This window comes from Brevibacillus centrosporus (assembly GCF_046622605.1).
Classification (GTDB): Bacteria; Bacillota; Bacilli; order Brevibacillales; family Brevibacillaceae; genus Brevibacillus; species Brevibacillus centrosporus.
The window spans coordinates 4254884-4312554 of sequence record NZ_CP176856.1 but is presented as its reverse complement, the minus strand read 5'-3'; the positions used below and the strand labels follow the sequence as shown (position 1 = coordinate 4312554).

The window sequence follows — 57671 nt, the reverse complement described above, 5'->3', positions numbered from 1 at the left end:
CCTCCCGCCAGCTGCTCGGCCAATGACCCCGATTTCCTCCAAATATTTCAAGTCGGAGCGAATGGTTTTCTCGTCGGAGAGGGGCATTTCGGCAGGCAAATAATCGAGCAGCTCTGTCGCTGTCAGAGAACGTTCCTGCAAGGCTGACAAAAGGGCGGTCAGCCGATAGCTCTCTGTCTCCTTTACCGATTTGGCACGAAACAAAAACAAGAGAAGGGGATCAGACGAGTCGTAGTAGTTGTATGTGAGCAGATTCGTGATGTCAGCTCGTGGAGCGGGCTCTTTTTGGACAGTCTGAATCACATTTTTGAGCCGCTTGATTGTTTTATCAAACGTGTGGACGGATATACCCAAGCGATCGGCGAATTGCTGTCTGCTGTAAGCTCCACTGGTGAGGACCAGCATGCGCAAGAACTGAATTTCTTTATCAAAACTCTCCCTGGCCATCTGATCTCCTCGCCTTCTTCAAATGAAATTCCCTCGCCCCATTGTATAGGGCTGGATGAACGAATGGCAAATTTCTTCCTTGTCGTAATACTTTTGCCATGTTCCGGCAGGGCTGTTTCAGCGAAGATGGATGTAACAAATCGAGCAATACCAAGCTTGTAAATACCTACAGAGAGGGGAAACTCGCATGTCACCATACAAATCGCTCATCCTGCATGAGCTTGCAAAAATCGAACAAGAAGAGAACGTCCAGATCCTGTTCGCATGTGAATCGGGGAGCAGGGCGTGGGGGTTTCCTTCATTGGATAGTGACTATGATGTTCGCTTTGTCTACGTACGACCGGTGGAATGGTACTTGTCCATCGACGATCGGCGTGATGTCATCGAGCGACCTATCCATAACATGCTGGATATCAACGGCTGGGATCTGAGAAAAGCTTTACAGCTCTTTCGAAAGTCCAATCCACCTCTGCTGGAATGGCTGCAATCCCCGATCTCTTACATGGAAAAGTACAGTATTGCTGAGCAGCTGCGAAGCCTTTCTTCTTTCACCTATTCGCCAAAGTCCTGTATGTACCATTATCTCAATATGGCAAAGGGCAACGAGCGTGACTATCTCAGGGCAGAGCAGGTTCGGGTCAAAAAGTACTTCTACGTTTTGCGGCCCATTCTCGCTTGCGAATGGTTGCGGAAGTATGACAGTACCCCGCCCATGGAGTTTGCAAAGCTCGTGGAGACTTTGATCCCGCAGGATAGCGAGCTGTACCAGGTCATTTTGGAGCTGCTGGCTCGCAAGCGGGAGGGAGAAGAGCTGGATGTGGAGCCGAGAATCCCGGTCATCCATACTTACGTGCAAGAGAAGCTTTCGCACCTGGAGAGCCTGGCTGCGTTGCTAACTCACGGACGTGATGCTACCGAGGAACTGAATACACTGTTTCGCTCCGCTTTGCATGAAGTGTGGAGCACGCCAATACGATGGAACAAATAGAAGGGAGCGGTATCGGATGGCGATTGTACAAATGAGCTCGAAGAATCCTTATTTCCACTGGTTCCATCTACCGCTCGAAGCACTCCCTGCACTCCTGACCTGTTTCTCCATAAATCATGGAGCATGTCTTCAAAGAATGTGTGGTAATATGAGGTAATTATGGGTAACTGTTGGAGGGATGATCGATGACATGGGTTAGTGGAAACATCATTCTCATAGACAATGCATGGTGGATTCTCATTCCACTACTGCTCGTGATTATCGGGTTTTCCTGTTTCGTTGTGGGACTGTTTTACAGATTTGATAGAGTGAATCTAACCGTTACGGCGATCTGTTTTTTGTGCCTGCTTCTCTTTTGCTTGGGAAGTTATTTATTTTTGGGCTAATCGGTGTCATGTGACAGGGGGTAGTCAGGAGCGGGGATCAACCCTGTGACTGGCTGCCTCTTTTCTATAACAGCGAACGTGGATCGCCCTGCAATAATGTACTATATGTCAGTTTCATTTCGATGTAAATTTCATGAGAATACGGGAAAGGAGTTTTCCTCATGAATCTTACATCTTTGCTGATATACTGTTTTATCGTTACTTTTACACCCGGACCTACGAACATTGTTATACTATCCACAGTGAATAACTTTGGGACGAAAAAGGCAATGGAATACACGTATGGAGCAACGGTTGCTTTTGGTCTGTTGCTTGCTGTTTCTGCTATGCTAAATACGATGCTTTTGACTTTCCTTCCAAAAATTTTACTCGTCATGCAGATAATCGGAACTATTTACATGTTCTATCTTGCCTATCAAATTTACAAAATGGACACATCAGCATCACCCACTGTAAACCAGGCAGGTACCTTTGCTTCAGGCTTCTTCATGCAGTTTGTGAATCCGAAAGTGATCTTGTTTACAATGACTGTTATTCCCAGCTATGTTTTGCCCTTCGATACCTCTATGCCTGCGGTAGCATTGAGTGCTTTTGCTATTACGCTCATTGGATTTTTCGCATTTGTGACATGGGTTCTCTTCGGTACGATCTTCAAGCAGTTTTTACAAGCGCATAAAAAGATCGTAAATGTCATCATGGCATTGTTTTTAGGTTTTGCTGCAATCGTGATGTGGATGTAAGAAAGCTCGTGAGGAGGTGAACGAGATGGACAAATTTATCTACAAAAAGTCGGCTGGTATCACGGCGCTGTCAGCCAGTATGACCGATTTTATGTATAAAAGGCACGCGCACGAGGAGTATGCAATCGGCGTTACCTTGCGAGGGATTCAACATTTTAACATGGATGGCTGCTTGCAGTTATCCTATCAAAATGGCGTCATGCTTTTTAATCCAGAGCAGGCGCACGACGGCATGGCACATGATGAGACAGGTCTTGATTATGTCATGCTGTATATTGATCCCAAATTGCTGTTAGAGATGGTCGAGAAAAAAGAGATTGTACGTTTTTCCAGCCCTATTGTGTATGATTCCAGACTGAGACAAAAAATCCTCAATCTTTCTCATGGCATATTTAGCGGAAAAGACGAGGCGCTGTGCAATGAATTACTTCTATCGCTCGCAGATGGTCTGGTTCAAGCGAATCTTTCTCCAGAGCCCAAGAAAGATCTCCCTCTGATTAGAAAAGCAAAGGATATGCTTCAAAGCAACCTGGAAAAGGTCCTTTCGCTTGACGAAATAGGCAAGGAGCTTCAACTATCAAAGTTTCAGTTTATCCGATTCTTCAAGGCTCACACGGGGATTTCACCCTACCAATACTTCCTGAATTGCAAGATCGAACGTGCAAAACAGTTGATTGAAAAAAACAGGGACGTATATTCAGCGGTAGCTGCATGTGGCTTTGTCGATCTCACTCATTTAAATAAGCACTTTAAAAGCGTGTATGGAACAACTGCCTTTGAATATTTGTCGCATGTAAATGAGGGCGGAGGCAGGGTGGGCACTCTCAGGGGGGACTAACTGCTACAGTGCCTACAAAAGTAAAAGAGTCATTCCTAAAAAAAACAGCTTGCAACAGCTGGTCCATATCATGGGTGTAGCTATCGAGTCGTTGCTGTGCCAGTTCGGTTCGTGACATGGGATCACATCCATTTTAGAAAGATTGAAACTATAATAACAACTTTTTCAGGAATTTCACGAACAGGCAATTGGTGCCGAAGTCCTCTCAATTATTACATACGGTGATATGCCGGAAATGCCGAATACTTTCTCTAATGATGCAAAGAATCTCGTCGCACACGCAAAGTTGCGAGTTGGCGAAACAGAGCTCATGCTTTCGGATGCTCCAAGCGGTTCGTCAATTCCGCAGGGCAAGCAGGTAGCCATTTGCATTTCAAGTAATAACGTGGAACAATCCAAACGCTTTTTTGAAGCCTTACGACAAGACGGTCAAGTAAATATGCCGTTTGAAGTGACCCCGTTTAGTCCAGGTTTTGGTGATGTAACTGACAAGTTCGGCGTGACCTTTCAAATCTATACGGAAATCTAAAGCACACATAGAAAGGGAATGAGTGTGAAAACCAACACCCATTCACGAAGTACACATAAAGAACGGCAGCCTGCGTCAGGGGGCTGTCGTTTTTACTCTTTTTTGGGCAAGATCGACATTCTTATACTCTCGCACTATTGAAAGTTTTGATGATGGTATCCAAACTAGCGATTGGACGCCCCTCGACTCCATCAAGTAAGGTTACCTAATAAAGTCTGAATAGTAAAACAGAGGCGAACACAATTGAGATGAGAGGTGTCAAAACCAGCAAAAACCCCCTTACACAGCGTAAGGGGGTTTTGCCTGTCCACTTGTATCGGCGGCCTCGTGTGAAACTAGAATTTCAGCACAGCACCGTTACTTGCGTTGGTTACCATTTTGGAGTAGCGAGCCAGGTAACCGGTTTTCACTTTTGGTTCAAACTCCTTCCAGCCTTCTGCACGGCGAGCCAGTTCAGCTTCGTCTACATGCAGCTGGATGGAGCGGTCTTCCAGATCGATGGAGATGATGTCGCCGTCTTGTACGAAAGCGATAGGGCCGCCTTCAGCAGCTTCTGGGGACACGTGACCGATACTGATTCCGCGGGAAGCGCCGGAGAAACGTCCGTCCGTGACGAGTGCCACTTCTTTCCCCAGTCCCATACCCACGATTTGTGAGGTAGGTGCCAGCATTTCCGGCATACCTGGACCGCCTTTTGGTCCTTCGTAGCGGATGACCACGACATGGCCGGATTTGATTTTGCCGGAAGCGATACCTTCCAGGGCATCTTCCTGCGAGTCGAAGCAGATCGCTGGACCTTCATGGCGTTTGATGGAAGGATCGACGCCACCGGTTTTGATGATGGAGCCTTTCTCCGCCAGGTTACCGAACAGAACGGACAGACCGCCGGATTCGCTGTACGGGTTTTCCAGACGACGGATGACTTTGTCGTCTTTGATGTCCGCTTCGGCGATATTTTCTGCCAAGGTTTTACCCGTTACGGTGATGCGGTCAGGGTGGATCGCACCTGCTTTGCGGGAGATTTCCTTCAGTACGGCAGAAACGCCGCCTGCTTCATGGCAATCCTCGATGTGGTAGTCAGAGGATGGAGCCAGCTTGCAAATATGGGGAACGCGTTTTGCTACTTCGTTGATGCGTTCGATTGGGTATTCAAAGCCAGCTTCTTGCGCGATGGCCAAGGTATGGAGAACGGTATTGGTAGAACCGCCCATAGCCATGTCCAGAGCAAAAGCGTCGTCAATCGCTTCGAGAGTCACGATGTCACGAGGCTTGATGTCTTGTTCGATCAGATGCTTCAATTTTTCAGCAGAGGATTTCACCAGCTCTTTGCGCTCTGGAGAAACGGCGAGTACGGTACCGTTGCCTGGGAGAGCGAGACCGATTGCTTCCAAGAGGCAGTTCATCGAGTTGGCAGTGAACATACCGGAACAGGAACCGCAAGTAGGGCAGCCGTATTGCTCCAGCTCTTCAAGCTGTTTGTCGTCGATCAGACCGGCTTGGTGGGCACCTACGCCTTCAAATACGGAGGATAGGGAGATCGAGCGTCCATCGCTGGTTTTCCCTGCTTTCATCGGGCCGCCAGTTACGAATACGGTCGGGATGTTGACGCGCAGGGCACCCATGATCATACCAGGGGTGATTTTGTCACAGTTCGGGATACAGATCATACCGTCGAACCAGTGAGCAGCTACTACGGTTTCCAAGCTGTCCGCGATGATCTCGCGGCTAGGCAGCGAGTAGCGCATACCGATGTGACCCATGGCGATTCCGTCGTCTACACCGATGGTATTGAATTCAAAAGGAACCATTCCAGCAGCACGAACCGCTTCTTTTACGATTTTTCCGAATTCTTGGAGATGCACGTGACCTGGAATGATGTCGATGTAAGAGTTGCAGATGGCGATAAACGGTTTGTCGAAATCCTCTTCCTTTACACCTGCTGCGCGCAGCAAGCTGCGGTGAGGAGCGCGGTCGAAACCTTTTTTGATCATATCACTACGCTGTCGTGCCAATTGAAAAACTCCCTTCCATATAGATGAAACCTGTCTTTTTGTTTTGCACTATCTTAACACTTTTCTATTAATAGAAACAACCGTAAAAGTCTGAACATTTGCTCAGAGTTGCACTTGTACAACATCGTCAAACCCCGTGATTATCTTACGCGTAATAGAATTCTAGGCTGGATTGGGCTACAATAAAGAAATCGATTATTTTTTCTTGGAGTGAACAAAATGATAGAAGAATTAAAAAATGTCTGGGAGGAAGGCAGAGAGGAAGAGCAGGAAATACTGAGACTCGCCCTCCAAGCCATTCGCCAAAAGCGAGAGCGCAACAGCTCTTTTATATCGGGCTTCCTCGGCTTGAAAGGGGAGCTTGTGGATGAACGTACGTATCGTTTTCACATACCGATCACCGTGTTCATGCACAACTCGACTGGAGCCGTTCATGGCGGTCTGTTGGCTACTCTCGTTGATTCGGTGATGGGCTCGCTCGTCAATCGGTCACTGTCGCCGGAAGAATACGCTGTGACCACCGAGCTGAAGATGAACTACCTGCGCCCGGGAAAGGGAGAAACGCTGCGAGCCGAAGCGACTTTCCTGCATCGTGGACAGACATCGGTCGTAATGGAAGCCAGCGTATATGATGACCGAAACAAAAGAGTCGCGCACGGAACGGGAACATTCATGGTATTGAAGCGTTAGTCAGCACAAAAAACAGGAAAAAACCTCTGCGCACAAAAGCGTGTGAGAGGCTTTCCGGTTGGTCTTGCAAGCAAATCACCGGATAGTGACAAGCCCACTGTATTGCGAAATATACGCGAGCAGCTTGGATGAGAGTGGCACGATAAACTCCATGTTTTCCCTCTCGACGATCCCCGAACGAGAGATGACGCGGGCCCATTTGACGACAAGCTTGTAGTAGTCGGAGCCAAAGGTGGAGTGAATTGTCTCGCTTTGATAGCGAAAGGAAACGGGAGCCGTGTCCAGCTTGACCGGGACCATGCTCACGATGTCATGCAAGAATAAATGGTATGTCGTGTGTGGTTTGAAGAATACCAGTTCCTTGCTTGTGACGGAGCAACCGAGGCTGGTGTTCATTTGTGAGAATTTGAGCTCGCCTTCCATATTCTTTAGGCGGATAAAGTCGCTGTTCATGGTTGTTCCCCTCCAGTCAGTAAGTCGGAAATGGGTGTCTCTCTATCATAGTAAGGTGCAAGACCACAGTGCAAGTGAAAACAATGGAATGGAAGAGAAAAGAAGGAGATGGAGTCCATGCTGGAAATTGCCAAGCAGGCAGCAAAAGTAGCGGGGGAGTACCTTCAGGGACGTTTTTTGGAGCAGCTCGTGCCAGATGAAGAGCTGCACAACGATGTCAAATTGCCCGAGGACAAAGAAAGCGAGCGGCGGATCATTGAGGTGATTCACGGTCATTTTCCTACCCATACCATTTTCTCGGAAGAAGTGGGCATGGTATCCCGCGAAGAAGAGTATTTATGGATCGTAGACCCGCTGGATGGGACGAATAATTATTTTATTGGCTTTCCATATTTCTCAGTGTCGATTGCTTTGCAGCACAAAGGGGAGCTCGTACTGGGCGTTGTCTACAACCCAGTGGCAGGTCAGATGTTTTGGGCGGAGAAAGGAAAAGGCGCGTATTTAAATGGTAAGCGGCTGTCCGTCAATGACCGGACCGATTTGACCCGGGCCGTTGGAACCTATATTCGTGGAAGAAACACGGTGACAAAAGAACAGGAGCTCGATTTCACCAAGCCGTTTATGATAAACACGAAGCGCCTGCTGCGCAACGTAGCTCCGGCGCTGGATTGGTGCCTGCTGGCGAACGGCTGGCTGGACTACGTCGTCATGCAGCGTTCGGGGATCATGGATGTCGCTGCCGGAATCGTCATTGCACAGGAAGCTGGAGCCACCATCACGGACTGGAAAGGCAGCGCGTATCAGCACGAGCCGTTTACGCAAGAGGGCTTTCGCTCCTTGCTGGCGAGCAATGGACACTTGCATGAAACCATTCGCGGCTTGATCGAGGAATAGACGACAGCCCATCGCTCTTGGCAAGATCCGGCAGCAGCAATTCGATGATTGCTGAACTGCCGGTTTTTTCATTCAGGAAAATTGGGAACCATTATTTCCCTAATCCGTATTACTGGATTGTCTGTAAGATGGAAAGCTGAGGTGAAAAAGATGGCACGCTTGGAATACCGATTGCTGGATGAAGCAAATGGTTATCCGCTACTGTTCTATTATGAGCGAATTGACAAGGATGAGGTCTCCCTGCGATTTGCTTGCGATTATCTGGTCAAAGGGCACGTTGTGTATGAGAAGACCTCTTGCGCAGTCGAGCCCAGCTGCTATGTTGTGTATGTCAAGCGTTCGACGGAGGAACAGGCAGTCGATTATGCGAACACAGCGTCAGCTCGCTGGGGAAGCATACTAATCGAGCTCAGGCATTTTCGGGAAGGGACAACGACATATCCACTGGTGCATACCTACTATTGCAAGGATGATGACGATGCCTTACTCTACCTGCAGAGCGATTATTTGATGCACGACGGTCAGGAGTGGGAAAAGACTTCGACCGAAGTGGATGAAGACCGGCGCGTATACGTGTATTATGCGCAGCCAACGTTGTAGGAGGAAGAAAAGATGGCTCATACCAAGACAGCCAAGATGGTCGGCTTGTTCGTGGCTGCTGCATTGACCGTCACGGGATGCTCCTCGTCGTCAGATTATGATGATGATTGCTATGATGACGATAACGATGGATATTGTGACGACGGCGGCCGTTCCGGCGGAAGCTCGTCTACGTACTATCGCTCGGGCACAAGCAAGTACAAAAGCAGCTCAACCGGGGTAAGCAGTGGCTCCTCCGGGTTCAGCTCCAGCAGTTCCAAGGGTGGAATTGGCAGCTCTGGCACAAGCTCCGGGTAATGAGGGATGACGATGGAAAAATGGACGCAATCAGAGCGGGAACAGTTATACGGACCGATGCGAGAGGAAGGCATTTTTACCTGGGACAGGATGTACGGAGAAGAGTATGCGCTGGCGGATATTCATCTCATTTCGAGAACGCTTCGTGACGAGCTGGCTCGGGCGACGAGCGGATTAGGCGCTGTCTTTACAAAGGTTGTCCCGGTGCTGCAGCAGGCAGAGGATACTCTCCTGCTTGATTTGGGGGTACCGGAGCAGGCGCTGCAGGCTGTTCGCAAAGCCGTATTGCCTGACATGCCAACAGTGATTGGACGCTTCGACTTTGCGCAGACGTCTGAAGGCTTGAAAATGCTGGAGTGCAACAGCGATACGCCGACGGGTATTGTAGAAGCGTTTTACGTAAACGGGCAAGCCTGTCGCTTTTATCAGCATGAGAACCCCAACGCTGGCATGGATTCGCATTTCGCGTCTGCCTTTAAAAAGCTGCTCCGGGCGTATCGCAAGCACGGATATTCCACCGAGCAGATCTGGTTCAGCTCACTGGATTGGCACGAGGAGGACAAAGGGACTACCCAGTATCTCCTCAGTCGATCGGGGCTCTCTGCCAGGTTCGCCGCCCTTGAGCAGCTGCGTGTCTGGAACGATCGATTGTATGCGCAGGATGGTGATCATTTGCGTCCTGTCGATCTTCTTTATCGACTGCATGCGCTGGAAAAGCTGGCAGAGGAGCGCGATGAAGACGGCTATCCCACAGGTGCCCATGTCCTCTCGCTGATCGCGGATCAAAAGCTCGCTATTATCAACCCGCCAAGTGCCTTTTTAATCCAGACCAAAGCGTTACAGGCACTCATCTGGAGTCTGCACGAGGAAGGGGAGTTTTTCGATTGCGACGAGCAGGACTTGATCGCCACCTACATGCTTCCTACCTATTTTGAAAACCGTTTTCTAGGAGAATCCGACTACGTCACCAAGCCTGTTTTTGGACGGGAGGGCGGGGGAGTCACTCTCTTTGATGCAGCGGGAGAAATCGTGGACAAAGACCAGGAGGACAGCTATTGGGAGCAGCCCATGATTTATCAGAAGCGGGTAGAGCTTCCCAGGATCACGGTGAAGACCGAGGGTGGCCCCTACGATGGGCGGCTGCTGTGGGGCTCGTTCTGGATTGGCGGGCACGCTTCTGCTATCGTCGCTCGTGTCGGTGGACCTATTACGAATAACATGTCCTACTATTTGCCGGTAGGGCTAGAAGGATAGCGAGGGGGAGATAAACGTCATGGATTCGCAGTTCGGTTATTTATTGAATTTCTTTACGTATTTGGTTGTGACACTTCCGATTTTGGCCCTGGGCATTTTCGTATTTACCTGGACGACTCCCTATAAGGAGTTCGAGCTGATCAAAAACGGCTCCCAGACGGATGACCCGAAAAAAGTGGCGGCGGCAAAAGCGGCCGCGCACGATTTGGGCGGAAAGATCATCGGCCTTTCAATCGTGCTCGCTTCGGCGGTCTATCATTCCGTGAGCTTGTGGGATCTCGTCATCTGGGGAATCGTCGGCATGATATTTCAAGTGCTGGTCTTTTACCTCTTTGAATGGATTACACCTTTTAAGGTAGTTTCGGAGATTCCGAATGGCAACGTATCTGTTGGCATCTTTGCATCTCGGTTGAGCATCGCAGCCGGTCTTTTGATGGCTGCCCTCATCAGCTACTAGCGAATGTAAGTCATACGATGCTTGGCCGGGGGAGGAGTCTGTTTGTTCTGGCGTGTGATTTACGAAATCTTTGTGATCATGCTTGTCATTACCTATGCAATCCTGTTGTCTGCAGACTTTTCCGTTCACCCGCTGCTGACAGATGAGCTGATGAATCAGGTGGATGTGGGACTCATCACGTTTTTGATCGTGGAGTACCTGGTCCGCTTGTGGAGGGCAAAGGACAAGCGCAAATTTATCATCAGCAACTGGTTCGATCTTGTAGCTATGATACCTTTCGATCATTATTTTTATTTGGCCAGATTCATGCGGATCATGAGGCTGATTCGCATTTTGAAAGCTTCTCCCTTTTTGTGGAGCGTCGTGCAGTCCGGCTCTATGCGCCGCGTCTTCGGCATCGTCTCGATGATCATGCTGTGGAGCTCACTGGCGATCTACCTGCTTGAATACGGCGTGAACGACAAAATCACGAGCTTTGGGGATGCACTCTGGTGGTCTGTTGTCACGACGACGACAGTGGGGTACGGCGACATTTCGCCTGTTACGCCAGGGGGACGCATCATGGCGACCATCCTGATGCTGACAGGGATTGGGATGCTGGGCGCCCTCACCGCCAATTTTGCTACCCATTGGACACAGCTGCATGATCACAGAGCGGGAGCGAAGCAGGATCGAGTCACCGACGAAATGAAAAAGCAAGTGATCGGACATATTCAAACGATGGAAGAACTGACGGAAGAAGAATACGAGTCATTGAAAGAGACCGTAGATTTGTTATACCGTCGCTGCAGGAAAAAAGAGAATTAGAACAAAGATAGCCGCTGAGTGTTTGCTTGGCGGTTTTTCTTTTCCCAGGGTACGTAAAATACAAGGAAGAGGAAGTTATATTAGGCAGAAATATCAATTTTTGATTGACGTAGGAAGGGAAAGGCAATTATAATTCCGAGTAACCGCATATGATTTATCTAATAAAGGTGAATAGGGGAGAATTCAATGGGGGAAACCGCGGTTCTGTTACTTGCACACGGTTCACCTGATCCAGATTGGCTGGAATTGGTTGAATCAGCAGTTCGTCAGTGCCGTCTCGACTTGCCCGTTCGAGTAGCCTTTCTCGGTGGCGTAGAAGGTCGCAGCATCCCGGAAGAGCGAGAGCGTCTGGAGCGAACTGGAGCGAAACGAATTATCGCGGTGCCGCTCTTTGTCACAGCAGGCAGCTCGCATGTGAATGAAATTCGAGAGCTACTGGGAATGGACAACGAGCATCCGGAGGCAGCGTCAATCCCTTGTCGCCAGGGTCGCTCGAGAATCGTGTGGTGCTCTCCGTTGGAGGATCATCCGGTGGTGGAAAAGATTGTCGCATCGCGTATTCAGACGTTAGCCAGAAATCCGCGCGCCGAATCCCTGCTGTTGGTAGGTCACGGAAACGAATCTGCCGTGGGCGGGGCCAAATGGGACAGGATGCTGCAAAGACTGACGCTGCGTCTGCAAAACAGGTTTCTGTTTGCGGGGGCCGGTTACGGTACGCTGCGCCCGGATACGTTGCGCGAACAAGCCCGCTTGTTGGCTGACAAAGGGGAGCTCATCGTCGTACCGCTTTTTGTTAGTCAGGGTTACTTCACTCGCAAAGCGATCCCGCAAAAACTGGATGGACTCTGTTACCGCTATGACGGAAGTGCGTATCTTCCGCATCCTTTGGTGGCGGAGTGGATCAGTCAATCGGTTCGCGCAGCAGTAGGAAATGACTTTTTCACACAAAGGGGAGTGTATGAGAATGGCAGAGAGAAAACAGTGGAAATGGGCAGATGATCCATCGTTGAACAAGATGGAATTCACCAAGCTTGAGAAAGACGGATTGGACGTCATTGAAACGATCGTCAACACGTATTCCAAAGAAGGCTTCCAATCGATTGAATCTTCTGACATGGACCGCTTTAAATGGGCGGGCGTCTACCAGCAGCGTCCCAAAGACGGGCATTTCATGATGCGTGTGCGCATTCCCGGTGGGATCCTGAACAGCGAGCAGGCACGTGCCCTGGCGAAAATCGCAGTAGATTACGGGCGTGACCTGGTCGATGTAACCACGCGGCAAGCCGTGCAGTTTCACTGGCTCACCGTCGAGTCACTGGCTGATATATTTGAGCGTCTCGCATCTGTAGGTCTTTCCTCCTTCGAGGCTTGTGGAGACTGCCCGCGTCAGATTATGGGCAACCCGCTTGCTGGGATCGATCCCCATGAAGTTCTGGACACACGCCCCCTGGTGGCTGAGCTCGAAAAATTTTTCCTGTTGAATCGGGAGTTTTCCAACCTCCCTCGCAAATATAAAATTTCCATTTCCGCCAATATACACAACGCCGCCCATGCGCAAATCAACGATCTGGCTTTCACACCAGCGAAGAAGACGATCGCCGGGGAGGAAGTCATCGGTTTCCATGTTTGGGTAGGAGGCGGGCTGTCGGCCAAGCCGCATTTGGCAAAAAAGCTTGATGTCTTTTGCCGACCGGAAGAGGTCGTGAAAGTAGCGGAAGGCGTCACGACTTTGTTCCGCGATTTCGGTTATCGTCAAAAGCGCACCCATGCCCGTCTGAAATTTCTCGTCGCAGATTGGGGAGCAGAGAAATTTAAAGAAGAGCTGATCAACCTCGTCGGTGAACTGGAAACCGAAGGCGAAGATCTGCTGAAGGGCTGGAATGGGGGCTATTTCTACGGCATTCACGAACAGCAGCAGGAAGGGCTGTACTATGCAGGTCTCTCCGTTCCGGTTGGACGGATGAATGCAGCAGAGCTGATCGAGCTGGCGCGTCTGGCAGATGAGTACGGGGATGGTACGATTGGTACCTGCAACACACAAAACGTGCTGATCCGCAACATTCCACAAGAGAAGGTGGCGGCTTTTCAGGCAGAGCCTCTCATCGTCAATCGCTTCAAGCTGACTCCGAACACCTTTGTTGGCTATGCGGTATCTTGTACGGGTACGGAGTATTGCAACCTGGCAATCGTCGAGACAAAAGAGCGGATGCGTTCCCTGGCGCTCTACTTGGATGACGCCGTGACGCTGGATACGCCTTTACGCATTCATATGATTGGCTGCCCGAACTCTTGTGGCCAGCGTCAAATTGCGGATATCGGTTTGCAGGGTGCATTGGTCAAAACGCCTGCTGGCATGGTCGAGGCGTTTGACATCCACGTAGGCGGTACCTTGGAAGAGGCACAGTTCAACCGCAAGCTGAATGCACGTATCACGGTAGATAAGCTGGGTCCTTTCCTGGCTCAACTGATTACGCTCTACAAAGAGGATCGCCAAGAAGGCGAGCAGTACTGGCGCTATGTAGAACGGGTAGGCTTGGAACGCATTCAGGAGCAGGTGGATTCCATTTTGCAGACGGCGTAAATACAAGAATGGCAGCAGAAATGAGGGACCGGCATGACAGAAGAGCAAACAGAGAGCTATCTATACAAACTAGAAGCGGAGCTGGAGGAAGGGCGACTGCTGACGGTGGTCGTCCTTGCCAAATCAGACGAGCGAGCATTCAGCACTGCTGAGAACAATATTTTGCGGCATACGATTTCACCGCCGCACATCAAACAGCTGAGTCTCGTCGAGAAGAAGCCGATCGGCAGACAAGGCGTAGGGTACGTCATCGAGACTTCCCATTTCGGATAAACAAAAGACCAGCGAGGGAGGGAGCACGATGACGAGAGGCAGTGTATGGTTTGTCGGGGCAGGACCAGGTGACCCGAAGCTGTTGACAATCAAAGGAATGGAAGCACTTAGTCGGGCTGATGTGGTTGTTTACGACCGTCTGGCAAATCCGCTGCTCCTGACGCACGTCAAGCCGCATGCACGACTGGTGTACTGCGGAAAGGAAGCAGATCGGCACACCTTGCCGCAGGAAGAGATCAACCGGCTGCTGGTTCAGGAAGCGCAAAGCGGTCATACCGTGGTCCGGTTAAAAGGGGGTGACCCCAGCATGTTCGGGCGTGTGGGAGAAGAGGCGCAGATGTGCCTCGAACACGGAGTCCCGTTTGAGATCGTGCCGGGGATTACCTCGGGCATGGCTGTGCCGCTCTATGCAGGTATTCCCCTTACGCATCGGGAGTACAATTCGTCTGTTGCATTCGTCACCGGTCATCTTTGCGAGAAAAATGCAGGCAAAGAGCCGGACTGGAGGGCGCTCGCCTCGATGGAAACGCTTGTGATCTACATGGGGGTCAAAAATTTGCCGTACATCAAAGAGCAGCTGCTTCTGCACGGCAAGCATTCGGATACCCCTGTTGCGCTCGTGCGCTGGGGCACCCTTGGAAAACAGGAAACAGTATCGGGAAGGCTGCAAACCATTGATCGGACGGTGTTGGAGGCGGGCTTTAAGGCACCTGCCATCATCGTCATCGGAGAGGTCGTTCACCTGCGTGAAAGTTTGAACTGGTACGAGAAAAAGCCGCTATTTGGTCAGCGAATGGCGGTCGCTTCTTGCCGGAAGGACGGGAGAGGACTGATCCAAGAGCTGGAACTTCTAGGTGCAGAAGTCTGGCCGATTCCGCTTCGGGAACAGCCTGCGTCATCACAAGGGCTGAGCGGGGATGCTGCTGCGTATGAATGGCTGGTTTTTGATGGCGTTCAGCATGTTCGGGCTTTTTTTCGGGACCTGTCGAGTCGGCGTTTCGATATTCGTCAGCTGACAGGCAAGATTGCGGTGGTCGGTAAAGAAACAGCGGCTTTATTAGAGGAAAAGGGCTTATACCCACAGCTTGTGTTCGAGGGTACAGTCCGGACTTCTGATCTGCATCAAGCGTTGTCCGCGAGAAGTGGCGAGCGAATCCTGCATATCACGAACGATTTAGGAGCAGGCATTTTCCAGGTGGAAGAAAGCACCGTACACCGTGTATCGGCCGCCGCGCTAGAGTGGGATTCGCAGCATCCAGCATCAGGCTGGTTCGCCTCGGAATCGTTCGACTGGTTGGCAACCGACGATCCAGCTGCGCTGTTCGCACTGGCTCAGTTCGCAGGTGAAGGCTGGCAGAAAAGGCGCCTTTTGTGCCTCGGTGAGGATGCGATGGCGCAAGCGAAAAAAATGGGCTGGGACGCAGTTATCGAATGCGAGGCAGGAACAGAACAGCTCACGAGCGTACTCGTTTCGTTGAAAACAGGAAAAGAAGCAGCACACCTCTATACGTAATCGTTAGACGGGCGTGTGATTGGAGGTGTTCGATCCCGTGGGATGGAGTTATGCTGCGATTGCGATTGCCTTGTTTTTTGCCATGAATATTGGAGCGAGCGGAACGGCGGCCTCTATGGGGGCAGCTTATGGGAGCGGGGCTGTTCGAAATAAGCGGTTGGCCATGGGTTTAGTAGCCATTGCTGCACTGCTAGGAGCCGTGCTAGGTGGCGGAGAGGTCGTCAAAACCATCAGTGGAGGCATTATTCCATCCAATCTGATGATCGTCGAGACCGTCGTCATCGTTCTGGCTTCTGCTACCCTGACCTTGTTCGGAGCCAATCTGCTGGGGGTCCCGCTTTCGACCAGCGAAGTGACGGTAGGCTCTATCGTCGGGGTCGGTCTTGCCTATCAGTCGATTTACCTGCAGAGTTTGCTCGTGATTGTTACCTTTTGGCTGATCATTCCGGTTGTCGCTTTTTTCGGCGCTTATGCCATCGGCAAGCTCATTCACCGAATCAACGTGCGGTACCCTGATCTGCAAAAGAAAGGGACGAATACGGAGCGCTGGCTTCGCTGGCTGTTGGTAGGCTGCGGAGTATACGAAGCTTTTTCAGCGGGGATGAACAATGTGGCGAATGCAGTAGGTCCATTGGTAGGGGCAGGCTTGATGAACACGAATTCCGGCATTTGGATCGGGGGAGCGGCAGTCGCTGTCGGCTGTCTGGCATTGGGCGGAAAGGTGCTGGAGACCAACGGGAAGAAAATCACTTCGCTCTCGCTCTTGCAGGGCAGTGCCGTGTCGGCGACAGGAGGGACATTAGTGATCGTCGCCTCGCTTTTCGGGATTCCGGTGCCGCTGACTCAGGCGACGACCTGTGCCATTTTGGGAGTAGGGACAGCAGAAAATGGCCTCAAGCTTTGGCAGAAGGGGATTATCAAGCAAATTATCATGGTTTGGATCGTCTCGCCCGTCTCTTCCCTTGCCGTTTCCTTTGCTTTTGTGCATGTGTTCCTTCGTTCCGATCTCTACATGCTGGCAGCGCTTATCAGCGTTTTCGTAGCGACACTTGGGTTTATCGGATTGATACGCCTCATTCGCAGGGAAAATAGTTCGATCAATGATCAAGGAGGCGGCATATGAGCCAATGGAGTTATGCTACGGCAACCGACGAACGACTCGCGGCACTCAACAAGGAGCTGGGAGGCGGCGACACGCTGGATGTCATCAAATGGGCGTATCAGACGTTTTCTGATGATTTGATCTACTCTTGCAGCTTTGGGGCAGAAGCGATGGTGCTTATCGATATGATCAACGATGTGAAAACGGATGCGAAAATCGTTTTTCTGGACACCCATCTTCACTTCCAGGAAACGTATGACCTGATCGAAAAAATACGTGCACGCTATCCCAAATTGCAAATTACCGTTAAACAGCCACAGCTGACACTAGAACAGCAGGCTGCCCAATACGGGGATGAGCTATGGCTTCGTCAGCCGGACCAATGCTGTCAGATTCGCAAGGTCGAGCCAATGGATCAGGCACTCCGGGGCGCTGTTGCTTGGTTGTCCGGGCTGCGTCGTGAACAGTCTGCGACTCGGGCAAATGTGCAGTTTGTCAATCGCGACGAGAAGTTTGAATCGTTGAAAATTTGTCCGCTCATCCACTGGAAATCCGAAGAAGTATGGCAGTACATACGGATTTTTGAGTTGCCCTACAATGCTTTGCACGACCAGAGCTACCCGAGCATCGGGTGTGCGCCTTGCACGCGTGCAGTTGCACCTGGGGAAGATGAGCGCGCAGGAAGATGGGCGGCGCATTCAGGAAAGACAGAGTGCGGTCTCCACCTGGCGAAGTAAAAACAAGCTGAGGACAAGAGAAAATAGAAACAAGGAGTGGGAATGGATGAGTGGAAGCACACCACACGGAGGCGCATTGGTCAACCGATTTCATCCGGAAGCAGATCTTGCGCGAGCGACAAAAGAGGTAGAGCTGGATGGCTTTGCCTTATCTGATCTGGAGCTGATTGCCATCGGTGCATTTAGCCCCATCACCGGTTTTTTGGATCGTCGAGACTATGAGTCTGTCGTCGAACGAATGAGACTTGCCGATGGAACCGTTTGGAGCATTCCCATCACACTGCCTGTGCCAGAAGGGGTGGCAGGAGGATTGCAAATCGGCGAGCCGGTTCGGTTGGTTCATCAGGGAATCGTGTACGGCTTGCTCGAGGTCACGGACATTTTCCAGCCAGATAAAAGGGCAGAAGCTCGGCTGGTATACGGAACAGACGATACAAACCATCCAGGCGTGAAAAAGCTACTGGAGCGCCCTGGCGTCTATCTCGCCGGTCCGATCACACTGGTAAAAAGGACGGATAAAGGGGAGTTCGCCAGCCATTACTTTGATCCGGCGGAAACAAGGGAGCTCTTTGCGGAGAAAGGCTGGAGGACGGTCGTGGGGTTTCAAACGCGAAACCCCGTACACCGTGCCCATGAGTACATTCAGAAGTCTGCACTTGAAATCGTCGATGGTCTTTTCTTGAATCCGCTAGTCGGGGAGACAAAGGCAGACGATATTCCAGCCGACGTGCGGATGAAAAGCTATCAGGTGCTGCTGGCGAAATACTATCCGGCATCCCGTGTGCAGCTGGCTGTCTTCCCTGCCGCCATGCGCTATGCAGGGCCGCGTGAAGCCATTTTCCATGCTATGGTCCGCAAAAACTACGGCTGCACCCACTTTATTGTAGGGCGTGATCATGCGGGTGTGGGAAATTACTACGGCACCTACGACGCTCAGCATATTTTTCGCAACTTCACAGCGGAGGAGCTGGGGATCACGCCGCTCTTCTTTGAAAACAGCTTTTATTGCCGCACGTGCGGGAACATGGCGTCGAACAAAACCTGCCCGCATGACGCAGATCATCACGTAGCACTGTCTGGTACGAAAGTGAGAGAGATGCTGTCGCGCGGAGAAGCTCCGCCGCCAGAATTCAGCCGTGCGGAAGTGGCTCGGGTCCTGATCGAGGGATTGCAGGCGCCAGTTAGTGCCAGAGACTAGGAGGTGCGCGAGAGATGAGCAGAGAGGGAACAGCCAATATCGTGTGGCATCCGACGACGGTGACCAAGGAAGATCGCCAAAAGAGAGCGGGACATAAAAGCTGCGTCATCTGGTTCACGGGTCTGTCAGGGGCAGGCAAGTCGACGCTCGCCAATGCCGTGGAGCACGAGCTGCATCAGCGGAGGCTGGCGAGCTATGTGCTGGATGGAGACAACATTCGCCATGGCTTAAACCGTGGACTGGGATTTTCAGCGGAGGACCGGAAAGAGAACATCCGGCGAATCGGTGAAGTTGCGAAGCTGTTTGTGGACGCTGGTGTGATTACGCTGACTGCCTTTATCTCCCCTTACTTGGAAGACCGTGCACTGGCACGCAGCTTGGTGGCAGAAGGAGAGTTCATCGAGGTCTACGTCAAATGCTCACTGGAGGAGTGCGAGCGTCGGGACGTGAAAGGCTTGTACGAAAAGGCGAGGAAGGGAGAGATCGGCCAGTTCACAGGTATCTCTTCCCCGTACGAGGAGCCGATAGCCCCTGAGCTGGTGATCGAGAGCGGGACGCTGTCGGTTGAGCAATCTGTGGCGACAGTCATCGATTACCTGCACCAAAGAGGGATCATCTGATCGCAAAAGAAAAAGCACGGCGCCCAATGAGCGTCGTGCTTTCTTTTGCGAGGGGGAAGTCTTAAGGAGCAGGAGTAGCTGGTACTTCTACTGCATCTGCTTCTTCCGCTTCCAGCTCAGCTTCCCATTCTTTTTGCCATTTGTGCTGCTCCAGCAAGCTTTCCGCTACGGGGCGCATGAAGCCTTTGTCGCTGAAGTTGTTGATTGCTTTTTCATCTGTGTAGAGCTGCTCTACAGTCAAGCCCGCATCTTTTGCAGGTACTTCGTATTTCGTCGCTTTTCCGAAGTTGTACGCGTATTGGTCAACCTCCAGGCCAACTGTCAAAGCTTGCTTCATCTCAGGAGTTTGGAAGGTTACGTCCAGCGAGCTCTTTTGATGAACAGCCATTTTCGCATCGTCGATGTAGAAGTCGAGGTTCCATGCGAGACCTTGGAAGCCTTCTTTCTTCATTTCCTCTACGATTTTTTCTGGTGTGTAAACTTTGGTAGTTTCGTCCAGCCATTTTTTAGCAGACTGGATACCTTCCGTTACGGCTGCTTCTGCCTGCGTGCGTTTTTCTGCTTCGGTCGTTTTGCCCAGCTCAGGATTCAGCTCTTCTTGCAGGGAGTTTGCGAGTACCATCATGTCGATCGCAAAGTCTTTCACGTCTTTGCTAGCAACGGCATCGTTCGCTGTGAAGAAGAACATTTTCACCAGTTCTTTGGCATCGATCTTGATGTTGATGTGGGTCGCCTGCACTTTTTCACCGTTTGGCAGGTTGACCGTTTCTACACCCAGATTTTTGGCGCTGGAGAAGGTGTATCCGTATTTGGCGATGTATTTTTTCACGAAGTTAATCGTGAGGTCGTTCATTTTATCCTGATATTCTTTCAGCTTAACCGGATCTACTTCAGAGTCGCTGTAAACACCGAGAGCATTGGTGGTATCCGCGCTGATTTTCAGGTATTTGCTATCGAGTGGCGATTTTGCGTAGAAATCGTCGTTGTTCACGATCAGTTCTACGGATGCCTTTTTGTCGCCATCCCACAGCTTGTTGTCACGAAGCAATTTATCGTCATTGACTTCGAACTGCACCTTTGTGTTTTTCAAATCCAGCTGGGAGCCTTTGACGTTCACACCAGCTTTGAGTGCAGCGAGCAGAGCTGTTTCATCATTGTCTACAGTTGTTTCTCCGAAAGCTGTTGGCAATTTATCGACGTCGCCTGTCAGCTTCAAAGTCCCTTGATAATCATAGTTCGGCTTTTCAATAGACGCCACGATCGAATCACGGACCAAAGAAGCTTCACCTGAGCAGCCCGTTAGAACCAGCATCCCCGCAACCAGCAGGGCGCTACTTTTTTTCCACATATTGTTGTTCCTCCCCTATGTATCCTTTTGCAGTCCCACTTTTATCTACGTTTAAAATGGGAAAAGGTTTCGCAAATACGGAAAAAAATCACAATCTCGCAAAATTCCAATCTGTTTCATGGTAAGATGAAAGGGAAAAGATGGTTAGCGAAAGAAAGGGCGTTGCAACATGTGGTCGTGGCTTCAAAGGCTTTTGAGCTATTTTCAGAGCGATGATGAAGAAGAACAACAACAGCGGATAGATAACGACTCTCGTCCCTCCGTTCCATCAGCTCCCCGACAGCTCCAAGCGAAAACGAAAAGCATTTATCCGAAAGAGCGTGCGAACACCCGGAGTGGGAGCGAGCTCGTTCGGGAAAGAGAACGGTATTTTCGTTTTCCGGTGGTTCCAGACGAATATCCAGAGAAAAAGCGAAAGGACAAGCAGGTAGATGGCCAAGAGGTGATGCGCGAGCGCGAGCAAAAGCTGCCTACACGTGAGCGGCAGCAAGGGCTGTCTTTGCGCGATAACCCTCCTGTTCAAAGTCCAAGCAGGAATATAGACACGGTTCGTAATCAGGAAAAGCCAAAATCCGTTCCAGCAAAACAAGCAGAACGTGCAGTCCGACATGTCGAACCGCGTCCGGAGCAGCCTCCTCGCGTTCGCCAGCCTGATGAGCCGAAGAAAGCGTACAAGCCCTCCGAGATTGTTTCCCCGGTCTATGGCAAGATCACACCTGCTACGCGTGAGGAAGAGCATCGGATCCACACGACAGCGGGGATCGTTTACCCGCGCCTCGAGCAGGAAGAGCATTTAAACCAGCTGAAGCTGTGGGATCAGCTGCAATCGGGAGCCAAGGGAACGATCGAGGAAGAGTACGCGTCCGAGCATCCTGCAGAGATGGCTGAATCGGATGTGGAGATCGAGCTGGATGAGACGGATGTTCAGGAGCTGACTGCAACCGATGAGCTGCCAAAAGCTTCGATCGAAGAAGCAGCTTCAGCAGTTGAGTGGGAAACTGCGCGTGAGGAAGTAGCAGCCAGTGCTGCAACCGAGCCAGTAGAGTCAGTAGCATCAGTAGAATGGACCACAGCAGAAAAAACAGCTGCGGAGTCTCATAGCTCTAGTATTCAAGAACAGGAGCAGGGAAACGAGACTTCTGAGACCGATGCTCCTGTTGTTCCTGAAGGCAGGGAAGAAGAGGCGCTTGCAGAGCACGAAGAGGGTGCTGTCTCCGTTTTAGAGAGTTTGGAAGCGGCCGACACGGCGATCGCGCAGATGGCGACTGAACCAGTAGATCTGATCGAACTTGAAGAAGAGGCCGTAGCAGTGCTTGAAACTGCGCAAGAAGCAGAGCAGGGGGACGACTTGGATTCAGCAGTGGAAGTGGGTATTCCTTTGCTAGAATCTGACCCTGACCAGGTCCTGGCGATCGAGCTGGAGCCAGAACCAGAACCAGAGCAATCGCCTGACAATGAAAATACGCATGAACCCGCTGATTCTGATCGTTACACGGATACCGTTGAGGGTGCCTCTGCACCTGCAGCAGCCGAAGCCGAAGCGAATATGGTTGCCAGCCGGCAGACCGATTACGCATCGGATGTGGCACGGCTGCTGGAGCGAGCAGGCATGGACGTACCAGAGGTTGGTCAGGAGGTTGCTATCTCGCAGCCGTTGAACAGCCCGCCGCTGCCAAGGCATGTGGAGACAACAGGACCAGGAACTGTCCCTGCAGCCCAGAAGGTCGCAGATGTCTCCGAGCGTGCAGGCCAGGAAGAGCAGGTGCCGTCCTATGAATTGCCTCAGCTGGATCTGCTTAATCCGGGCCAGGTACCAAGTGACGATGATGACGAGCACACACAGCTGCAAAAGCTTTTGCTGGAAGAAACGCTATCCAACTTCAACGTCAGCGCACAGGTAGTCGGTATCGTCAAAGGTCCTTCGGTGACCCGTTTTGAGCTGCAGCCCGCTCCTGGCGTCAAAGTGAATAAAATTACCGGTCTGATCGACGATATCAAGCTCAATCTAGCGGCAAAGGATATTCGTATCGAAGCACCGATCCCCGGACGCAACGCAATCGGGATTGAGGTGCCGAATCTATCGAGCCGCCCTGTCATGATCAGCACGATCATCGGCTCCGACAAGTTCCTCGAGCACAGCTCTCCGTTGGCTGTTGCATTGGGGATGGACATCGGGGGAGAGCCGATTATTGCGGATATTAAAAAAATGCCGCATGGCTTGATCGCAGGCTCTACAGGTTCAGGTAAGAGTGTGTGCATCAACTCGATCATCGTCAGCCTGCTGTACAAGGCGACGCCAGAACAGGTACGCCTGCTGCTCATTGACCCGAAAATGGTGGAGCTGGCACCGTACAACCATCTGCCGCATCTGGTAACGCCGGTCGTTACGGAGGCGAAGCAAGCGACGGCTGCTCTCAAATGGGCCGTAGAAGAGATGGAGAAGCGCTACGCTCTGTTCGTGGATGCAGGCGTCAGGGATATCGACCGTTACAATCAAACGACGGATGATCAGCTTCCTTATATTGTCATCGTCATTGATGAACTGGCCGACCTGATGATGGTCTCTCCACAGGACGTGGAGGATTGCATCATTCGGATCGCACAAAAGGCCCGCGCCTGCGGCATCCATCTCTTGCTGGCGACACAGCGGCCATCTGTAGATGTCATTACCGGAAACATCAAGGCGAATGTGCCGACGCGTTTGGCGTTTGCCGTATTTTCACAGGTCGACTCCCGGACGATTCTGGATCAGTCTGGTGCAGAACGCTTGTTGGGACGCGGAGATATGCTGTTTTTGGAGAGCGGTACGACGCCGATTCGTCTGCAAGGGAATTTCGTCTCCGATGACGAGATTGAGCGCATCACCCAAGTGATCAAAAAACAACGCAAACCTTCCTATATTTTCAGCAAGGAAGATTTGGAGCAGCAGGTTCAGTCCTTCGATGCGGGAGATGATCCGTTGTACCTGGAAGCCTTGGTGTTTGTGGCAGAGCAGGGCCAGGCGTCTGCATCCGGCTTGCAGCGCAGATTCCGAGTAGGATACAACCGGGCTGCCCGTCTGATCGAAATGATGGAAGCGGATGGATATGTAGCTGGACAAAGCGGAGGAAAGGCTCGCGCGGTGCTGATTACCCGTGAAGATGCCCAAGCGGTCGTGGAAGGCTCCACTTTGTTGTAGGACAGACAAAAGGAGAGCGGCAAAAGCTGCCTCTCCTTCTGTATAGAACGAGTTGCCTAAATATTCGAAAATATAGTATGCTACAAGATATGACATCCACTTCAGTACTTCAGGGAGGCATTATGGATCTGGTAACGAAAAAGTATCAACCGATTGATTCCGAGATGATTCTGTTCAACGAGGAGTATTATCTAAGTGTAGTCCGTGTAGACATTTCCACGCTGGCTGCATCGGATCGAGAGGCACTGTTTACCCATTTGTACGAATTCGAGAGCAACGATATCGAGCTGGAGATAGATGTTTCTGCAGAACACCAAGGAACATGGTATTTTCAACTCCTGGTTCCCCATGTTTTGACACTCCCGGATGTTGCCCGCAAACGCCTTGAGCGCGGCCGCGAGCAGCTGGAGGCGCACAGTGCGAAGCAGCCTCACAAGCCAGCGGAAGTGAAGCTGGTTGGTGATGATATTTATGAGTACGTAAAACGATATAACCCCAATCTGCAAATCGTCGGGTAAGGTAGACAGCGAGAACAGCGATCTATCACGATCGCTGTTTTTTGTACTCCCGTGTCAAAACGAGAAATGCTGACTGCGTGTAAAGGTTTGCGAAGCTTTGCCATACGCTAGTAGTAGAGGTTTTGTCCAAAGTCGGGAGTGGGAGAGACTGGCTGATGAAAAAAATCATGCGGATCGTGCTTGTTGTACTGGGAATAGGAGTAGTCGGGACTTCTGTCTATTTTTATCAGCTTTACAAAAATGTTGAGCAAACCGCGCACGCGATCTTTGAACCATTGCCCCCTGCCCCGGATGCTGGGCAGGACAAGACGAAACAGCCGCCATCAGCACCGCAGTCATCTCCTGCAGTAGGAACCGCGCAAACCATCCCCAACGCACAAAAGACACAGGAAGCAGAGGAAAACAAAGCGGTTTCCATTTTGGTGTTCGGTGTAGACAAGCGCGGGACGGACGCAGGACGCTCTGATACGATCATTTACCTGGCGAGTAATCCCACGCTTAAGCAGACGCTGATGTTCAGCATTCCGCGTGATACGCGTACGCAGATGGCCGACAGCGGAAAACAGGACAAAATCAATCATGCTTACGCCTTCGGGGGGATGTCTGCGACAGTTCGGACGGTCGAAGCCTTCCTGAATACCCCAATCGATTACTATGTCAAGGTAGATATGGAGGGCTTCCTCAACATCATCGACTCTCTCGGGGGAGTGGTCGTGGACAATGCGCACGCCTTCAGCTACGAAGGATATCGTTTTGAAAAAGGCAAAATCGCACTGGATGGAAAAAAGGCGTTGGCGTACGCCCGCATGCGCCACGATGATCCCGAAGGAGACTTTGGCCGCAACAAGCGTCAGCAGTTGATTCTGCAGCAATTGATGGGGAAATCGAAGGAAATCAGCACGGTCAACAAGCTGGATAAAGTACTGGCCGACATCGGTGCAAGCGTCAAGACGAATCTTACCTTCGATGACATGAAAAACCTGATGTTTCATTATAAAAGTGGATTGGATCAGATCAATGTGCTGCGCATCAATGGGCAGGGAGAAATGATCAACGGCATATACTATTACGCAGTGTCAAATGAGGAGCGCTCCCGCATCAAAAGCCAGATCGACCAAGTTCTGCACGGGGCAGCTGAGGCAAAAACGGCACAAAACTCGTAGCCATTCACAAAACCTTTGAAAACAGGCTGTAGCCCAAAACGACGGGCAAACAGCTTGTTTTTTTATGCTTGTACGCAGGGATTAGGGTATTGTGGAAATTTGGAATAGCCGTGGCTAAAAATCGTCTTTTGCATATCGTATAGCAGGTCCAATCTATATAGAGAAGGGAAGGTATGCGGATGAGTATATTAACTCCACAGCCATATGTAGTCTCGATTACAGATTACAAACAGTATGCGCTGAATGTCGGAACAGCAACGGAAGACTGGTCCGATGCGATCCAGAGAGCTGTTAACGACGTGGCGCAAAAAGCAAAAAACAGCGCGAACAACTTTGAGTCCAATATTCAAGGGGTCGTAACGTTCCCCATACAGCGGTTTAAAATCCGAAAGCCGATTCTGCTGCCGCCACAGGGAATCGTCCTCGAAGGAACGTCCATTTCCTCGGTTGTTCTAGACGATATTTATACAGGTAAATTCACGTTTGTCCCCTGTACGATCATCGAAAAAACAACAAACACGACGATCGGTGCCAGAACCCGAAAAGCGCGGGGAGGTGCAGTCACAGACGATTACAACGTCGATGCCTTCTTTCTCATTGACCACAGTGACAACTCCACGAACTACAATTCCTCCATTCAATTCCTAACGCTTTATTCCACTGCCCCCAAGCAAGTACGCTACGGTATTTACGGACCCCGCACTACCCACGCCACCTTCAGCAACATCCAAACCTATTATTGTGACTACGGCTTTTTCACCTTTGACTCCTGGATGACGAGCATCAACAAGTTTTTTGCCAGGGACTGTGTCTCCGCCCTATGCTGGCAGGACGATGGAACAAACAACGGAACGGGTACAAGCTTGAACGCAACCAATGTCTGGGCAAATACGGCGCAAGTAGGCTTTGATATCACCCTGCTCAACTACTCCACCTTTACCAGCTGCGGCGTCGACCACGTCAAGACAGGGACAGCACGCGCCTATACCTTTAAAAAATGCAACGGAATTACCATCAATGGATGTGGAGCAGAGGATATCAAAGGAGACGTGTTTTATTTTGAAAACACGAGCGCGGTCGTAAATGGATTCTATGGCTATCTGATTTATGGCGCTGCCACAACACGTGGGACGTCATCGATGATTTACGTGAACAACAATTCCAACGTGGTGATGAATAGCTGCCGCTTCCCCAACTATCAAACCACCGATTTGTCGACAACGAACAACTTTAATCACATTGTGCAAAATGGATCGGAGGCCATGTTCAATTTATGCCAGCTTCCGACAAACGGCAACAGCTACGTGTCCTATAGCAACAACAGCACAGGCATATACGTGAACGAGGCAGGGACGACGACCTGTATCAACGTGAATGGCGTGATTTACAAAGGGACGATGGCAAACGGTTTGCGGCGGATGCAGGGTACGGCTATGCCGACTACAGGCAAATGGACAGCGGGCGATATAATCGAAAACACAGCTCCCGTCGTCAGAGGAAATGCGGGCAGTAGGTACATTGTTACAGGATGGTGTAGACTGACTACAGGAGCCAGTAACGTGCTGAACACGGACTGGGTGCAGATGATCAGCTATACAGGCTCATAAGACTGTTCGGAAGAGAGGCACCTCGATGAAACATTCGGGGTGCTTTTCTGTCCGTAACGACTGCGGAAAGGGGGAGGAATATAGCGAAAAAAAGACTATTGACAAATCGACACTTTGCTCAGAATTCGCTATTTCTTTTGTTCAAACGACAAATTAAGTCTATTGTCATTCAAATAGGCGTATTGTAGTATAAGCCTATCCGCCGAACCTCCCAGTGTAGATCGTGCGCAGGATGAGGAGTCGGGACGAACTGATTACTAGGGGTGACTTTCATGCTAGATTCCAACAAGGCATCAAATCCTAGTCCTGGTGCCATGGAAGTGTTCACTCGCTGGCTTTCACACAGGGAGATGCCGACAGATCTTTATGAGGAACTGCAACAGATCGGTACAAATAAGGAAGAGATTGAGGAACGTTTCTATAAACAGCTGGAATTTGGAACGGGAGGCATGAGAGGGATCATCGGTGCCGGCACCAACCGTCTTAATGTCTATACGGTCCGAAGAGCAGCACAAGGAATTGCCACCTACCTTCAACAGAAGGGGGAAGCTGCAGCGAAGCAAGGTATTGCGATCGCTTATGACTCCAGGAAATATTCAGAAGAGTTTGCTGGACAGATGGCATCTCTTTTTGCACATTCAGGAATCAAGGTGTATCTGTTTCATGAGTTGGTCCCTACTCCACTGCTCTCCTTTGCGATTCGCCATCTCCATGCCTCCGCAGGTATCGTCATTACAGCCAGCCACAATCCACCCGAATACAATGGAATCAAAGTCTATAACCAACTGGGCGGGCAAATCACCGAACAGGATGCCCAAGATATTTACGATGAAATCCAAGCAAGCGGGGATCCCCTGGAGATTCCGCAGCCACCAGTCACGCCAGGGGATCAGCAGATCGTCATGATCGGCAGCGAAGTCGTAGAGGCATACAACCGGCAAGTCGAACAGCTGCTGCGTCAGCGTCCGTTGATACAGGAGAAGGGCAGCAGCCTGAGCATCGTATATACCCCGCTTCACGGAACAGGAAGAAAGCTGATCCCTGAGCTGCTGAAACGAGTAGGCTTCACTCGCGTCCATGTCGTCGAAGAGCAAGCGACTGCCGACTCTCGTTTTCCTACTGTAAAAGCACCGAATCCTGAAGAGCGGGAAGCGTTTGATCTAGCCTTGATGCTGGCGGCAAACACACAGGCCGATTTGATTATGGCGACAGACCCTGACGCAGATCGGTTAGGGGTGCTGGTAAAAACCGACTCGGCATATGAGATGGTGAACGGCAATCAGCTAGGTGCACTGCTGCTGCATTATTTGCTCCAACAGGCAGGGCCCTATACAGACGGACTGATGCTGAAAACCATCGTCACCTCGGACTTGGGAGAGAGAATTGCAGAGAGACACGGGGTAAAGACCATCAATACCCTGACAGGCTTCAAGTACATAGGCGAAAAAATCGAAGAATGCTGCACAGAAGGATCGCATACCTTTGTCTTTGGATATGAAGAGAGCTACGGCTATTTGGCGGGAGACTTCGTTCGCGATAAAGACGCGGTACAAATCGTTGTACTCGTAGCAGAAATGGCCCTTTACTACCAACAGCAAGGGAAAAACCTGTTTCAAATCTTGGAGGATATGTATCAAACGTATGGCTACTACCGTGAAGAGCTGGTGTCGCTCACCCTTTCAGGAAGAGAAGGGCGCGAGCGGATGGAGGAATGCTTGTCCAGCTTGCGATCGAACCCTCCGAAGCAGCTGGCGGGGTATGTGGTCGAAACGGTGGAGGATTACGAGCGTCAAATAAAAACGAGAGTAGAGACAGGGCAGGGGGAATCGTTGGATTTGCCAAAATCCAACGTAATCAAATTCATTCTAGCAGACAAATCGTGGGTGGCGGTACGGCCGTCGGGTACGGAACCGAAAATGAAGGTTTACCTCAGCACGAATGCTCCGACCAGCGATGAGGACGCGAGAGAGAAGATGGCAGCGCTGCGAGGAGCTTTATCCGAGTTGATCCGGTTACCCTAGGAGGTAGGAGTGAGCGTGGCACAAGTGAAAATCAAAAAGGCCATTATCCCGGCTGCTGGTTTGGGCACTCGATTTTTGCCAGCAACCAAAGCGATGCCAAAGGAAATGCTGCCAATCGTAGATAAGCCGACCATACAGTACATTGTAGAAGAAGCGGTAGAAGCCGGGATCGAGGATATCATCATCGTGACAGGAAAAGGGAAACGGGCCATCGAGGATCACTTCGACTCCGCCTTCGAGCTGGAATGGAATCTGCTGGAAAAGCAGAAGCTGGATTTGCTGGATCGGGTGCGTCACTCAGCTAAAATGGCGAATATCCATTATATTCGCCAGAGAGAACCACTCGGGCTGGGACATGCCATTTGGTGCGCCAGGAAGTTTATCGGGCAGGAGCCGTTTGCTGTTTTGCTGGGGGATGATATCGTTCGCTCGGATATCCCCTGCATCAAGCAGTTGACGGATCTATACGAGCATACACAGTGCTCAGTGATTGGCGTGCAAGAGGTGCCGGAGGACCAGATTTCCAGGTACGGAGTAATTGATCCTCTCACAGCAGAGGGAGGTATGTACCAGGTTCGGGCATTTGTCGAAAAACCGCAAAGAGGAACAGCGCCATCGAACCTGGCGATCATGGGACGGTATGTCTTGAGTCCGGAAATATTCGATATTTTGGAACGCCAAGAAACCGGAGCGGGTGGAGAAATCCAGCTGACGGACGCCATTCAACGCCTCAACGAAGTGCAGGCTGTCTTTGCTTATCGGTTTGAGGGAGTTCGGTATGATGTTGGTGATAAGCTGGGCTTTATCACGACGACGATTGAATTTGCGCTGAGAAACGATGAGTTGCGAACACCGTTGTTGCACTATTTGGAAAATTGGGCGCAAGGAGTGTCGGTTACACAAAAAAGCTAAACCACGTTACTCCTTGTTTTGTGACAGCTTCCACTTTTGAAATTCCAAAAAGCCGCGGAACTCTTCTTTGCTGACCCCAGACTTCATCGCTTCTAACACCAATTGGTTCCACTCTTGATCTAAATCTTGTTCGGCAGCAGGATCTTTCTCGATTAGCGTATTCATAGGAACATCGAGCACTTGGGCAATCTTTTCAATGAATTGCAGTGAAGGATTGGATTGAATGTCTCGCTCAATGGAGCTGAGATAAGATTTTGCAACTCCCGCACGTTCAGCCAGTTGCGATAGGGAAATCCCCTTTTCTTTTCGCAGGTTCTTGATACGTGTTCCAATCATCGAAAGAATCATCCTTTTTCTTTGCTGATTCACTCATTATAGCAGGAAACAAGCCTTTTGCCTAATAGTGAAAAACCGTTGGCTGCCGATGAAAGTAAGGCTGGAGAGGGGGAAGTACCATGTACGCACAAGAGATTGGCACCAAGGAGAGGGATCGTGAGTGGGAGGAATTGATTTTGGAAGCCAAGAACATGGGAATCACGCTGGATGAAGTCCGCGAATTTTTGCTGATGGCGTCGCGTGGAACTCTCCGTTCCATGTAAGCAGTTTGGAGCAAAAGCGTTATAAAGAACAGTTACAATCAATTTGTTCTTTTTTAAGAACAATAGTGATAAATCGAGATAAACAGATGAAAACGGCTAATTTGGCTGAAAACGGCTAATTTGGCCGTTTTTGTTTTGCTTATAGGCAGAATATACTAGGACATATCGTTCCTTATAAAGAACGAAAACCGATCAGGAAGGATGAACGTGGAGACAGAATGGGAGCTGCAAAGAAGGTATGCATCTATGCACCCGTGCACATTCACACGGATGTCAGGGTGTATCAAAAGGAAGCAAAAGCCCTCGCCGCTGCTGGGTATGAGGTCGTACTCCTGGCAAGAAAAGGTGCGGATGAGACGAGGGAGCGGGTACAAGGTCACCTCCGTGTAGAAGGGGTCCCGCGGTACAAGAATCGATTGCAGCGATTTCTGATGCAGCCGCTGATGCTGGCAAAAATCTTGCGAACGCGAGCAGCGATCATCCACCTGCACAATCCGGATACACTGCTTCTGGGATTTTTCCTGAAGCTGATGGGGAAAACGGTCATCTACGATACGCATGAAGATTTCACGCAGCGAATTCTGATGCGCGAATGGATTCCAGGGCGATTGCGCCAATTCATGGCCAAGACTGTTGGACAGCTGGAAGCGTGGGCAGGGAGATGTTTCGATGGGGCCATCGCGACTCAGCCGGATGTTGCTGCTCGGTTGGGGAAAAAGGGCGTCGTGATCGAAAACGCTCCGATCGCAAGTGGTGAGCTGATCGACTGTGCCTACGCACATAGCCGTTTGATCGCAAAGCCAGCAGAGTTTCGCGTGATCTACGTGGGGACGATCGGACGGACACGCGGGTTGCTGCAAATGGTCGATGCGCTGGAATATGTGAATCAGCTGTTTCCTGTGCGGATGTGGCTGATTGGTCCGGTGCATGATCAGGCAGGCTGGAAGGAAGCGATGGCAAAGCCAGGCTGGAAGCATGTCGACTATCGGGGAGTACTGCCCCAGGTAGAGGCTTTTGCCTATATGATCCAAGCGGATGCAGGATTGATCACGATTCAAAACATAGGCGACCACGCCAAAACAAGTCCGAACAAAATTTATGAATATCAAAGGTTTGGAATCCCGTTCATCGCCAGCGATTTTGCCGTGTGGAGAGAAAAAGTGGGACATGTTGGCTCCGGCGTATTCGTGAGAGAAACGGATGCTTTGGAAATCGCACAGGCGATCGTGTTTCTGCACGACTTGCCCGCGCTGGCGCAGGAGATGGGACAAAAAGGGATGGCTTACACGATAAACGAGTACAACTGGGAGCGGGAATCGGAAAAGCTGATCAGGCTGTACCAGACGCTAACAAATACGGATCAATCGTTGGTGAGAGGAGTAGCACAATGATGAGTTCTTCTGTCAGAGCGAGTCAGGATATACAGACGCAGCCGTTGGTATCCGTCATTACGCCTACTTACAACGCAGCCAAATTCATTAAAGCGACCATCGACTCAGTGAAAGGGCAGACGTACCCCCATTGGGAGATGATTCTCATCGACGACGCCTCCAGTGACAATACGATAGCCGTCATCCAAGATGAGCTGAACGACCCGCGCATTCGCCTGATTGCCCTCGAGCAGAACGGAGGAGCGGCGGTTGCCCGAAATACAGGGATATCTTCCGCCAATGGGAAGTATCTGGCTTTTTTGGACAGCGATGATTTGTGGCTGCCGCAAAAGCTGGCGACGCAGGTAGCCTTCATGCAGGAGCGCGACATCGCCTTCTCGTTTACCCAGTATCGCATCATTGCGGAAAATGGCACGGAGACGGGAGTAGCTGTACCAATACCGGAGCAAATCGATTATCAGGGACTCTTGAAGAACACCATCATCGGGTGCCTGACGGTCATGCTCGATCGTGAAAAGCTGGGGACGGTCCAGATGCCGAACATTCGGACTCGTCAAGATACAGCGATGTGGCTGCAAATCCTCAAGCAAGGGCAGATCGCGTACGGTATTTCAGAGGAGCTGTCCTTGTATCGCAAGGTAGGCGGCTCGATCTCCAGCAACAAATGGAAAGCAGCCCGGCATACCTGGAGGCTGTACCGGGATATCGAAAAGCTGGGTCTGGTGCACGCAGCGTGGTGCTTCCTGCACTACGGCTGGAATGCATGGAAAAAAAGTGTGGGATGGACATAACGGGAGAGGGTAGGAAGCCATGAGGATTGCCATCGTCGGAACAGGATATGTAGGACTCGTTACAGGTGTTTGCTTGGCAAAGATCGGCCACCAGGTGACATGTGTGGATGTGGACGAGGATAAAATCGCACAGCTATCGTCGGGGGAGGTTCCCTTTTACGAGCCTGGTCTGGGAGAGATGCTGGATCAGCAGAGAAAGGAAAAAAGGATTGCTTTTACAGTCAATCCAGGGGCAGCGTTTGCGAATGCGGAGGCAATTTTCATAGCAGTGGGCACGCCGCAGGGGATCGATGGCATGCCAGATCTGCAGGCGTTGATTACCGTAGCCCAAACGATCGGACGCAATGTGCAGCATGATGTGATTGTCGTCATTAAAAGCACGGTACCGATTGGGACGAACACATTTCTGTCCCAAATCATCGCAGAGCACCTCGCACATCCTGTATCTGTACGGGTAGCCTCCAATCCGGAGTTTTTGCGGGAAGGGTCAGCGGTCTACGACACCTTCCACGGAGACAGGATCGTGATCGGCACCGACGATGCAGAAGTGGCAGAAGTGCTTGCCGCGATGTATGAGCCTTTGCACATCCCCATTTTGCACACGGACATTCGCAGCGCAGAGATGATCAAGTATGCGTCCAACGCCTTTCTGGCAACGAAGATCAGCTTTATCAACGAGATCGCCAACCTATGCGAGAGCCTGGGAGCGACGATCGAGGATGTGGCGCGGGGAATGGGCATGGATCAACGAATCGGGGAAAAGTTCCTGCGCGCTGGGATCGGCTATGGGGGTTCCTGCTTTCCCAAGGATGTCAAAGCGCTTTTGGGCATGGCAGAGCTGTCAGGAGATCAGCTCCAAATTCTGCAGGCTGTGGAGCGCGTGAACCGCAAGCAGCAGATGAGGCTGGTCGAGAAGGCATTCAGTCGATTCGGGGATTTGCGCGGAAAGAGAATGGCGCTGCTGGGGCTCTCATTTAAGCCGGACACCGATGACATGAGAGAGGCGCCGTCTTTAGGGATTGCAGCCGCTTTGCTGGAGTACGGAGCGCAGGTCGTCGGGTACGATCCCGTAAGCATGAACAATGCTCGAACCTACCTTCCTGCTCAAGTGGAGCTGTTCGAAAGTGCCGAACAGGCACTGGCAGGCGCAGACGCTGCTTTTGTCTTGACGGAATGGCAAGAGTTTACCCTTCCCGCTTTTGTTCCCAAGCTGCGAGCGATGCGAGAAGCCATAGTTTTCGATGGAAGGAATTGCTTGCACGATTCTGTTTTGGAAGACGACGCAGTGGAATATCATCCGATCGGCAGACAGCTAGGCAAAAAGCTGGTAACGACAAGTTTCCATGAAAAAGGGAGAGAGCGATGAAAGTACTCGTGACGGGCGGAGCCGGTTTTATTGGATCACACATTGTGGATCAACTCATCGCGAATCAATATCAGGTTGTCATTGTAGACAATCTATCGACGGGCAAAAGCGAGCAGGTTCACCCGTTGGCGAAGTTCTATCGGTGCGATATTACCAGTCACGAGCTGCAGTCCGTGTTTGCCACGGAAAAGCCGGATATCGTCATCCACCAGGCTGCCCAAATCGACGTCCGACATTCGATGGTGGCACCGCTTCACGATGCTAGCGTCAATATTTTCGGTACCCTCCGAGTATTGGAGTGCGCCGTTTTACATCAAGTGAAAAAGTTCATTTACGCATCCTCAGCAGCCGTTTATGGCATCCCACACACTCCCCTCATTGAAGAAACACACCAGACCCGACCACTTTCCTGCTACGGCATATCCAAATACACGCCGGAGCAATACATCCGAGTAACCTCCGATCAATATGGACTGGATTATACGATCCTGCGCTACGCCAACGTCTACGGGGAGCGGCAGGAATTGACAGGAGAAGGCGGAGTCATTCCGAGCTTTATCCAGAACATGCTGCAAAGCTTGCCGCCAAAGGTATTCGGTGACGGGTGGCAGACGCGAGATTTTATCCATGTGGAGGACGTAGCAGCTGCCAATGTGGCCGCCCTGCAATACGGAGCCAGAGAAGTACTCAATGTCTCCACGAGTCACGCACTGAGCATCAATGATCTGGTTACGCTTTTAAACGAAATGCTGTCGCTCGCAATCGAGCCCATCTACCTGCCAGCGAGAGAAGGGGACATTCGGCACAGTTGTCTGAGCAACGAAAAGACCCGTGAACTGCTGAAATGGGAACCGCAAGTGACCTTGCACCGAGGACTGCACCAAACGATTCAATACGTTCGAAACAGAATGTCCATCGCATATGGCTGATGATCCTTTTGAAAATGGCAGGAGGAACCTATGAGGGGCAACACCTTGAAGCTTCGTCTGTTTCTGTTGGCAATGCTCGATGCTGGACTCTTGAACGCGTGCTATGTGATTGCGTTTTTATCCCGTTTTTCGTTTGATGTGCCGCTGCGCAATGTCAAACCGTATCTAGCCCTGTTTCCGTGGATTTCGCTGTTTTGTCTGATCGCGTTTTACATGTTCGACCTGTACTCCGACTGGAAGCGTAAAAGCTTGCATCATCTGCTGTACACCATCTTTTTGTCTGTCCTGCTCGTGATGGTCCTGACCATGTCCATGACGTATATGGGCAAAGGCTTTTCGTTCCCGCGCAGCGTGATTTTGTTTGCGACGTTTTTGCAATTTTTCGTTCTCGGATTCAGCCGTTATTTGATCTGGCAGCTAGCGCGGAAGAAGCACGGGAGCAAGAAAGTATTGATCGTAGGTGACAGCCTCGATAGCGGTGTGTCTTTGGCAGAAAAGTGCATGAACCATTCCAAAGGCTGGTTCATCATTCACGGCTTCCTTCCTGCCCACAGCAGAAGGCTCTTACATAAGAAAATGGCGGAAGTGGACGTCGTCTTGCTCGGTCCTGACTTGAACCGGGAGGACAAGGCAGAAATCATCAGCTTATGTATCAAGCACGAAAAAGAGGTGCTGGCTGTACCGGAAATGGTCGAGCTGCTCGCTATCGAGTCCGAGCTGCAGCAAATTGATGATCTCCTGGTGCTGTCCATCCAGCCTCCACGCTTCGTCCCGAGAAAGCTATTGGTCAAGCGATGCTTTGATTTACTGGTGTCCGGCTTCCTGATTCTGCTTCTGGTGCCAGTCATGCTGCTCTTGTACGTATTGATCAAGCTCACCTCTCCAGGTCCGGCGATTTTCAAGCAGGAGCGGCTGGGAGAGGGCGGGCGGTCCTACCTCATCTACAAATTCCGCAGCATGGTGGTGGATGCGGAGAAATCGACGGGACCGGTTCTGGCAGCTGCAAAGGATCCACGTATCACACCGATCGGAAGGTTTATGCGCTCCACTCGTTTGGACGAAATCCCCCAGCTGTTCAATGTGTTAAAAGGCGAAATGAGTCTGGTAGGGCCAAGACCGGAGCGCCCCTTTTTCATCCAGCAGTTTCAGGAGAGCATCCCGGACTACGCGTATCGCTTGTCAGTCAAACCGGGAATCACCGGGCTGGCACAAATATTGGCCAATTACAGCACAAAGGTGGAAGACAAACTTCGCTTCGATATTTTGTACGTCAAAACGTATTCGTTCGTTCTCGATATCAAGATTTTGCTCCAGACCATCCGGGTTGTTCTACAGCGGGAGCAAGCGGCTGGCGTTGCCTATGAAAACGATGAGAACAAGAAAAAGCTGCTGCGGCTATTCGGCTATTACGACATGGCGAATACCGCCAATAGCGAGTAATAACAGATGAACGGGGGAAATGTCAGTGAAGCTGATTTTGCTGTCAGGCGGTTCGGGAAAAAGATTGTGGCCACTGTCCAATGATGCCAGATCCAAGCAGTTTCTTCGCTTGCTCCAAAACGAACAGGGGGACATGGAATCGATGATCCAGCGCATCTGGAAGCAGCTGGGAGCCGTTCATCTGCAGGAGGATTCCATCATTTCGACCAGCAGCACACAGGTCGATATCATCCAAAATCAGATCGGCTGCGATGTAGAGCTGCTGGTGGAGCCGCATCGTCGGGACACCTTTCCAGCGATTGCGCTGGCGGCTGTCTACCTGTATTCGATGAAGGAAATCAGCATGAACGAAGTGTGTGTCGTCATGCCCGTAGATGCCTATGTCGACGATGCTTTCTTCGAGAAGCTGAAACAGCTGGAGCACGTCCTTGGCGACTCCGAGGCACAGCTCGCCCTGGTAGGGGTAAAACCGACATATCCTTCTGAAAAGTACGGCTATATCGTGCCTCACCCTCGCCATGACAGCATGCCGTACTATCAGGTAAACCACTTTACCGAGAAGCCTTCCAAAGACGTGGCCGAAAAGCTGATCGAGCAGCAAGCGCTTTGGAACTGCGGTGTATTTGCCTTCCGCCTGGAGACGATGATCACCAGCCTGATTGACAAAGGGATTCCGATTCATTTTGAGGAGCTGCTGAGGCAGTATCACGGACTCTCATCGATCAGCTTTGACTACGAGGTAGTAGAAAAAACAAGCCGTATTGCCGTTTTGCCATACGAAGGAAGCTGGAGCGATCTCGGCACGTGGAATACGCTGACCGATCAGATGAAGGAGCGTCAGGTAGGAAAAGGTCTCGTGGATGAAACCTGCCGATCTACGCACCTCGTCAATGAGCTGGATATCCCCGTGGTCGTGATGGGCTTGTCCAACGCGATCGTAGCGGCTAGTCCGGACGGCATCCTGATCGCCGAGAAAACGGTCAGCCATCATGTGAAGGAAATCGTCAAAGACATCGCTACCCGTCCGATGTTTGAGGAGCGCCGCTGGGGCTGGTACAGGGTGCTCGACCACGACAAGTCGGTGGACGGACGGGAAGTATTGACCAAACGGATTGGCGTTTCAGCAGGAAAAAACTTGAGCTATCAGCTTCATTACATGCGCAGCGAGGTGTGGACGATCATCCGGGGCGAAGGGGTATTTTGCCTGGACGATAAAATATTCCACGTTCAGGCGGGCGATGTCCTGACGATTCCGGTTGAGACGAAGCATGCGATCAAAGCGATTACGGATCTCGAATTTATCGAGGTGCAAACCGGAGTGTCCCTGGTAGAGGAGGATATCATCCGCATTTATATGACCTGGGAAGAGATTGAAAAAAACTGTGCGTGGGTATGAAGGGAGCGCTAGTCATTGCTTGGGAAATGTATACAGGAGCTGCGAATACAAAAAGGGCTGTCCATGTCTGAGCTGGCAGAGCGATCGGGAGTCACCAAGTCGTATTTGAACTCTTTGGAGAGAGGGATCAAGACAAATCCCTCCATTCAAATCCTGGAGAAAATTGCGCTGGTGCTGGAAATGGAATTGGGCAGTCTCGTTCGCTATGTGCATGATCGCCAAAAAGGAAACGTTCCTTGTGATCCGGAATGGGCAGCACTGATCGGAGAACTGCAAAGCTCGGGAATCAGCAAAGAGCTGGTGAAATCGTGGAAGGACGCGTGGACGCAAAAGCAAGGGAGTCAGACAAAAAAGTATTCTTCATAAAGAACGACAATATGGGAAACGAACAGAGCGAAAATGATGTCGGAAAAAGGGGTAACACTCCGATTTTTGCTTGATTTTTGCATGGATATGATTGTTTCTTTTTTATGGACTATAAGTTACACTAAAAGAAATCGTTCTATAAAAAGAACGTTCATATTGGGAGTCCAGGAGGGCATATGAAAGTACGTGAGCTGTTTGACATGATCTGGCGACGACTCTGGATTGTCATTGTTTTCACCACGGTAGTCACGTCAGCCGTCGGTATTTACAGCTACTATTACATCACTCCGGTATACGGAGCATCCGTAGAGTTGCTGGTGATGCCGAATTCTGCCGAGGAAGCCGAGCTGGCAAGGGAAATCGATTTCAACGATATTCAAACGAGCATCAAGCTGATGGACACCTATCAAGTCATGATTAAAAGTCCGAGGGTGCTCGAGAAGGCGATGATCGCTATGAAGCTGCGACTGTCTACAACGGAGCTCGATAGCAAAATAGAGGTTAAGCCCGTGAAATCTTCTCAGGTGATTGAAATTACGGTTCGAGACCCGTCGCCAGTAACCGCAGTGGAAGTCGCCAATACCTTGTCCCGAATTTCAGTCGAAGAGATTAAAGAAATCATGAAGATCGACAACATTCAGGTGATTTCCGAAGCAAAGGTTTCGGATAATCCCTATCCCGTTTACCCCAGACCGATTTTGAACATCGCCATGGCGTTTGTCGTCGGATTCTTCCTGTCGATCGCTTTGGTACTCGTATACGACTCTTATGCTATTTACCGAAAATCAAGGGTTTTGCAAAAGCAGCGGATGATGAGTAAGTCCGCTCTCGGATAAAGGAGAGGTCCAAGCAGATGAAAAAAGTAGCGCTCATTACAGGGGTCACAGGTCAAGACGGAGCCTATCTGGCGGAGTTTCTGCTGGAACAAGGATACGAGGTGCACGGTGTCAAACGCAGAGCGTCCTCGTTCAACACAGATCGGATTGACCACCTTTATCAAGACAGGCATGACGCCAGCAGCCGATTCTTTCTCCATTACGGCGACCTGACCGACTCGACGAATCTCATCCGCATCATCCAGGAAGTGCAGCCCGACGAGATCTACAACCTGGCCGCGCAAAGCCATGTCAAGGTGTCGTTTGAAACACCGGAATATACGGCAAACGCAGATGGAATCGGGACACTTCGCCTGCTGGAGGCCATCCGGATATTGGGTCTCGCAGGAAAAACCAAATTTTATCAAGCTTCTACGAGTGAGCTCTACGGACTGGTTCAGGAAGTTCCTCAGCGCGAGACTACGCCTTTTTATCCACGAAGCCCTTATGCGGCTGCGAAGCTCTACGCTTACTGGATCACAGTAAACTACCGGGAGGCCTACCAGATGTTTGCCTGCAACGGCATTCTGTTCAATCACGAATCCCCGCTGCGTGGAGAAACATTTGTCACCCGCAAGATCACACGTGCGGCGGCGAGGATCCGCCTCGGCTTGCAGGAGCGGCTGTACCTCGGCAATCTCGATGCCAAACGGGATTGGGGCTACGCGAAAGATTACGTCAAGGCGATGTGGCTGATGCTTCAGCAAGAAGCTCCGGACGATTTTGTTATCGCCACAGGAGAAACGCACTCTGTACGGGAGTTTGTCGAGCTTGCCTTTCGGGAATGCGGCATTGAGCTGGTGTGGCAGGGGCACGGCGTGGAGGAAGTGGGAATACATGCACAGACCGGTAAAGTCATCGTCCAAGTAGACCCGCAGTATTTCCGACCTACGGAAGTGGATCTTCTCCTGGGTGATCCACGAAAGGCAAAGGCAGTCCTGGGCTGGCAGCCGGAATGCACATTTGATGAGCTGGTTCAAAGCATGGTGCGAGCGGATCTGGCAGAAGCAAACAAAGAGATCCTCTTAACTCTATGATACAGAAATGCCGTGTTTTTGCCCTTTCTCTAGTAAACCTCGTAAACGGGAGCCAGGTGTTGAAAAAAATTGTGATCAGCTCGAGCTGGCTGGCTGTAGAGCGGATATTTCGGTTGATTATCTCCTTTTTTGTGGGGATCGCCATCGCTCGCTATCTGGGGCCCGATCAGTTCGGGCAGCTGAACTACGCCCAATCCTTTGTGGCGTTGTTCTCGACGGTAGCAGCTTTGGGGCTGGAAGGCATCGTCGTTCGCAATATCGTCAGGCAGCCAGAGCGAAGAGACGAGATATTGGGCAGTGCGTTTGTCCTGAAGCTGTTTGGTTCCCTGTCGACAATCGCTTTCACCATCGCTCTGATCATCTTTCTGCGTCCAGACGATCCCCACATGCAGTGGATGGTGGCTCTGGTTGCGATGGGGATGATCCTCCAAGCGTTCGATACGATTGACTACTGGTTCCAGTCTCAGGTGAACGCTAAGGTAAAGGTATATACGTATGCGACTTCCTTCTTCCTCATATCGATGCTCAAGGTCGTGCTGATCGTCATCAAGGCGCCGCTCATCGCATTTGCCTATGCGGGAATGGCTGAAGCTGTGATCATCATGATCGGACTTTTGATCGGCTATCGGGTACATGGGAACTACCTGCGCAAATGGCGCGCATCACTGACATGCTCCCTCGAGATGCTGAAGGACAGCTGGCCGTTGATTCTATCCAGTCTCGCCATTCTGATCTACATGCGCATTGATCAGATCATGATTGGAGATATGGTTGGGAATCACGAGCTGGGGATCTATTCGGTAGTTGTACGCCTTGGGGAAATGTGGTATTTCGTACCGCTTGCCATCGTTTCCTCGACGTATCCCAGTATTGTTGCGTCCAAGCAAATCAGTGAAGAAATCTTTTGTGAACGACTGCAGCATTTGTTTGATGTCATGGCTCTGATCGGCTACATCGTGGCGATTGCGACGACTTTCCTCGCATCCTTTCTCGTTTCGTTTTTCGGGCAGGAGTATTCGGCTGCCTCCTCACTCTTGATATGCTACATATGGGTTGGACTGTTCGTCAACCTTGGCTTGGCCCGTTCCTCATTCCTCAACACGATGAACTACACCAAATGGCAGTTCGTCACTTCGGTAATGGGCTGCATCCTGAACGTCCTACTCAATCTGCTGCTGATTCCTAGATACGGTGCGATGGGGGCGACTATTGCATCCCTATTCTCGTACTGGTTCCAAACACATGCCTCCTGCTTCTTTTTCAAACCGCTGCATCAGGTGGGGGCGATGCAAACCAAGGCGATACTCGTGCCGTTTCGGTTGAAGAAAATCATAGCTCAATTGCCTATTCGCTCGAAAGGGGAGTACCTGTAAGTGAACTTACAAGCGCGCATATTTGTGGCTGGCCACCGTGGACTAGTGGGATCAGCGATAAAAAGAACGTTGGAAGCGCAAGGGTTCGAGCGTATTCTTGTACGGGATCGCGGCGAGCTCGATCTACTGAATCAGGAAGCTGTTGCGAGATTCTTTGCCCAAGAGCAGCCAGAATACGTGTTTATGGCAGCAGCGAAGGTAGGGGGCATTCTAGCAAATTCGCAATATCCGGCTGACTTTCTCTATCAAAACCTGGTGATTCAGACGAACGTGATTCATGCCGCCCACTTGTTCGGGGTGAAAAAGCTGCTGTTTCTTGGCAGCTCATGCATTTATCCCAAATTCGCACCACAGCCGATTCGGGAGCAGTACTTGCTAAGCGGAGAGCTAGAGCCGACCAACGAACCATATGCGCTGGCAAAAATCGCGGGAATCAAGATGTGCGAGGCCTACAATCGTCAATACGGCTCCAACTTCCTAGCGGTCATGCCCACCAACCTGTATGGGCCAAACGACAATTTTGATCTGGAAAGCTCGCATGTTCTGCCAGCTCTGCTGCGTAAATTCCACGAGGCTGCCATCCATAAAGCGCCAAGTGTTGAGGTGTGGGGCACAGGGAAGCCCAAAAGAGAGTTTTTGTATGTCGATGATCTTGCAGATGCCTGCGTCTATCTGATGAAGTTCTTTGATCAGAGGGATACGGCGCCGTTTGTAAATATAGGTACGGGAGAAGATGTCGAGATCAGGGAGCTCGCGAGCCTCATCAAACGCATTGTCGGTTATCAGGGGGAAATCGTCTTTCGTTCGGATAAACCGGACGGCACCCCGCGCAAGTGGCTCGACGTCTCCAGAATGGCTCGCTTGGGCTGGAATGCCAGCACGACTTTGGAGGCGGGAATTCAGCAGACGTACGACTGGTATCGCAAGCAGCACTTGATTGTCCGACCGTAGACGATGAGAGTTTCTTGGGGGGATCCATGTGAGGGACATGTTTATCATCATTTCCAGAAGTCATCCTGAAGATCTGTCCTCCGGGCGGGAGGCGACGACCTACAAGCTCGCCACGCTGCTTTTGCTCACCAGTGTGTTCCTCTACGGCGCGAGTGTCCCCAATTTGTCTCTCATCTGTCTGTTCCCTTGCTTGGTGCTCATCTTTTTCCTGAAGAACAAGAATGTGACTGTCTCCTTTTTGTTGGATGCCTCTCTCGTTTTCCTCTTTGCCTTCCTCTATTACACCATGTGCGTTCTCTTTGAAATTACGACGGAAGATGACTGGCTTAAGAGCAAGATGATGTTTCTCATCGCCAATATGACAATTGCCTATATCATCGGCTATTTTCTGGCTCAGAACTATACGAATATCAGTGTCGTCCTCGGCGTAACAGTAGGAGGACTGTTCACCTACGCCTTGCTGTCAACGGCGAGCTATGCCATGAATCACTTGGGGGAAGTGGCGAGCAACAACTACTTGATTGCAGAGCGGGCAGTCCCGTCGTTTTGGAACGGGGGGACGATCAACGGACCGATCATCGGGATTTATTTTTCCTTGGGCATTTGCCTGATCTCGATGATTTACAGCCGCATCAATCTGTTGCTCAAGGGCTGTTTTCTGGCACTGGCTGCGACGAGTATCTTTTTTAATCTGATGCTGCAAAATCGCAGTCCGATCTATGCCGGCGCGCTGGCATTTTCACTGGCAACGCTCATGTACATCACGCAGATGAAGCTGACGCACAAAAAGCTCGTGCTGCTCATCATTTTGTTCTGCCTCATGCCGCTGAACTTGTTTTTTATCGATTTCTCCGAGACCAAAAGCTTGCTCGAAAATCCTTTTATGGATCGCTTGCTCAGTGAAGGGCTGGACACACCGAGGTACGCACTCTGGTACAAAGGGCTGATCGGCTTGTTCGAGTATCCGATGGGAGGAGCGAAAACGGACTTTTCCCCGTTCGACTACGCCCATAATCTGTGGCTGGACGTAGGCTGGTATGTCGGCGTCATTCCTATGCTGCTGCTGCTGGTCATCCAGCTCAAGCATGTGCCCTACCTGATGTCTTTTCTGAAGAAGAAACCAGATCAGTCGTATGGGGTCATTGGATTATCTGTATCGTTTCTCGTGGCGATGATGGTAGAGCCGACGCTGATCGCGTCGTACACCTATGTGACTTTGTTTTTCTTCTTTATCGGCTATTTAAAAGGATTCCATCTGCACGCGGATCTGGCAGGGAAAGGGGAGCGGAGATGACGGCAGCTGGGCATTTGCCGAAAATCAGCATCATTACAGTGACCTATCAAGCAGGGGAGAGGCTTGCGAGCACGATCAAAAGCGTCATGAGCCAGACGTATCGCAACAAGGAGTATGTCATCGTCGATGGAGGCTCTACAGACGAGACGCTGGCAATTATCGGGCGCTATCGACACATGATCGACGAAGTGATTTCCGAGCCGGACAAAGGCATTTATGACGCGATGAACAAGGGGCTATCCTTGGTTTCCCCGGACAGTGATTACGTGATTTTCATGAACGCCGGCGACGTTTTTTACAATCATGTCGTGCTGGATGCGATCCTGCCAGGACGTACGGGAGACAAACATTTGTACGGCAATATTTATCGTGATGGCCAAATCGTGTCGCAGCCGGTCCAGCTGAGCGATTTTTATTTGAGTACACAGATGATTTGCCATCAATCAATCCTGTTTGCAACTCGGCTGCATCAGCGCGTCCTATACGACTGCCGGTACTCGATTTCAGCTGATTTCAAGGCAGTTCTGGAGATGAGGAAAAACGGAGACATCTTTGAAAAAGTGGACCAGGCGATCTGCAAATACGAAGGCGGCGGGGTCAGCGATCTTCAAAGACAGGAGCTGTTCGGGCAAAGACTCGAGATTCTGCAGCAATACCCCTCGCTTTTGCGGATGTATCGGGGCAAGACTTTTCTCAAGCGATGTTTGCCATTTCACAACCAGTTGAGGATGAGATAACGATGGGAAAACAAGTATTGTACATTTCGGGAAAGCTGTTTCCAGTCAACTCCGGTGATGCGATCTACTCTCTCGGCATCCTGGAGCGAATCGCAAGTCCCGACAGCACGTTCGATGTCCTTTCCTATGAATACACGGAGACGGATGTGGAAACCAAGGAGTATCGCTACTACTCGAAGCTCTTTCGGCAGATGCGACTGGTTCCCTATCAGCCGACAAAATGGGAGAACTACAAGAAAGTCCTCTTCTACGGGGACAGTACGCAAAAATATTTGCCGCGCATGATGGAAGAAGCGGATCGACTCCTGTCCGAGACGCAATACGACGTCATCATTCTCGATCACTTGCGCATGTTCTTTTTGTACGAAACGATCCAAAAGCACATCGATCGAAAACGGACCAAGCTCGTGCTTATCCAGCACAATATTGAGCATATGAACGCTCGCGAAGAAATCCGGTATCAGTCCCGTGCAAAGGATAAGTGGAAGCTGCGGCTGCTCAATCGCGGAATCAAGCGGCTGGAGCATCAAGCTATACAGGCGGTCGACGATATCTGGGTAATTTCCGAGGAGGATAAAAAGCTCATTTCTGCGATGGGAAAAGCCGCTGACCACATTCACGTCATCCCCCCCTACTACAACTATCCGACGATTAAAGAGAGAGAGCATGTGGAGCATCCGAGCTACAATCTACTGCTCCTGGGCAGCATGGAATGGTACCCCAATGTGCTGGGAGCACTCTGGTTCATCGAAAATGTTTTCCAGGAGCTCGTCAAGCGGGATGAGCGTTACCGGCTGTTCGTGGTCGGACGCGACCCTAGCCCGTTGATTCAAAAATACCACTCCGAGCAAATCATCGTGACGGGAGCCGTCAAATCCGTGGATGAGTACATTCGCAGCTGTGATTTTCTCATCGTCCCCAACACGCTGGGGGGCGGAGCAAAAATCAAGATACTCGAGGGGATCATGAAAGGCATCCCGGTGCTTGCAACCAAAGAAAGCACTGTCGGGTATTCCGAGGACATATTTGACGAGGACTTTTGCGTCAATCATCCACAGACATTCGTTCAAAAAATTATTCAGCTCAACAAGGATGCGGCAAAGAAAATTACCTTTGTAAACAAGGCGAGGAGCATCATTTCGGACAATCAGAAGCTGCGTGGAATCCTGGGTCAATAATCGGAATCGAGGACGAAGTGAAGGGGGAAGCTGGTGTTGCTGTTAACAGCGAAAGGACTGAGGAGTTTAGCGGGTGACCTGCAAGCGTGGGAAAATCCGGAATATCTCTTCCGGTGGAGAGGTTTTCTCTACTTGCTGGGAATCCCGCCCGGTGCGGCATCGGTACGGGAGTTTGCCCGCTTGATCGCCTTAAGGGGAATGGATCGTGCACTGATGGAGCTGCGAGGGCATTTTTTTATGGTCGTAAAGGAAAAACAGACGCACAAGTACACCTGCTTTACCGATAATAATGGCGGATTCACTGCCTTTCAATCCAAAACAGCTGCGGCCACTTCTTTCTTGGAGATGGTCTCCTATCACGGTTTGACCGCTTCTAGTCTGGACCGAGAGTCCGTCCTGGAGTTCGTCAACTTTGGAAACGTATTTGCCAACAAAACGCTAGTCGAGGGCATTTCCCGGATTGATCGTAACCAGATCATCCGTTTTGGACCTAACGGAAAGAGTGTTCACTCCAAAAATTTGGCTCCGATCGATGCGGGAAACGGTGATTTTCACTACCTTCCCTTTTTTGAAAAGATGGCAGCGTCTATCAAAGATTACCGGCTGAGCGTGGACCTCACGGGTGGGGTAGATTCTCGGCTGATCGCGGTCCTTCTGGATTACTTTGGCGTGCCTTTCGAGACAACGGTTTCCGGGATGGACGGGATGGAGGATGTCGAGATTGCTAAAGAAGTGGCCGCCGCCATGGGCACCACGCTACATGTGACACGCCCCACCATCGATAACCTGGAGGACAGCATACCAGAGGTTTTCCGTGTCAGCGACGGCTTGAGTGATGTCTTCAAGCATTACCGCTCGTACCAGCATAATCAAAATCGGGTGAAAAGAGGCATCGAGCTCGCCTTGAGCGGGATTGGCGGGGAATTTTTGAAAGACGAATTATGGCTGCAGGACTTCCCGTTTTATACGAGTAAAACGGCCAGGCTCGATCGGATGTTTCACATGTTTATGCTGCCGATTCCTTGCAAAAACGACTACTTTACCGGTGAGTATGTTTCCGCAAACCAAACGCTGCAAAATGGGACGCTTCATACGTTGACCCGCTTTGAACTGGACACCAACACGAAGACGTACGACAACATCTACTACCACTACGAATTCCCCGTCATAGGCGGCGGCTTTATCACCGCAGCCAACCGGGTGCTGCCCAGCTACGCGCCCATGGTCGAGCCTGATTTTGTACAGTTTGGCTTCCATCTGAAGCGAAGGGAGCGTTTTTTTAACACCTTCCATCGCAAAACGATTTCAAAGGTCAACCCGGACATTGCGAAGATTCGAACCTCAGAGGGCGGAATTTCCGTATCTTCGGACAAGTGGGAGGTCGGCAAAGACATCCAAAAATACGTGTGGGACAAAGGCACACGACTGATGAAAGTCATCGAAAGACGGCTCTTTCACGGTTCGTATACTAGGCAGCCAGCGGATCATCCCGAGTTCTCCACGCGAATCCGGGAATCACGGTTAGCCAGAGAGGCGGTAGAGCTGTTAAAAGAGGAAAAAATCTTGCAAGCAAAGGTTCAACTGCAAGACATTCACGACGCCCATCTCAGTCATTTCTTATCCTTATCTCTTTTCATGAAGTTCCTTTATTCTACCAAAGAACAGCGTCACGGCACGTAGAGAGAAGAAACGGAAAAAGCAATTGGAGGAGTGGCACTTGTTACTTACACGTGAAGGGATATCGACAGACGTTTCCGGTTTTCACCGTTGGGAGAACGACAAGGCCGTCATTTACTGGAAGGGCTTTGTATATGTACAAGGGATGTTGGCGGGGCTGCCATCCGTCCGGCACTTTGCGACGTTCTTCACCGAGGCCACCTTGGATCAGGACGTCCTGCATTTGAAAGGCAGCTATATGATGATCGTGAAGCTGAAGCCACTCCAACATTTTTACTGCTTCGTCGATTCGAGCGGCTGTCATGATGCCTTTTATACAGAGGATGCCATATCTAGTTCCTTTCTCACGCTAGCTGCCCATAAAAACCTGAACATTGCTTCGATGAACAGGCAGGCGATCATTGAGTTTCTTAATTTTGGTCACTTGTTTGAAAATAAGACGTTTTTTGATTCGATCCGCAAGATTGACAGCGGCGAGCTACTCCTGTTTGATCGGCGCCATGTGAAAGTAAAACGAAAAAAGCTCGCCCCCATCTATGATGTGTCACAACCGGTTATGGATTTTCATGATTTTTTTCAGCAATTATCACGGTCACTTCGCAATCAGAAGGTGAGCGTGGATCTGTCAGGCGGGATCGACTCCAGGCTGATCAGCGTTCTGCTTCATTATTATGGAGTCGAATTCGAGGCGACCATCTCCGGCAGGGAGGGCATTTCGGACGTGGATATCCCCAAAGAAGTGGCCGATTTGTTTGGCGTCTCGCTCCATGTGACGACTCCTCTGGTAAACAATCTGGAGGAGGACATCGATGAGCTGTTTCGGATCAGTGATGGCTTGCATGATTGTCTGCGCCATTATCGAACGCTGCAGCATAACCGCAATCGCCTCCAGCGTGGAATGAGCATGGCGATTACGGGGGTCGGAGGGGAATTGTTCAAGGACTTTTTCTGGCTGCAGGATTTCCCCTTTTACAGTATGAAAAAGGCAAACTTGAGCCGCCTTTTCCACTCGCGATTCCTTCCGATCTCATGTGGTCTGCACTATTTTCATGACGCATACGTGCCGCTTGCGCAATCCCTCAGCGAGCGAATGTTGGTTGAGCTCGCTCCCTATGTACTGGAGACCAACTCCAAGACCTATGACAACATTTATTACCACTACCGGATGAAGTCCATCGCGGGCAAGTATTTGACGGCGGCCAATCACGTGCTGCCGACCTATGCGCCGCTGCTTGACGAGGATCTCGTTCGTTATGGATTTCAACTGGAGAGAAGGGAGCGGATATTCAACCGGTTTCACCGAAAAATCATCACGACGCTGAATCCCGCGGTGTCAAAAATTCGGACATCCGAAGGCGGTATTTCAGTCTCTACCCAACGGTTGGAGGTGGCAAAGGACGTACGAAAATACGCGGTGAGCTATTCCAAACGGCTGATGAAGCTGCTGGCAAGAAAGGTGCTCAAGAAAAGCTACTCGTCAGATAGTCCGGAGCATCCCGAGCTGTTCACGACGATAAGGCAGCTGGGGCATACCCAGGAATCATTGAAGCTGCTCAAGGAACTTCTGATCCTGCATCCTGATTTGACGATCGATCGGATACACAATCAGCATTTGGGCAATTTGATTTCGCTGGCAACGCTAATTTTTTACCTAGATAACAAGAAAGCAGAATCGAATGGGCATCAAATGAGCACCTCCGGGAGTTAGCCAGATGTCGATTCTTTTCCACTCGTTATGAATTCTTCGATAGGACAGGGTGATGGTGCATGCTGATCACGAGTGAGGGTATTACAGAATTCCAGTCCAAGGAACAGGTTTGGGAGGATGCCAACTATAAGGTGGGCTGGAAGGGCTTTGTCTTTATTTTGGGAGTAGCGGCGGGAGTCGAGTCCGTCATGGCATTTCTGGAAGAGCTTCGCATGAGTGGGATGGTCGCTGCTGCCAAGCTGTTAAAAGGCCACTTCTTTATGACGGTGTACGACAAGCAAGCAGATATGTACTACGCATTCATCGACAACAGTGGCGCATTCGAAGCGTTTCACATGGAAGCGATCGTTTCCACGTCCTTTCTCGCATTAGCGAAAAAGAGTGGGTATGGCAAGGAACGCGTATCAAAGGAATCCATTATCGAATTCCTGAACTTTGGAAACATTTATCACAACCGCACGCTCGTCGATGGCATTTTCAAGATCGACTGTAATGAGATTATTGTCCTTTGCAATCATAAAAAAACAATCCTATCCAAGGAATTGGAAAAACTGGACGATGCGTGCCCGAAAGTGGATGTGATGGAATTTTTCCGGTTGTTCAGCAAATCGGTCCACCATTTGAAAGTGAGTGCGGATTTAACAGGAGGTGTGGACTCCAGGCTTGTGTGTGTGCTGCTTGATCATCATGGCGTACCCTTCGAGGCAGCGATCACAGGCAGGAATGGAATCCAGGATGTCGAGGTGCCCAAGCAAGTCGCCAGCGCGCTAAAGCACGAGCTCTATGTTTCGGAGCCGTGTGTTGATCGCCTGGAACAGAGGGTGCCCGAGCTGTTTGCCTGGTGTGATGGGATGAACGATCTTTTCAAGCACTACCGCACCCTGCCTCACCACCAGAGCCGAGAACAGCGGGGGATCGATCTCGTCATTTCGGGGATTGGGGGGGAGTTTTTCAAAGAGAACATGTGGGTGCAGGACTTTCCCTTCTATGCCCGCAAGAAATCGAACATTCGCCGCTTTTTGCGGATGAGGATGCTGCAGATCAAGTGCAAGAGCACGTATTTTGCCGGGGAATACAAGGCGTTAAACGACGGCTTCGAGGATCTAGTGGTTCAGAAGCTCGAACCCTATCTTTTGGATATGAACACGAAAACCTATGACAGCATCTACTATCATTTCCGGATGAAAACGGTGGCGAGTACGTTCATCTCCGCAGCGAGTCATCTGTTTGGCTGTTACTCTCCGTTTTTGGAGTACGATCTGGTGCGATACGGCTTTCATTTGAAACGCCGGGAGCGCTTTTTCAACCAGTACCACCGCAAAATGATTACGCAGCTGAATGCGCCAGTTGCCAAAATCCGCACGGCAGAGGGCGGGATATCGGTTTCGTTTGAAAAGACGGAGATTCTGAAGGATATGGTCAAATACATCCGCAACCGGACGAGACGGGCGACGAAAGTGCTGGGCCGCAAGCTTTTCCATAAAACGTACCTGCAGGAAAGTCCGGAGCATCCCGAGCTGTTCAAGACAATTCGCAGCATGCGGGTGACGCAGGAAGCGATAGCTCTACTGAAACAGGAAGGGATCTTGGACGACAAGCTGCATATGAGTGAGATTCTGGACACGCATCTCGGGAACATGGTGACGATTGCCTTGTTCATGCGGCTTCTGGAAGGCAAAGACGTGAGAGAGGGGCAGGGGAAACAGCAGGAAAACAGTCTGGCGGTAGCAAGCGTATAGAAGGAACAAGGGGCGAGGATCACTAGGATCTCGCCCCTTCTTTCTCGTTCTCGGCTAACCGGCTAGCTTCGTTTGGCCGTAGGTTGTCAGTTCCATTTCAGGGATCAATGCGGCGAGCTCCTGAAACTGCTGGGTGATCGAGGCGCCACATAGATCGTTGATTTGGCCGTTTTTCGTATCGATCGGGTGGCACATGATTTCAACTGAACCCAGCTTGGGTCCACCGTTGCGGTAGATCGCAATCATATCCTCGAATTCTCCAAAATAGTTGACTCCACGCAGACCCTTTGAGGAGAGGAGGCTGTTGTACAGGTACTTGTATACTTTCTTGGCAGTAGACATATCCGAACCAATATTGCGAGTCAAGCGCAGGAAGGGAATGCTTTCTTCTTTGAGGACATCCATGATCAAAGTGCCAACGATGATTTCTGTGTGGACGTGGTTGTGGGAGTCGGCATGTGAAAGTGGCAAGCCATGTTGACGACAGCGGTGAATTTGTGCGCGAATCTCGGTGGCGAGCGCTTTTTTATCATCTGCGGACAAAGGAAGAAACAGGCGAGGGAGGGAGCGCGTTCGCGGTCTGAAAAAGCCGTGTTCATCGCAAAAACGCGGGCTTTTGCGGATTGCATTGGTCAAAGGCAGCCCGTCATTCAAATTGATATGCAGCCCCACTTGATTCTGCAGCCGTTCCTCGTGTGCACGCTGGCAGGCCGCTTCAAAAGTGGAGCCGTTTGCGACGATGGTAGTAGAAGTCAGTGCACCGATTGAAAAAGTCTGGAGGATTGCATCGTCCGTTGTAGAGGACATGCCGAAATCATCCGCATTTATGATGATCTTCATTCAGTCAACAGCTCCTAATAGAAGAAGATATTCTTGTTGTTCTATATAAAGAACATTTTAAGGCTATTATAGGACTACCAGAACTTCCAGTCAACTTTTTGCTTTTGATAGACGCGCACATAATCAATGTCATGGAATTGAGGAAAGACAGTCGTTTCATCGGGTGATCCGGGCCAGTTGCCTCCTACGGCTGTATTCACATATAAATAGGCTGGGGTTTCTTGTACGTGTGAGGTAGAGGAGAAGCGTTCGACCCCATCGATGTACCAAGTAATTTTCCCAGGCTCCCACTCGACGGTAAAGGTATGAAAAGCCTTCGAGTAATCCGGACCTACGTATGTACCTGTGTACTGCTGGGGAATCCAGCCCAGCCAGTGATGGGTCAAATAGATTTTGTTCGGCTCGTGTCCGAGCATTTCCATGATGTCGATCTCATAGGGGGAGGCGTGGTCGCTCGGGGGCATCCAGTGCGCGGGCCAGATTCCTTGCCCTTTCGGCAAACGTGCATGGATCTCTACTTTTCCATACAGAAAATCGTACTTGAATCTTGTTTGAAGCGCACCGGACGTATAATCCATCCCTTTATAGCTCCGTTTATCTGTGCGAATGCGCAGATATCCATCTTTTACCGACACGGCTTCCGGGGTGTAGTATTCAAGCTCGTTGTTGCGGGGAGCAGCTGTGTCGAGAACATTCCATTTGGAGTGGTCGACTGTCGTTCCATCGAACTCGTCGCTCCAAGCTAGTACCCATTGGCTTTCATAGTGATTCAGCCGTTCTTTCACAATTTCGTACAGGAGCGCGAGCAAGCAAATAAACAGAAACCACAGGACAAGCCGTTGCCGGGCAAACATGGATGACCCCCTTGGATAGAAGTGATTCTTTCTATTATTCATTATAACGAACAATCACCCTGTTTTAAAAGGAGATTTGCACATTCTTACGATAAAAACAAGAGGTAGACAGTCATAATCCCCGTATCTGCGAGCATATGACTGATGATCGAGCCAATAAGGGAGCCTTGTCTGGTCCGTAAATACCCCCAAATGAGTCCGGCGGCGAAAACGGGGATGATCATCATGACGTTGTATGGCGCGCTGAACAGAGGAATGACGGATAGCAGATGATACAGGCTGTAAAAAAGGGAAGTCCAAAAAATAGCGTAGCTGGTCTTCCTGCCACTCGACAGCTTAAGCAGCAAATAGCCTCGCCAGTATACTTCCTCCAAAATAGGGTTGATCAAGATCAGAATGGCGATGAGCCAGCCCGTGAGATCGCCAGTGAACTGCCATCTGGTAAGCAAGGAAGCGAGAGCGGTTGGGTCGAACAAAGTGGATGAAAAGACGTAGCCGCTCAAGAGGATCAGAAGGAAAGAAAGAATACCTGTAGCCGTCCCGACGACGACGTTCTTTCGGTTGAAAGCAAAGCCAAGCTGCTGCAAAGATTCCTGCAGCTTCTCTTCCCGGCGCAGGAACAAATGATACAACGGAATGAGAGCCAGCCACCCGTAAAAGAGAAGAAAAGCGAGAGGGACACTGCTGCCGATTTGCAATCCGAGAAACAGCATGCATGTCGGTCCGAACAACAAGAACAAGAGCTTCATAGAAAATCCCACCATGTCATGTACTAGGTGTTAGACACCTAAAAGGATGGTATACGTTACGAACAAACTGGAATAGTACCAATTTCGCTAGGTACCTCGGTTTCCCTTCGTCTCAAAGTGAGATGTGTGTATCGTTTTGAGACGATGATAGTCTCGAATTGAGATGAAAAGGTACGCCTCACCCGCTTCACTGGCGCGGCAGGTTATGGCATGATCCTTGCTACAAAAGAATGAATCAGCAATCACGAGGAGGAGATTCATCCCATGCAAAAGGAACGTTCCATTCTCGCCGTAGTTCCAGGAAGGCAGGCGGCAGGAAGCACAAAAAGTCTGCCTGCTTTCCTCTCTTCGGCTGCGTGTCAGCGTGCACACGCGTTTCACCAATCGTTTGCCCAGTATCAGGAGACACCGTTGGTCAGCCTGCCGACGCTGGCACGTGAGCTCGGCGTCGGGCACTTGCTAGTGAAAGACGAGTCCTATCGCTTCGGTCTGAATGCTTTTAAAGTGCTGGGGGCTGCGTACGCGATGGGCAGCTATTTATGCGAGAGGCTGGGGCGGTCCATGGAGGAAGTAAACTTTGACATGCTGCGCTCCGAGGAAGTGAGACGCCAGATCGGGGCCGTGACGTTCGTGACCGCGACAGACGGAAATCACGGTCGGGCCGTTGCGTGGGCTGCCGCACAGCTAGGTCAGCAAGCTGTGGTCTATTTGCCAAAGGGTTCCTCACCACAACGGGTCGCAGCTATTCGAGAAACGGGGGCGGATGCCCATGTCATCAACGGGAACTATGACGAAGCGGTTCGGCTTTCGGAAAAGGTGGCACGGGAAAGAGGTTGGCAAGTCATTCAGGATACGGCATGGGATGGGTATACGACGATCCCGTCCTGGATCATGCAAGGCTATACGACGATGGCCGCGGAAGCGATTCGGCAGCTTTCAGATTCACTGCCTGGGAAAAGACCAACGCATGTGTTTTTGCAGGCAGGAGTAGGTTCGATGGCGGCAGCGGTTTTGGGGTATTTGGCTGATCAGCTGGCACCTGAATATCCCGTCACGATCATCGTGGAACCGCACAACGCCAACTGTATGTACCTGTCAGCCAAAAGCGGAGAGCGGGAGGCACAGGCAGCTACGGGTGACTTGAAGACGATCATGGCGGGTCTAGCATGCGGAGAGCCCAATCCGCTGGCGTGGGAAATCCTGCGTGATTACGCGGATGCCTTCGTGAGCTGTCCCGATCACGTAGCAGCTACGGGAATGCGCATGCTGGCGGCTCCTGCCGGCTCAGATCCAAAGATCGTGAGTGGCGAAAGTGGAGCTGTTGGTGTGGGACTACTCTCGACGATCATGCAAAAGGAAGAAGGGAGATGGCTGCAAAAACTGCTTGGGATCAACGAGGATTCCGTCATTCTCTGCTTTAGCACGGAGGGAGACACCGATCAGGAGCAGTATCGGCGTATCGTCTGGGAAGGGGCTTCGCCAAGTGTTTAGCATCCGTTACATATAGGGGAGGAGAAAAAGATGAAGCTGCACATTGAGCGAGACGAGTTAATTGCATGGGTACAGGATCTCATTCGGATCGATTCCGTCAATCCATACTTGGATGCGGATGGGCCGGGAGAACGGGAGATGGCAGCCTATTTGCAGGCGAAGCTGGTGGAGATGGGGCTGGAGGTCAGACTGGTTCCTATTAACGAAACAGCCTGCAATGTGATTGGGATACTGCGCGGAACCGGCGGGGGCAAGTCCCTTCTGCTAAATGGTCATATGGATACGGTGAGTGCGAAACGAATGGATATTCCTCCCTTTGAGCCCGTACATGAGGATGGGAAAATTTTCGGTCGTGGCAGCCAAGATATGAAGGGGAGCCTGGGTGCGATGATCGCTGCCGTCGAGGCGATCCAAAAAGCAGGTGTGCGATTGGCCGGCGATGTCATCCTCACGTTTGTGGCCGATGAGGAATACAAGAGCATCGGCACAGAAGAGCTGGTCAAAGAATACCGCGCAGACGCCGCCATCGTATGTGAGCCATCGGATCTGGATATTGGTGTCGTACATAAAGGATTCGCCTGGATCAGCTGTGAGGTTCGAGGGAAATCCGCGCACGGCAGCCGTCCGAAAGAAGGAGTAGACGCGATCGTGCACGCCGGGAGAGTCCTGCAGGAAATCGATAAGCTCTCGAAGCAGCTGATGAATAAACACCATCCGATTCTAGGCTCTCCATCCGTGCATGCTTCGCTCATCAACGGGGGGACGGAATTGTCTACCTATCCGGACTATTGCCGCCTGGATTGGGAACGCCGGACGATCCCGGGTGAATCCAAGCAGGACGTGGAAAAAGAGGTTGCTGCCATTTTGCAGAAGCTGCATGACGAAGACGAGAGCTTTCGGGCGAGTGCGGAGCTGTTTTTCTGGCGTGATCCGTATGAGGTATCTATCGAAGAGCCGATCTTTCTTACACTGGAAGTCGCGTGCCGCAACCGTCTGGGACGCGTTCCGCGGATATCCGGCTTTTCTGGCTGGACCGATGCAGCACTGATACAGGAGGCAGGCATTCCTACCGTATTGTTCGGTCCGACCGGGGCAGGTCTGCACGGAGCGATCGAATACGTAGAGACGGAAAGCCTCGTAGACATGGCAGCTATTTTGGCCGAAACGATTTGTGAATTTTGCCGTTAAAACACTGGGTTCCCCCGGCGATCTCGATATAATGGAGGAAGAAGCATGAGGGAGAGGGGAATCCGGATGCCCTTGCATGAAATCCAGGAAAGTGTGCAGCAGATCGCTTTGGCGGTAGCTTCGGTATTGCGGGTGGAAGTGGAGATAGCAGATCACCGCTTGCTGCGGATTGCGGGAACGGGACGTACGGAAGCTGGAATCCTGCACACGATGGCAGGAGAGGATCATGTGTATCGGTCTTCCCTGTTCGATGGACAGCCTGTCATTATTATGAATCCGGGGGCAGATGAAAAATGTCGTCCGTGCGCCCATTACGGCAATTGTGTAGAGACCGGTGAAATCTGTTGTCCGATTACGCTCGAAGGCAAGCATGTCGGTGTGATCGGGCTGCTCGCATTTGATGAGGATCAGCGAGCGCGTCTGTTTGCCGATGTCGACTCCATTCTGCGCTTTTTGCAAAAGATGGCAGAGCTGATTGCCACCAAGCTCAAGGAGCATCTGATGTACGTGGAGCAGCAGCTGATGCTGGAAAAGCTGCGAGTGGTCATGGATGACCTGGACAAGGCGATGCTGACCGTGGATCAGGCCAATCGCATCGTCGAGATGAATCAGCGAGCGCGTCAATTTCTGGAAATGCCAGACCCTGCCTTGCCGCCTGCGATGAGAAATCTCGAGCAGGAAGAGCGATGGATTGCGGCCATTCGGGAGGCTTCGGAGTCAGGGAAAACTCCCCAGAAGGTTGTCCTGCAAGTTGGCGGATCCGATAAGGCGTTTCTCTTTTCCATCAAGCCGATACAGCTTGCAGGAACGACACGAGAATGGGTGATCATCCTAGATGATGTAGAAGAAGTAGTAGCCATTGCCAGACAAATTGAGGGCTTAAGCCAGGAAAAAGCCTTCCGTGGCATTGTTGGGACAAGCCCATTAATGACGCAGGCAAAAGAAGTAGCGATGCGTGTAGCAACGGGCGATTCGACGGTTTTGCTCCAGGGAGAGAGCGGGACGGGAAAAGAGCTGTTCGCCAAGGCGATTCATCAAGCGGGAAAACGCAGTACTCGTCCGTTTGTCTCCATCAACTGTGCGGCCATACCCGAGCAGCTCCTGGAGAGCGAGCTGTTTGGCTATGAGGATGGTGCGTTTACAGGAGCGCGAAAAGGTGGAAAGCGCGGTTTGTTTGAGATCGCTGACAAAGGCACTCTGTTTCTGGACGAAATCGGGGACATGCCTGTTTATTTGCAGGTCAAGCTGCTTCGCGTCCTGCAGGAAAAGCAAATTGTCCGGGTAGGTGGGGCGGGCCAGCCGATCGATGTCGATGTGAGAATCATCGCCGCGACTCACCACGACTTGGAACAGATGGTCGCTACGGGAGATTTTCGGACGGATTTGTACTATCGATTGCGTGTGATCCCGATCCACCTTCCTTCGCTGCGAGAACGCCGGGAGGATATTTTGACGCTGGCGAACGGTTTTTTGCGAACCTATGGGGCAAGGCTGGGCAAAGAGCTCTTTGGTTTTAGCCAAGAGGCTCAAGCTTTGCTG

At 50.9% G+C, this 57671-nt stretch carries 53 protein-coding genes and 1 pseudogene (2 of these 54 running past the window's edge); 46 read left to right on the top strand and 8 right to left on the bottom strand.

The features are described 5' to 3' along the window. A protein-coding gene (locus ACLIN2_RS21810) for a helix-turn-helix transcriptional regulator (RefSeq protein WP_411502111.1) crosses the window boundary here: on the bottom strand, positions 1-447 show its start. The gene continues 852 nt to the left of window position 1, outside the view; 447 of the gene's 1299 nt are visible here — the first part of the coding sequence; the start codon lies at positions 445-447; its stop codon lies off the left edge, out of view. Between the two features lie 187 nt (positions 448-634). Between ACLIN2_RS21810 and ACLIN2_RS21805 the strand changes: the two genes are divergently transcribed. The 4 genes and pseudogenes from ACLIN2_RS21805 to ACLIN2_RS21790 form a co-directional block, all read left to right on the top strand. Then, positions 635-1435 (top strand): nucleotidyltransferase domain-containing protein, encoded by an 801-nt coding sequence (locus ACLIN2_RS21805; RefSeq protein WP_411502110.1) that lies wholly within the window; start codon positions 635-637, stop codon positions 1433-1435. Between the two features lie 547 nt (positions 1436-1982). Further along, positions 1983-2561 (top strand): LysE family translocator, encoded by a 579-nt coding sequence (locus tag ACLIN2_RS21800; RefSeq protein ID WP_122960619.1) that lies wholly within the window; start codon positions 1983-1985, stop codon positions 2559-2561. A gap of 25 nt (positions 2562-2586) precedes the next feature. Beyond that, positions 2587-3399, top strand: coding sequence for an AraC family transcriptional regulator (locus ACLIN2_RS21795; protein ID WP_310228378.1), 813 nt, complete (start codon positions 2587-2589; stop codon positions 3397-3399). Between the two features lie 169 nt (positions 3400-3568). After that, a pseudogene (locus tag ACLIN2_RS21790) lies at positions 3569-3928 on the top strand (VOC family protein); the annotation flags it as partial. Between the two features lie 335 nt (positions 3929-4263). On the opposite strand, the gene ilvD reads toward ACLIN2_RS21790, so the two are convergent. Then, a complete protein-coding gene (ilvD, locus tag ACLIN2_RS21785) occupies positions 4264-5940 on the bottom strand; it encodes a dihydroxy-acid dehydratase (protein ID WP_400585258.1) in 1677 nt (558 codons plus the stop codon). Positions 5941-6159: 219 nt separating this feature from the next. Between ilvD and ACLIN2_RS21780 the strand changes: the two genes are divergently transcribed. Then, complete coding sequence (locus ACLIN2_RS21780) at positions 6160-6630, top strand: PaaI family thioesterase (RefSeq protein WP_411502109.1); 471 nt, start codon at positions 6160-6162, stop codon at positions 6628-6630. Positions 6631-6705: 75 nt separating this feature from the next. Here the strand turns inward: ACLIN2_RS21780 and ACLIN2_RS21775 are convergent, their stop codons facing one another. Next, positions 6706-7083, bottom strand: a complete 378-nt coding sequence (locus ACLIN2_RS21775) for a hypothetical protein (RefSeq protein ID WP_411502108.1) — start codon at positions 7081-7083, stop codon at positions 6706-6708. Positions 7084-7200: 117 nt separating this feature from the next. Between ACLIN2_RS21775 and ACLIN2_RS21770 the strand changes: the two genes are divergently transcribed. The 14 genes from ACLIN2_RS21770 to cysC all read left to right on the top strand — a co-directional run bounded on the left by ACLIN2_RS21770 (position 7201) and on the right by cysC (position 19416). Further along, complete coding sequence (locus ACLIN2_RS21770; RefSeq protein WP_092268624.1) at positions 7201-7977, top strand: inositol monophosphatase family protein; 777 nt, start codon at positions 7201-7203, stop codon at positions 7975-7977. A 150-nt stretch (positions 7978-8127) separates the two neighbouring features. Beyond that, positions 8128-8577, top strand: coding sequence for a hypothetical protein (locus ACLIN2_RS21765; protein WP_411502107.1), 450 nt, complete (start codon positions 8128-8130; stop codon positions 8575-8577). 12 nt (positions 8578-8589) lie between these two features. Further along, the gene (locus ACLIN2_RS21760; RefSeq protein WP_092268626.1) at positions 8590-8874 is read left to right on the top strand and encodes a hypothetical protein; all 285 of its coding nucleotides are present in this window, start codon (positions 8590-8592) and stop codon (positions 8872-8874) included. A gap of 12 nt (positions 8875-8886) precedes the next feature. After that, positions 8887-10128: a glutathionylspermidine synthase family protein gene (locus tag ACLIN2_RS21755; protein ID WP_411502106.1), complete on the top strand. Its 1242-nt coding sequence runs from the start codon at positions 8887-8889 to the stop codon at positions 10126-10128. 19 nt (positions 10129-10147) lie between these two features. After that, the gene (locus ACLIN2_RS21750) at positions 10148-10585 is read left to right on the top strand and encodes a DUF350 domain-containing protein (RefSeq protein ID WP_411502105.1); all 438 of its coding nucleotides are present in this window, start codon (positions 10148-10150) and stop codon (positions 10583-10585) included. 42 nt (positions 10586-10627) lie between these two features. Further along, positions 10628-11392: a potassium channel family protein gene (locus ACLIN2_RS21745; RefSeq protein WP_411502104.1), complete on the top strand. Its 765-nt coding sequence runs from the start codon at positions 10628-10630 to the stop codon at positions 11390-11392. Positions 11393-11578: 186 nt separating this feature from the next. Further along, complete coding sequence (locus tag ACLIN2_RS21740) at positions 11579-12391, top strand: sirohydrochlorin chelatase (protein ID WP_092268634.1); 813 nt, start codon at positions 11579-11581, stop codon at positions 12389-12391. Further along, on the top strand, positions 12357-13973 hold the full coding sequence (locus tag ACLIN2_RS21735; protein WP_092268636.1) for a nitrite/sulfite reductase: 1617 nt from the start codon (positions 12357-12359) through the stop codon (positions 13971-13973). Before ACLIN2_RS21740 ends, ACLIN2_RS21735 begins: the two co-directional genes overlap by 35 nt. A gap of 33 nt (positions 13974-14006) precedes the next feature. Further along, complete coding sequence (locus ACLIN2_RS21730; RefSeq protein WP_092268638.1) at positions 14007-14246, top strand: DUF3906 family protein; 240 nt, start codon at positions 14007-14009, stop codon at positions 14244-14246. 28 nt (positions 14247-14274) lie between these two features. After that, positions 14275-15759, top strand: a complete 1485-nt coding sequence (gene cobA / locus ACLIN2_RS21725; protein WP_411502103.1) for a uroporphyrinogen-III C-methyltransferase — start codon at positions 14275-14277, stop codon at positions 15757-15759. Positions 15760-15796: 37 nt separating this feature from the next. Next, entirely contained in the window at positions 15797-16882 is a 1086-nt protein-coding gene (locus tag ACLIN2_RS21720; RefSeq protein ID WP_411502102.1) for an inorganic phosphate transporter, read from the top strand. Further along, positions 16879-17598: a phosphoadenylyl-sulfate reductase gene (locus ACLIN2_RS21715; RefSeq protein WP_411502101.1), complete on the top strand. Its 720-nt coding sequence runs from the start codon at positions 16879-16881 to the stop codon at positions 17596-17598. Before ACLIN2_RS21720 ends, ACLIN2_RS21715 begins: the two co-directional genes overlap by 4 nt. Positions 17599-17644: 46 nt before the next feature. Beyond that, positions 17645-18796, top strand: a complete 1152-nt coding sequence (sat, locus tag ACLIN2_RS21710; protein ID WP_411502100.1) for a sulfate adenylyltransferase — start codon at positions 17645-17647, stop codon at positions 18794-18796. Positions 18797-18810: 14 nt separating this feature from the next. Further along, entirely contained in the window at positions 18811-19416 is a 606-nt protein-coding gene (cysC, locus tag ACLIN2_RS21705; protein WP_411502099.1) for an adenylyl-sulfate kinase, read from the top strand. A 61-nt stretch (positions 19417-19477) separates the two neighbouring features. On the opposite strand, the gene ACLIN2_RS21700 is transcribed toward cysC, so the two are convergent. Then, positions 19478-20764, bottom strand: coding sequence for a hypothetical protein (locus ACLIN2_RS21700; protein ID WP_411502098.1), 1287 nt, complete (start codon positions 20762-20764; stop codon positions 19478-19480). A gap of 169 nt (positions 20765-20933) precedes the next feature. Between ACLIN2_RS21700 and ACLIN2_RS21695 the strand changes: the two genes are divergently transcribed. The 6 genes from ACLIN2_RS21695 (at position 20934) to galU (ending at position 30163) form a co-directional block, all read left to right on the top strand. Beyond that, on the top strand, positions 20934-23942 hold the full coding sequence (locus ACLIN2_RS21695) for a DNA translocase FtsK (RefSeq protein WP_411502097.1): 3009 nt from the start codon (positions 20934-20936) through the stop codon (positions 23940-23942). 122 nt (positions 23943-24064) lie between these two features. Continuing rightward, positions 24065-24460, top strand: a complete 396-nt coding sequence (locus ACLIN2_RS21690; RefSeq protein ID WP_092268654.1) for a hypothetical protein — start codon at positions 24065-24067, stop codon at positions 24458-24460. A 155-nt stretch (positions 24461-24615) separates the two neighbouring features. Next, entirely contained in the window at positions 24616-25623 is a 1008-nt protein-coding gene (locus tag ACLIN2_RS21685; protein WP_411502096.1) for an LCP family protein, read from the top strand. Positions 25624-25802: 179 nt separating this feature from the next. Then, positions 25803-27230, top strand: coding sequence for a hypothetical protein (locus ACLIN2_RS21680; protein ID WP_411502095.1), 1428 nt, complete (start codon positions 25803-25805; stop codon positions 27228-27230). Between the two features lie 272 nt (positions 27231-27502). Further along, entirely contained in the window at positions 27503-29251 is a 1749-nt protein-coding gene (locus ACLIN2_RS21675) for a phospho-sugar mutase (RefSeq protein ID WP_411502094.1), read from the top strand. Between the two features lie 15 nt (positions 29252-29266). Beyond that, complete coding sequence (galU, locus tag ACLIN2_RS21670; protein WP_411502093.1) at positions 29267-30163, top strand: UTP--glucose-1-phosphate uridylyltransferase GalU; 897 nt, start codon at positions 29267-29269, stop codon at positions 30161-30163. A 6-nt stretch (positions 30164-30169) separates the two neighbouring features. Here the strand turns inward: galU and ACLIN2_RS21665 are convergent, their stop codons facing one another. After that, positions 30170-30499: a helix-turn-helix domain-containing protein gene (locus tag ACLIN2_RS21665; RefSeq protein ID WP_092268663.1), complete on the bottom strand. Its 330-nt coding sequence runs from the start codon at positions 30497-30499 to the stop codon at positions 30170-30172. A gap of 119 nt (positions 30500-30618) precedes the next feature. Between ACLIN2_RS21665 and ACLIN2_RS21660 the strand changes: the two genes are divergently transcribed. The 18 genes from ACLIN2_RS21660 (at position 30619) to ACLIN2_RS21575 (ending at position 51010) form a co-directional block, all read left to right on the top strand. Next, on the top strand, positions 30619-30762 hold the full coding sequence (locus ACLIN2_RS21660) for an anti-repressor SinI family protein (protein WP_092268665.1): 144 nt from the start codon (positions 30619-30621) through the stop codon (positions 30760-30762). A 218-nt stretch (positions 30763-30980) separates the two neighbouring features. Continuing rightward, positions 30981-32153 carry a glycosyltransferase family 4 protein gene (locus ACLIN2_RS21655; RefSeq protein ID WP_411502092.1) on the top strand — a complete coding sequence of 391 codons (1173 nt, stop codon included), beginning with the start codon at positions 30981-30983 and terminating at the stop codon, positions 32151-32153. Continuing rightward, a complete protein-coding gene (locus ACLIN2_RS21650) occupies positions 32153-32944 on the top strand; it encodes a glycosyltransferase family 2 protein (RefSeq protein WP_411502091.1) in 792 nt (263 codons plus the stop codon). Before ACLIN2_RS21655 ends, ACLIN2_RS21650 begins: the two co-directional genes overlap by 1 nt. 19 nt (positions 32945-32963) lie before the next feature. Next, entirely contained in the window at positions 32964-34310 is a 1347-nt protein-coding gene (locus ACLIN2_RS21645; protein ID WP_411502090.1) for a UDP-glucose dehydrogenase family protein, read from the top strand. Further along, a complete protein-coding gene (locus tag ACLIN2_RS21640) occupies positions 34307-35239 on the top strand; it encodes an NAD-dependent epimerase/dehydratase family protein (protein WP_411502089.1) in 933 nt (310 codons plus the stop codon). Before ACLIN2_RS21645 ends, ACLIN2_RS21640 begins: the two co-directional genes overlap by 4 nt. Before the next feature lie 30 nt (positions 35240-35269). Further along, complete coding sequence (locus tag ACLIN2_RS21635) at positions 35270-36679, top strand: sugar transferase (RefSeq protein ID WP_411502088.1); 1410 nt, start codon at positions 35270-35272, stop codon at positions 36677-36679. Between the two features lie 25 nt (positions 36680-36704). After that, complete coding sequence (locus ACLIN2_RS21630) at positions 36705-38075, top strand: sugar phosphate nucleotidyltransferase (protein ID WP_122960635.1); 1371 nt, start codon at positions 36705-36707, stop codon at positions 38073-38075. A 15-nt stretch (positions 38076-38090) separates the two neighbouring features. After that, positions 38091-38441 carry a helix-turn-helix domain-containing protein gene (locus ACLIN2_RS21625; RefSeq protein WP_411502087.1) on the top strand — a complete coding sequence of 117 codons (351 nt, stop codon included), beginning with the start codon at positions 38091-38093 and terminating at the stop codon, positions 38439-38441. A gap of 176 nt (positions 38442-38617) precedes the next feature. Beyond that, the gene (locus tag ACLIN2_RS21620) at positions 38618-39277 is read left to right on the top strand and encodes a YveK family protein (RefSeq protein ID WP_122960636.1); all 660 of its coding nucleotides are present in this window, start codon (positions 38618-38620) and stop codon (positions 39275-39277) included. Between the two features lie 17 nt (positions 39278-39294). Next, on the top strand, positions 39295-40353 hold the full coding sequence (gmd, locus tag ACLIN2_RS21615) for a GDP-mannose 4,6-dehydratase (protein WP_400585194.1): 1059 nt from the start codon (positions 39295-39297) through the stop codon (positions 40351-40353). Positions 40354-40412: 59 nt separating this feature from the next. Beyond that, positions 40413-41726 carry a flippase gene (locus tag ACLIN2_RS21610; RefSeq protein WP_411502086.1) on the top strand — a complete coding sequence of 438 codons (1314 nt, stop codon included), beginning with the start codon at positions 40413-40415 and terminating at the stop codon, positions 41724-41726. Then, on the top strand, positions 41727-42677 hold the full coding sequence (locus ACLIN2_RS21605) for a GDP-L-fucose synthase family protein (protein ID WP_411502085.1): 951 nt from the start codon (positions 41727-41729) through the stop codon (positions 42675-42677). Between the two features lie 28 nt (positions 42678-42705). Continuing rightward, positions 42706-43971, top strand: a complete 1266-nt coding sequence (locus ACLIN2_RS21600; protein WP_411502084.1) for a hypothetical protein — start codon at positions 42706-42708, stop codon at positions 43969-43971. Beyond that, a complete protein-coding gene (locus tag ACLIN2_RS21595) occupies positions 43968-44708 on the top strand; it encodes a glycosyltransferase family 2 protein (protein WP_411502083.1) in 741 nt (246 codons plus the stop codon). The genes ACLIN2_RS21600 and ACLIN2_RS21595 overlap by 4 nt, the downstream gene beginning before the upstream one ends. Before the next feature lie 2 nt (positions 44709-44710). After that, positions 44711-45886, top strand: coding sequence for a glycosyltransferase family 4 protein (locus ACLIN2_RS21590; protein WP_411502082.1), 1176 nt, complete (start codon positions 44711-44713; stop codon positions 45884-45886). A 33-nt stretch (positions 45887-45919) separates the two neighbouring features. After that, complete coding sequence (locus tag ACLIN2_RS21585; protein ID WP_411502081.1) at positions 45920-47566, top strand: asparagine synthase-related protein; 1647 nt, start codon at positions 45920-45922, stop codon at positions 47564-47566. A gap of 37 nt (positions 47567-47603) precedes the next feature. Further along, positions 47604-49271: an asparagine synthase-related protein gene (locus tag ACLIN2_RS21580; protein WP_411502080.1), complete on the top strand. Its 1668-nt coding sequence runs from the start codon at positions 47604-47606 to the stop codon at positions 49269-49271. A gap of 59 nt (positions 49272-49330) precedes the next feature. Beyond that, on the top strand, positions 49331-51010 hold the full coding sequence (locus ACLIN2_RS21575; protein ID WP_411502079.1) for an asparagine synthase-related protein: 1680 nt from the start codon (positions 49331-49333) through the stop codon (positions 51008-51010). 54 nt (positions 51011-51064) lie between these two features. On the opposite strand, the gene ACLIN2_RS21570 is transcribed toward ACLIN2_RS21575, so the two are convergent. The 3 genes from ACLIN2_RS21570 to ACLIN2_RS21560 form a co-directional block, all read right to left on the bottom strand. After that, the gene (locus ACLIN2_RS21570) at positions 51065-51850 is read right to left on the bottom strand and encodes a carbohydrate deacetylase (protein ID WP_411502078.1); all 786 of its coding nucleotides are present in this window, start codon (positions 51848-51850) and stop codon (positions 51065-51067) included. A 74-nt stretch (positions 51851-51924) separates the two neighbouring features. Further along, positions 51925-52704, bottom strand: coding sequence for a glycoside hydrolase family 16 protein (locus tag ACLIN2_RS21565; protein WP_170184409.1), 780 nt, complete (start codon positions 52702-52704; stop codon positions 51925-51927). An 86-nt stretch (positions 52705-52790) separates the two neighbouring features. Continuing rightward, complete coding sequence (locus ACLIN2_RS21560) at positions 52791-53453, bottom strand: CPBP family intramembrane glutamic endopeptidase (protein ID WP_411502077.1); 663 nt, start codon at positions 53451-53453, stop codon at positions 52791-52793. 264 nt (positions 53454-53717) lie between these two features. Between ACLIN2_RS21560 and dpaL the strand changes: the two genes are divergently transcribed. From dpaL to ACLIN2_RS21545, 3 genes are all read left to right on the top strand, one after another. Further along, the gene (gene dpaL / locus ACLIN2_RS21555; RefSeq protein ID WP_411502076.1) at positions 53718-54944 is read left to right on the top strand and encodes a diaminopropionate ammonia-lyase; all 1227 of its coding nucleotides are present in this window, start codon (positions 53718-53720) and stop codon (positions 54942-54944) included. 30 nt (positions 54945-54974) lie between these two features. Further along, positions 54975-56132, top strand: coding sequence for an ArgE/DapE family deacylase (locus ACLIN2_RS21550; protein ID WP_327932490.1), 1158 nt, complete (start codon positions 54975-54977; stop codon positions 56130-56132). Between the two features lie 66 nt (positions 56133-56198). Then, positions 56199-57671, top strand: partial view of a sigma-54-dependent Fis family transcriptional regulator gene (locus tag ACLIN2_RS21545; protein WP_411504577.1) — the 5' portion only. 321 nt of this gene lie beyond the right edge of the window; only the first 1473 of its 1794 coding nucleotides appear in the window; its start codon is at positions 56199-56201; its stop codon lies beyond the right edge, outside the window.

Excerpts from the sequence above, each read along its gene's own strand:
- gmd (WP_400585194.1), top strand. The coding sequence starts at position 39,295 with ATGAAAAAAGTAGCGCTCATTACAGGGGTCACAGGTCAAGACGGAGCC.
- ACLIN2_RS21690 (WP_092268654.1), top strand. The coding sequence starts at position 24,065 with ATGGATCTGGTAACGAAAAAGTATCAACCGATTGATTCCGAGATGATT.
- ACLIN2_RS21685 (WP_411502096.1), top strand. The coding sequence starts at position 24,616 with ATGAAAAAAATCATGCGGATCGTGCTTGTTGTACTGGGAATAGGAGTA.
- ACLIN2_RS21735 (WP_092268636.1), top strand. The coding sequence starts at position 12,357 with ATGGCAGAGAGAAAACAGTGGAAATGGGCAGATGATCCATCGTTGAAC.
- ACLIN2_RS21795 (WP_310228378.1), top strand. The coding sequence starts at position 2,587 with ATGGACAAATTTATCTACAAAAAGTCGGCTGGTATCACGGCGCTGTCA.
- ACLIN2_RS21675 (WP_411502094.1), top strand. The coding sequence starts at position 27,503 with ATGCTAGATTCCAACAAGGCATCAAATCCTAGTCCTGGTGCCATGGAA.
- ACLIN2_RS21800 (WP_122960619.1), top strand. The coding sequence starts at position 1,983 with ATGAATCTTACATCTTTGCTGATATACTGTTTTATCGTTACTTTTACA.
- ACLIN2_RS21765 (WP_411502107.1), top strand. The coding sequence starts at position 8,128 with ATGGCACGCTTGGAATACCGATTGCTGGATGAAGCAAATGGTTATCCG.
- ACLIN2_RS21760 (WP_092268626.1), top strand. The coding sequence starts at position 8,590 with ATGGCTCATACCAAGACAGCCAAGATGGTCGGCTTGTTCGTGGCTGCT.
- ACLIN2_RS21715 (WP_411502101.1), top strand. The coding sequence starts at position 16,879 with ATGAGCCAATGGAGTTATGCTACGGCAACCGACGAACGACTCGCGGCA.
- ACLIN2_RS21590 (WP_411502082.1), top strand. The coding sequence starts at position 44,711 with ATGGGAAAACAAGTATTGTACATTTCGGGAAAGCTGTTTCCAGTCAAC.
- ACLIN2_RS21565 (WP_170184409.1), bottom strand. The coding sequence starts at position 52,704 with ATGTTTGCCCGGCAACGGCTTGTCCTGTGGTTTCTGTTTATTTGCTTG.
- ACLIN2_RS21775 (WP_411502108.1), bottom strand. The coding sequence starts at position 7,083 with ATGAACAGCGACTTTATCCGCCTAAAGAATATGGAAGGCGAGCTCAAA.
- ACLIN2_RS21740 (WP_092268634.1), top strand. The coding sequence starts at position 11,579 with ATGGGGGAAACCGCGGTTCTGTTACTTGCACACGGTTCACCTGATCCA.
- ACLIN2_RS21665 (WP_092268663.1), bottom strand. The coding sequence starts at position 30,499 with ATGATTGGAACACGTATCAAGAACCTGCGAAAAGAAAAGGGGATTTCC.
- ACLIN2_RS21645 (WP_411502090.1), top strand. The coding sequence starts at position 32,964 with ATGAGGATTGCCATCGTCGGAACAGGATATGTAGGACTCGTTACAGGT.
- ACLIN2_RS21805 (WP_411502110.1), top strand. The coding sequence starts at position 635 with ATGTCACCATACAAATCGCTCATCCTGCATGAGCTTGCAAAAATCGAA.
- ACLIN2_RS21770 (WP_092268624.1), top strand. The coding sequence starts at position 7,201 with ATGCTGGAAATTGCCAAGCAGGCAGCAAAAGTAGCGGGGGAGTACCTT.
- ACLIN2_RS21560 (WP_411502077.1), bottom strand. The coding sequence starts at position 53,453 with ATGAAGCTCTTGTTCTTGTTGTTCGGACCGACATGCATGCTGTTTCTC.
- ACLIN2_RS21655 (WP_411502092.1), top strand. The coding sequence starts at position 30,981 with ATGGGAGCTGCAAAGAAGGTATGCATCTATGCACCCGTGCACATTCAC.
- dpaL (WP_411502076.1), top strand. The coding sequence starts at position 53,718 with ATGCAAAAGGAACGTTCCATTCTCGCCGTAGTTCCAGGAAGGCAGGCG.
- ACLIN2_RS21750 (WP_411502105.1), top strand. The coding sequence starts at position 10,148 with ATGGATTCGCAGTTCGGTTATTTATTGAATTTCTTTACGTATTTGGTT.
- ACLIN2_RS21575 (WP_411502079.1), top strand. The coding sequence starts at position 49,331 with ATGCTGATCACGAGTGAGGGTATTACAGAATTCCAGTCCAAGGAACAG.
- ACLIN2_RS21680 (WP_411502095.1), top strand. The coding sequence starts at position 25,803 with ATGAGTATATTAACTCCACAGCCATATGTAGTCTCGATTACAGATTAC.
- ACLIN2_RS21595 (WP_411502083.1), top strand. The coding sequence starts at position 43,968 with ATGACGGCAGCTGGGCATTTGCCGAAAATCAGCATCATTACAGTGACC.
- ACLIN2_RS21780 (WP_411502109.1), top strand. The coding sequence starts at position 6,160 with ATGATAGAAGAATTAAAAAATGTCTGGGAGGAAGGCAGAGAGGAAGAG.
- cysC (WP_411502099.1), top strand. The coding sequence starts at position 18,811 with ATGAGCAGAGAGGGAACAGCCAATATCGTGTGGCATCCGACGACGGTG.
- ACLIN2_RS21550 (WP_327932490.1), top strand. The coding sequence starts at position 54,975 with ATGAAGCTGCACATTGAGCGAGACGAGTTAATTGCATGGGTACAGGAT.
- ACLIN2_RS21730 (WP_092268638.1), top strand. The coding sequence starts at position 14,007 with ATGACAGAAGAGCAAACAGAGAGCTATCTATACAAACTAGAAGCGGAG.
- ACLIN2_RS21695 (WP_411502097.1), top strand. The coding sequence starts at position 20,934 with ATGTGGTCGTGGCTTCAAAGGCTTTTGAGCTATTTTCAGAGCGATGAT.
- ACLIN2_RS21635 (WP_411502088.1), top strand. The coding sequence starts at position 35,270 with ATGAGGGGCAACACCTTGAAGCTTCGTCTGTTTCTGTTGGCAATGCTC.
- ACLIN2_RS21700 (WP_411502098.1), bottom strand. The coding sequence starts at position 20,764 with ATGTGGAAAAAAAGTAGCGCCCTGCTGGTTGCGGGGATGCTGGTTCTA.
- cobA (WP_411502103.1), top strand. The coding sequence starts at position 14,275 with ATGACGAGAGGCAGTGTATGGTTTGTCGGGGCAGGACCAGGTGACCCG.
- ACLIN2_RS21620 (WP_122960636.1), top strand. The coding sequence starts at position 38,618 with ATGAAAGTACGTGAGCTGTTTGACATGATCTGGCGACGACTCTGGATT.
- ACLIN2_RS21755 (WP_411502106.1), top strand. The coding sequence starts at position 8,887 with ATGGAAAAATGGACGCAATCAGAGCGGGAACAGTTATACGGACCGATG.
- sat (WP_411502100.1), top strand. The coding sequence starts at position 17,645 with ATGAGTGGAAGCACACCACACGGAGGCGCATTGGTCAACCGATTTCAT.
- ACLIN2_RS21660 (WP_092268665.1), top strand. The coding sequence starts at position 30,619 with ATGTACGCACAAGAGATTGGCACCAAGGAGAGGGATCGTGAGTGGGAG.
- ACLIN2_RS21640 (WP_411502089.1), top strand. The coding sequence starts at position 34,307 with ATGAAAGTACTCGTGACGGGCGGAGCCGGTTTTATTGGATCACACATT.
- ACLIN2_RS21650 (WP_411502091.1), top strand. The coding sequence starts at position 32,153 with ATGAGTTCTTCTGTCAGAGCGAGTCAGGATATACAGACGCAGCCGTTG.
- ACLIN2_RS21570 (WP_411502078.1), bottom strand. The coding sequence starts at position 51,850 with ATGAAGATCATCATAAATGCGGATGATTTCGGCATGTCCTCTACAACG.